The sequence below is a fragment of the Vibrio sp. 1402 genome, assembly GCF_033340275.1.
Genome location: NZ_JAWOWE010000006.1, coordinates 1 through 57069, shown reverse-complemented (window position 1 = coordinate 57069; position 57069 = coordinate 1). Strand labels below are relative to the sequence as shown.

The 57069-nt window shown below is 45.2% G+C and carries 59 protein-coding genes, 2 tRNA genes and 1 other RNA gene (1 of these 62 only partly in view); 33 read left to right on the top strand and 29 right to left on the bottom strand.

Features of this window, described 5'->3' with window-relative positions; translation table 11 throughout:
* Positions 1 to 2116: the 3' portion of a two-component sensor histidine kinase BarA gene (gene barA, locus R7044_RS13120; RefSeq protein WP_033907441.1), read on the top strand. 683 nt of this gene lie to the left of the window's left edge; the window shows 2116 of its 2799 coding nt (coding positions 684-2799); the start codon falls outside the window, past its left edge; it ends in the stop codon at positions 2114 to 2116.
* A 69-nt stretch (positions 2117 to 2185) separates the two neighbouring features.
* Here the strand turns inward: barA and acpS are convergent, their stop codons facing one another.
* From acpS to rpoE, 11 genes are all read right to left on the bottom strand, one after another.
* Positions 2186 to 2566 carry a holo-ACP synthase gene (gene acpS / locus R7044_RS13115; protein ID WP_005380927.1) on the bottom strand — a complete coding sequence of 127 codons (381 nt, stop codon included), beginning with the start codon at positions 2564 to 2566 and terminating at the stop codon, positions 2186 to 2188.
* 10 nt (positions 2567 to 2576) lie between these two features.
* Positions 2577 to 3311 (bottom strand): pyridoxine 5'-phosphate synthase, encoded by a 735-nt coding sequence (gene pdxJ, locus R7044_RS13110; RefSeq protein WP_005384579.1) that lies wholly within the window; start codon positions 3309 to 3311, stop codon positions 2577 to 2579.
* Positions 3308 to 4039: a DNA repair protein RecO gene (recO, locus tag R7044_RS13105; RefSeq protein WP_005384578.1), complete on the bottom strand. Its 732-nt coding sequence runs from the start codon at positions 4037 to 4039 to the stop codon at positions 3308 to 3310. Before recO ends, pdxJ begins: the two co-directional genes overlap by 4 nt.
* Positions 4040 to 4154: 115 nt before the next feature.
* Complete coding sequence (gene era / locus R7044_RS13100; protein ID WP_005380931.1) at positions 4155 to 5117, bottom strand: GTPase Era; 963 nt, start codon at positions 5115 to 5117, stop codon at positions 4155 to 4157.
* Positions 5110 to 5787: a ribonuclease III gene (gene rnc / locus R7044_RS13095; RefSeq protein ID WP_005380932.1), complete on the bottom strand. Its 678-nt coding sequence runs from the start codon at positions 5785 to 5787 to the stop codon at positions 5110 to 5112. The genes era and rnc overlap by 8 nt, the downstream gene beginning before the upstream one ends.
* Before the next feature lie 21 nt (positions 5788 to 5808).
* Positions 5809 to 6708 (bottom strand): signal peptidase I, encoded by a 900-nt coding sequence (gene lepB / locus R7044_RS13090; protein ID WP_005380933.1) that lies wholly within the window; start codon positions 6706 to 6708, stop codon positions 5809 to 5811.
* Positions 6709 to 6812: 104 nt separating this feature from the next.
* Positions 6813 to 8606: a translation elongation factor 4 gene (gene lepA / locus R7044_RS13085; RefSeq protein ID WP_005380934.1), complete on the bottom strand. Its 1794-nt coding sequence runs from the start codon at positions 8604 to 8606 to the stop codon at positions 6813 to 6815.
* Between the two features lie 158 nt (positions 8607 to 8764).
* Entirely contained in the window at positions 8765 to 9235 is a 471-nt protein-coding gene (locus tag R7044_RS13080; protein WP_225455623.1) for a SoxR reducing system RseC family protein, read from the bottom strand.
* A gap of 2 nt (positions 9236 to 9237) precedes the next feature.
* Entirely contained in the window at positions 9238 to 10197 is a 960-nt protein-coding gene (gene rseB, locus R7044_RS13075) for a sigma-E factor regulatory protein RseB (protein WP_005380941.1), read from the bottom strand.
* The gene (locus R7044_RS13070; protein WP_033907443.1) at positions 10194 to 10820 is read right to left on the bottom strand and encodes a sigma-E factor negative regulatory protein; all 627 of its coding nucleotides are present in this window, start codon (positions 10818 to 10820) and stop codon (positions 10194 to 10196) included. Before R7044_RS13070 ends, rseB begins: the two co-directional genes overlap by 4 nt.
* A 26-nt stretch (positions 10821 to 10846) precedes the next feature.
* The gene (rpoE, locus tag R7044_RS13065) at positions 10847 to 11425 is read right to left on the bottom strand and encodes an RNA polymerase sigma factor RpoE (protein ID WP_005380946.1); all 579 of its coding nucleotides are present in this window, start codon (positions 11423 to 11425) and stop codon (positions 10847 to 10849) included.
* Between the two features lie 554 nt (positions 11426 to 11979).
* Here rpoE and nadB point away from each other — a divergent pair.
* Positions 11980 to 13593: an L-aspartate oxidase gene (nadB, locus tag R7044_RS13060; RefSeq protein WP_005380947.1), complete on the top strand. Its 1614-nt coding sequence runs from the start codon at positions 11980 to 11982 to the stop codon at positions 13591 to 13593.
* A gap of 22 nt (positions 13594 to 13615) precedes the next feature.
* On the opposite strand, the gene R7044_RS13055 is transcribed toward nadB, so the two are convergent.
* Both R7044_RS13055 and R7044_RS13050 read right to left on the bottom strand, forming a co-directional pair.
* Positions 13616 to 14077: a protein YgfX gene (locus R7044_RS13055; RefSeq protein ID WP_225455622.1), complete on the bottom strand. Its 462-nt coding sequence runs from the start codon at positions 14075 to 14077 to the stop codon at positions 13616 to 13618.
* Complete coding sequence (locus tag R7044_RS13050) at positions 14046 to 14306, bottom strand: succinate dehydrogenase assembly factor 2 (RefSeq protein ID WP_005380951.1); 261 nt, start codon at positions 14304 to 14306, stop codon at positions 14046 to 14048. The genes R7044_RS13055 and R7044_RS13050 overlap by 32 nt, the downstream gene beginning before the upstream one ends.
* Before the next feature lie 189 nt (positions 14307 to 14495).
* Between R7044_RS13050 and ygfZ the strand changes: the two genes are divergently transcribed.
* The 3 genes from ygfZ to R7044_RS13035 all read left to right on the top strand — a co-directional run bounded on the left by ygfZ (position 14496) and on the right by R7044_RS13035 (position 16776).
* Positions 14496 to 15464 carry a tRNA-modifying protein YgfZ gene (gene ygfZ / locus R7044_RS13045; RefSeq protein WP_054579066.1) on the top strand — a complete coding sequence of 323 codons (969 nt, stop codon included), beginning with the start codon at positions 14496 to 14498 and terminating at the stop codon, positions 15462 to 15464.
* Positions 15457 to 15930: an aminoacyl-tRNA deacylase gene (locus R7044_RS13040; protein ID WP_005384562.1), complete on the top strand. Its 474-nt coding sequence runs from the start codon at positions 15457 to 15459 to the stop codon at positions 15928 to 15930. The genes ygfZ and R7044_RS13040 overlap by 8 nt, the downstream gene beginning before the upstream one ends.
* Positions 15931 to 16569: 639 nt before the next feature.
* Complete coding sequence (locus R7044_RS13035) at positions 16570 to 16776, top strand: DUF1107 domain-containing protein (protein WP_005380970.1); 207 nt, start codon at positions 16570 to 16572, stop codon at positions 16774 to 16776.
* A gap of 65 nt (positions 16777 to 16841) precedes the next feature.
* Here R7044_RS13035 and R7044_RS13030 read toward each other — a convergent pair whose 3' ends face one another.
* From R7044_RS13030 to R7044_RS13020, 3 genes are read right to left on the bottom strand one after another with little or no spacing between them, the layout of a single operon-like run.
* Positions 16842 to 18050: an FAD-dependent 2-octaprenylphenol hydroxylase gene (locus R7044_RS13030; RefSeq protein WP_033907445.1), complete on the bottom strand. Its 1209-nt coding sequence runs from the start codon at positions 18048 to 18050 to the stop codon at positions 16842 to 16844.
* A gap of 31 nt (positions 18051 to 18081) precedes the next feature.
* Positions 18082 to 19260 carry a 2-octaprenyl-6-methoxyphenyl hydroxylase gene (gene ubiH, locus R7044_RS13025; protein ID WP_005380974.1) on the bottom strand — a complete coding sequence of 393 codons (1179 nt, stop codon included), beginning with the start codon at positions 19258 to 19260 and terminating at the stop codon, positions 18082 to 18084.
* A gap of 23 nt (positions 19261 to 19283) precedes the next feature.
* A complete protein-coding gene (locus R7044_RS13020; protein WP_005380976.1) occupies positions 19284 to 19862 on the bottom strand; it encodes a YecA family protein in 579 nt (192 codons plus the stop codon).
* 249 nt (positions 19863 to 20111) lie between these two features.
* Between R7044_RS13020 and R7044_RS13015 the strand changes: the two genes are divergently transcribed.
* The 5 genes from R7044_RS13015 to serA all read left to right on the top strand — a co-directional run bounded on the left by R7044_RS13015 (position 20112) and on the right by serA (position 23435).
* Positions 20112 to 20420: a cell division protein ZapA gene (locus R7044_RS13015; protein ID WP_005384553.1), complete on the top strand. Its 309-nt coding sequence runs from the start codon at positions 20112 to 20114 to the stop codon at positions 20418 to 20420.
* Between the two features lie 8 nt (positions 20421 to 20428).
* Positions 20429 to 20613, top strand: a non-coding RNA gene (ssrS, locus tag R7044_RS13010) — 6S RNA.
* A 5-nt stretch (positions 20614 to 20618) separates the two neighbouring features.
* Positions 20619 to 21218, top strand: a complete 600-nt coding sequence (locus tag R7044_RS13005) for a 5-formyltetrahydrofolate cyclo-ligase (RefSeq protein ID WP_132936933.1) — start codon at positions 20619 to 20621, stop codon at positions 21216 to 21218.
* Positions 21219 to 21271: 53 nt separating this feature from the next.
* Positions 21272 to 21928 carry a ribose-5-phosphate isomerase RpiA gene (gene rpiA / locus R7044_RS13000; protein ID WP_132936934.1) on the top strand — a complete coding sequence of 219 codons (657 nt, stop codon included), beginning with the start codon at positions 21272 to 21274 and terminating at the stop codon, positions 21926 to 21928.
* Between the two features lie 274 nt (positions 21929 to 22202).
* On the top strand, positions 22203 to 23435 hold the full coding sequence (serA, locus tag R7044_RS12995; RefSeq protein WP_017821632.1) for a phosphoglycerate dehydrogenase: 1233 nt from the start codon (positions 22203 to 22205) through the stop codon (positions 23433 to 23435).
* 71 nt (positions 23436 to 23506) lie between these two features.
* On the opposite strand, the gene R7044_RS12990 is transcribed toward serA, so the two are convergent.
* Both R7044_RS12990 and R7044_RS12985 read right to left on the bottom strand, forming a co-directional pair.
* Positions 23507 to 24199, bottom strand: a complete 693-nt coding sequence (locus tag R7044_RS12990) for an oxidative stress defense protein (protein ID WP_005384550.1) — start codon at positions 24197 to 24199, stop codon at positions 23507 to 23509.
* Between the two features lie 207 nt (positions 24200 to 24406).
* A complete protein-coding gene (locus R7044_RS12985; protein WP_005380990.1) occupies positions 24407 to 25303 on the bottom strand; it encodes a LysR family transcriptional regulator ArgP in 897 nt (298 codons plus the stop codon).
* A 147-nt stretch (positions 25304 to 25450) separates the two neighbouring features.
* On the opposite strand from R7044_RS12985, the gene R7044_RS12980 reads away from it, so the two are divergent.
* Together R7044_RS12980 and R7044_RS12975 are read left to right on the top strand one after the other, a co-directional pair.
* A complete protein-coding gene (locus R7044_RS12980; RefSeq protein ID WP_031780897.1) occupies positions 25451 to 26080 on the top strand; it encodes a LysE/ArgO family amino acid transporter in 630 nt (209 codons plus the stop codon).
* 26 nt (positions 26081 to 26106) lie between these two features.
* Complete coding sequence (locus R7044_RS12975) at positions 26107 to 26589, top strand: YbaK/EbsC family protein (protein ID WP_042521288.1); 483 nt, start codon at positions 26107 to 26109, stop codon at positions 26587 to 26589.
* 47 nt (positions 26590 to 26636) lie between these two features.
* On the opposite strand, the gene mscS is transcribed toward R7044_RS12975, so the two are convergent.
* The 5 genes from mscS to R7044_RS12950 form a co-directional block, all read right to left on the bottom strand.
* Positions 26637 to 27503 (bottom strand): small-conductance mechanosensitive channel MscS, encoded by an 867-nt coding sequence (gene mscS, locus R7044_RS12970; RefSeq protein ID WP_005384548.1) that lies wholly within the window; start codon positions 27501 to 27503, stop codon positions 26637 to 26639.
* 426 nt (positions 27504 to 27929) lie between these two features.
* Positions 27930 to 29006, bottom strand: a complete 1077-nt coding sequence (gene fbaA, locus R7044_RS12965; protein ID WP_005380996.1) for a class II fructose-bisphosphate aldolase — start codon at positions 29004 to 29006, stop codon at positions 27930 to 27932.
* A gap of 154 nt (positions 29007 to 29160) precedes the next feature.
* On the bottom strand, positions 29161 to 30321 hold the full coding sequence (locus R7044_RS12960) for a phosphoglycerate kinase (RefSeq protein WP_005384547.1): 1161 nt from the start codon (positions 30319 to 30321) through the stop codon (positions 29161 to 29163).
* Between the two features lie 151 nt (positions 30322 to 30472).
* Positions 30473 to 31510 (bottom strand): erythrose-4-phosphate dehydrogenase, encoded by a 1038-nt coding sequence (gene epd / locus R7044_RS12955; RefSeq protein WP_005384545.1) that lies wholly within the window; start codon positions 31508 to 31510, stop codon positions 30473 to 30475.
* Positions 31511 to 31645: 135 nt separating this feature from the next.
* A complete protein-coding gene (locus tag R7044_RS12950; protein WP_065274858.1) occupies positions 31646 to 33604 on the bottom strand; it encodes a ligand-gated channel protein in 1959 nt (652 codons plus the stop codon).
* 140 nt (positions 33605 to 33744) lie between these two features.
* On the opposite strand from R7044_RS12950, the gene R7044_RS12945 reads away from it, so the two are divergent.
* Positions 33745 to 34638, top strand: a complete 894-nt coding sequence (locus R7044_RS12945; protein ID WP_085570063.1) for a LysR family transcriptional regulator — start codon at positions 33745 to 33747, stop codon at positions 34636 to 34638.
* Between the two features lie 91 nt (positions 34639 to 34729).
* Here R7044_RS12945 and tkt read toward each other — a convergent pair whose 3' ends face one another.
* On the bottom strand, positions 34730 to 36724 hold the full coding sequence (tkt, locus tag R7044_RS12940) for a transketolase (protein ID WP_225455621.1): 1995 nt from the start codon (positions 36722 to 36724) through the stop codon (positions 34730 to 34732).
* A 315-nt stretch (positions 36725 to 37039) separates the two neighbouring features.
* Between tkt and metK the strand changes: the two genes are divergently transcribed.
* From metK to ruvX, 8 genes are all read left to right on the top strand, one after another.
* The gene (gene metK, locus R7044_RS12935; protein ID WP_005381027.1) at positions 37040 to 38194 is read left to right on the top strand and encodes a methionine adenosyltransferase; all 1155 of its coding nucleotides are present in this window, start codon (positions 37040 to 37042) and stop codon (positions 38192 to 38194) included.
* A gap of 402 nt (positions 38195 to 38596) precedes the next feature.
* On the top strand, positions 38597 to 39394 hold the full coding sequence (locus tag R7044_RS12930) for a DUF2189 domain-containing protein (protein ID WP_064377333.1): 798 nt from the start codon (positions 38597 to 38599) through the stop codon (positions 39392 to 39394).
* Positions 39395 to 39462: 68 nt separating this feature from the next.
* A complete protein-coding gene (locus R7044_RS12925; RefSeq protein ID WP_064377331.1) occupies positions 39463 to 39960 on the top strand; it encodes a SprT family zinc-dependent metalloprotease in 498 nt (165 codons plus the stop codon).
* Between the two features lie 150 nt (positions 39961 to 40110).
* The gene (endA, locus tag R7044_RS12920) at positions 40111 to 40806 is read left to right on the top strand and encodes a deoxyribonuclease I (protein ID WP_025768831.1); all 696 of its coding nucleotides are present in this window, start codon (positions 40111 to 40113) and stop codon (positions 40804 to 40806) included.
* Positions 40807 to 40919: 113 nt separating this feature from the next.
* Positions 40920 to 41651, top strand: a complete 732-nt coding sequence (rsmE, locus tag R7044_RS12915) for a 16S rRNA (uracil(1498)-N(3))-methyltransferase (RefSeq protein ID WP_025768830.1) — start codon at positions 40920 to 40922, stop codon at positions 41649 to 41651.
* A gap of 13 nt (positions 41652 to 41664) precedes the next feature.
* Positions 41665 to 42615 carry a glutathione synthase gene (gene gshB / locus R7044_RS12910; protein WP_005381021.1) on the top strand — a complete coding sequence of 317 codons (951 nt, stop codon included), beginning with the start codon at positions 41665 to 41667 and terminating at the stop codon, positions 42613 to 42615.
* 127 nt (positions 42616 to 42742) lie between these two features.
* The gene (locus tag R7044_RS12905) at positions 42743 to 43306 is read left to right on the top strand and encodes a YqgE/AlgH family protein (protein ID WP_005381020.1); all 564 of its coding nucleotides are present in this window, start codon (positions 42743 to 42745) and stop codon (positions 43304 to 43306) included.
* A gap of 35 nt (positions 43307 to 43341) precedes the next feature.
* Positions 43342 to 43767, top strand: coding sequence for a Holliday junction resolvase RuvX (gene ruvX / locus R7044_RS12900; protein ID WP_005381017.1), 426 nt, complete (start codon positions 43342 to 43344; stop codon positions 43765 to 43767).
* A 61-nt stretch (positions 43768 to 43828) separates the two neighbouring features.
* Here ruvX and R7044_RS12895 read toward each other — a convergent pair whose 3' ends face one another.
* On the bottom strand, positions 43829 to 44935 hold the full coding sequence (locus R7044_RS12895) for a PilT/PilU family type 4a pilus ATPase (protein WP_005381016.1): 1107 nt from the start codon (positions 44933 to 44935) through the stop codon (positions 43829 to 43831).
* 30 nt (positions 44936 to 44965) lie between these two features.
* A complete protein-coding gene (locus R7044_RS12890) occupies positions 44966 to 46006 on the bottom strand; it encodes a type IV pilus twitching motility protein PilT (RefSeq protein WP_064377329.1) in 1041 nt (346 codons plus the stop codon).
* A gap of 28 nt (positions 46007 to 46034) precedes the next feature.
* On the opposite strand from R7044_RS12890, the gene R7044_RS12885 reads away from it, so the two are divergent.
* The 7 genes from R7044_RS12885 (at position 46035) to hemW (ending at position 51091) form a co-directional block, all read left to right on the top strand.
* Positions 46035 to 46736: a YggS family pyridoxal phosphate-dependent enzyme gene (locus R7044_RS12885; RefSeq protein ID WP_005384521.1), complete on the top strand. Its 702-nt coding sequence runs from the start codon at positions 46035 to 46037 to the stop codon at positions 46734 to 46736.
* Between the two features lie 159 nt (positions 46737 to 46895).
* Positions 46896 to 47714 (top strand): pyrroline-5-carboxylate reductase, encoded by an 819-nt coding sequence (proC, locus tag R7044_RS12880; RefSeq protein WP_005381013.1) that lies wholly within the window; start codon positions 46896 to 46898, stop codon positions 47712 to 47714.
* Between the two features lie 52 nt (positions 47715 to 47766).
* On the top strand, positions 47767 to 48324 hold the full coding sequence (locus tag R7044_RS12875; RefSeq protein WP_005381012.1) for a YggT family protein: 558 nt from the start codon (positions 47767 to 47769) through the stop codon (positions 48322 to 48324).
* Positions 48324 to 48614 (top strand): DUF167 family protein YggU, encoded by a 291-nt coding sequence (yggU, locus tag R7044_RS12870; protein ID WP_005393980.1) that lies wholly within the window; start codon positions 48324 to 48326, stop codon positions 48612 to 48614. Before R7044_RS12875 ends, yggU begins: the two co-directional genes overlap by 1 nt.
* 127 nt (positions 48615 to 48741) lie before the next feature.
* Positions 48742 to 49173: a DUF4426 domain-containing protein gene (locus R7044_RS12865; RefSeq protein ID WP_005381010.1), complete on the top strand. Its 432-nt coding sequence runs from the start codon at positions 48742 to 48744 to the stop codon at positions 49171 to 49173.
* Positions 49174 to 49291: 118 nt separating this feature from the next.
* Positions 49292 to 49894, top strand: a complete 603-nt coding sequence (locus R7044_RS12860) for an XTP/dITP diphosphatase (RefSeq protein ID WP_005381009.1) — start codon at positions 49292 to 49294, stop codon at positions 49892 to 49894.
* An 18-nt stretch (positions 49895 to 49912) separates the two neighbouring features.
* The gene (gene hemW / locus R7044_RS12855) at positions 49913 to 51091 is read left to right on the top strand and encodes a radical SAM family heme chaperone HemW (protein WP_054577161.1); all 1179 of its coding nucleotides are present in this window, start codon (positions 49913 to 49915) and stop codon (positions 51089 to 51091) included.
* A gap of 90 nt (positions 51092 to 51181) precedes the next feature.
* Here hemW and glsB read toward each other — a convergent pair whose 3' ends face one another.
* The 3 genes from glsB to trmB form a co-directional block, all read right to left on the bottom strand.
* Positions 51182 to 52102 (bottom strand): glutaminase B, encoded by a 921-nt coding sequence (gene glsB, locus R7044_RS12850; RefSeq protein ID WP_005381007.1) that lies wholly within the window; start codon positions 52100 to 52102, stop codon positions 51182 to 51184.
* Between the two features lie 98 nt (positions 52103 to 52200).
* A complete protein-coding gene (locus R7044_RS12845) occupies positions 52201 to 53229 on the bottom strand; it encodes a TRM11 family SAM-dependent methyltransferase (RefSeq protein WP_005384509.1) in 1029 nt (342 codons plus the stop codon).
* A 17-nt stretch (positions 53230 to 53246) separates the two neighbouring features.
* Positions 53247 to 53966, bottom strand: coding sequence for a tRNA (guanosine(46)-N7)-methyltransferase TrmB (gene trmB, locus R7044_RS12840; protein ID WP_005384506.1), 720 nt, complete (start codon positions 53964 to 53966; stop codon positions 53247 to 53249).
* Positions 53967 to 54169: 203 nt separating this feature from the next.
* Here trmB and mutY point away from each other — a divergent pair, with 203 nt between their 5' ends.
* The 5 genes from mutY (at position 54170) to R7044_RS12815 (ending at position 57069) form a co-directional block, all read left to right on the top strand.
* Entirely contained in the window at positions 54170 to 55246 is a 1077-nt protein-coding gene (gene mutY, locus R7044_RS12835; protein WP_017635575.1) for an A/G-specific adenine glycosylase, read from the top strand.
* Positions 55247 to 55265: 19 nt separating this feature from the next.
* Complete coding sequence (locus R7044_RS12830; RefSeq protein WP_005381002.1) at positions 55266 to 55538, top strand: oxidative damage protection protein; 273 nt, start codon at positions 55266 to 55268, stop codon at positions 55536 to 55538.
* A gap of 77 nt (positions 55539 to 55615) precedes the next feature.
* Entirely contained in the window at positions 55616 to 56755 is a 1140-nt protein-coding gene (gene mltC / locus R7044_RS12825) for a membrane-bound lytic murein transglycosylase MltC (RefSeq protein WP_005381001.1), read from the top strand.
* A 100-nt stretch (positions 56756 to 56855) separates the two neighbouring features.
* Positions 56856 to 56931 (top strand) — tRNA-Phe (locus tag R7044_RS12820).
* 66 nt (positions 56932 to 56997) lie between these two features.
* Positions 56998 to 57069 (top strand) — tRNA-Thr (locus tag R7044_RS12815).

The following is a 57069-nucleotide window of genomic DNA, read 5'->3' as shown; positions in this document are numbered from 1 at the left end:
CGGTGAGTTAGACCAGCTAAAAAATGGCATCAACGCCATGGCGGTATCGTTATCAGAATATCACGTGGAGATGCAGCACAGTATAGACCAAGCCACGTCCGACTTACGTGAAACGCTTGAGCAGCTAGAAATTCAGAACGTTGAGTTGGATATCGCGAAGAAACGCGCGCAAGAAGCGGCCAGGGTTAAGTCAGAGTTCTTGGCGAACATGTCGCACGAGCTGCGTACTCCGCTCAATGGGGTGATTGGCTTTACTCGTCAAATGCTTAAAACGCAGCTTTCTAACAGCCAAACGGATTACCTACAGACGATTGAGAAATCGGCGAACAACCTGCTGAATATCATCAATGACATTCTCGACTTCTCGAAACTTGAAGCGGGTAAGCTGGCACTCGAAAACATTCCTTTTGATTTCCGAGAAAGCTTAGAAGAGGTAATTAACCTACAAGCCACAAGTGCACATGAGAAAGGGTTAGAAATCACCCTAAAAGTGGACCCTAAAATTCCACCAGGTTTAGTTGGGGATCCACTACGTATCCAGCAAATTTTGACGAACTTAGTCGGTAACTCAATCAAGTTTACCGAGCGAGGCAACATTGATGTTAGCGTAGAAATGCGCTCTCAATCAGGAGACTCCGTCGAACTGCAATTCATGGTGCGTGATACCGGTATTGGTATCTCTGAGCGTCAGCAAGCGCAGTTGTTCCAAGCCTTTAGCCAAGCAGATGCAAGTATTTCACGTCGTTACGGCGGTACTGGTCTTGGTCTGGTTATCACTCAGAAACTGGTGAGCCAGATGGGCGGCGAAATCAGTTTAACCAGCCGTCTACACCAAGGTTCAACCTTCTGGTTTACGGTGCGCTTGCACTCAACCGAGATGCCAATGAGCGAACTGATTGAAGTGGAACTTCTGACTGGGAAGCAGTTACTGCTGATTGAACCAAACATGCAAGCCGCGTCCGTAACCCAACAGATTCTAAGTCAGGAGGGTATTTTAGTAACCTACCGCTCTTCGCTACCAAACAACGAAGAACAATATGATTATGTACTGTTGAATTTAGCGGCCAACCAGACTCACGATGCGGAAGTTATTACACCTTGGATAGAACAAGCGAAACGCATGGCTCCGAGTGTTCTCCTAGGGACACCGAGTACCGAATTGGCGCTTGCGGACCAAATAATGACAGAGCATCACGTCCAGTGCCTGACGAAACCATTGTCTCGCCGTAAGTTGCTACAAAGCCTGATTAGCGAACATGTAGAATCGCCACCGGTATTAAGCGCTCCAATTACGCCAAGCGAAGGGGACCGTTTACCTCTCACTGTACTAGCAGTGGATGACAACCCTGCAAACTTGAAGCTGATCTCTGCACTGCTCCGCGAACGAGTAGAAACCGTCACCGCCTGTAGCAATGGCCAGCAAGCGGTGAACCTGGCGACAGAGAAAAAGTACGATTTAATCTTCATGGATATTCAAATGCCACAAATGGATGGGGTGACCGCTTGTAAGCACATTAAAGAGTTGGAGCTAAATAAAGACACGCCAGTGATTGCGGTAACGGCACATGCCATGGCAGGGGAACGAGACCGCTTGCTCTCGGCAGGAATGGATGACTACTTGACCAAACCTATTGAAGAGCATGTGCTACAACAGGTTTTGGTTCACTGGAACCCAAATGCTTGTACAGAGAGCATTGGCAAAGTCGCCCCTTCATACGTTGATGAACCTGAAGGAAGCGCACCACAATCCGTTTCTTCGCCTCAGCAGGATGTGATTATTGATTGGCAAGCAGCCTTGAAACAGAGCGCGAATAAAGAGGATCTCGCTAAAGACATGCTACGCATGTTGATTGAGTTCATCCCTGAAGTAGAAGCAGTCGTTGACCAAGCTCTGGAGCAAGAAGATATCTCTCGTGATGACCTAATTCATGTCATCCATAAGCTGCACGGCAGTAGTTCATATTGTGGCGTTCCAAGGCTGAAATCACTCTGTGCGACGCTTGAGCAAGCACTGCGCTCAGGGATCAGTCTTGAGGAGGTTGAGCCTGAAATGTTCGAGCTGCAAGATGAAATGATTAAAGTAACAACAACCGCAAAGTTATACCTTGAACAGTGATCTATTGAAGAGAAACAAAAGCCAGAGCAAATGCTCTGGCTTTTTAGTATTTTGTTTAAGACTTACAAGCTAGGATTCAAAAATGACCGTCGCCACAGCGTAATGACGCTCATCGGAAATGGACAGGTGAATGTGGTTAACACCCATCGCATCCGCTATTTGCTTGGCTGTGCCCGTCAATGCGAGTACTGGTTTTCCAAGCTCATCGTTCGAGATGGAAAAGTCGTGAAACGTGACCCCTTTTGCGATCCCTGTCCCCAATGCTTTTGAGGCAGCTTCTTTAACAGCAAAGCGCTTAGCAAGATAACGACCTTGCAGCTTAAGCTGTGAGAATTTGGCCATTTCTTCTTCTGAAAGAATCCGCTGAGCAAAAGGTTCACCACTACGAGCTAACGCTTTTTCAATACGCTCAATTTCTGCAATGTCGGTCCCTAACCCTATAATCGCCATCTAGATAGCCCTATGACTGGCGAGCCTCAATCATCAATGCTTTCATGTCAGCAACCGCTTTATTTAAACCATCAAATACCGCGCGACCAATGATTGAGTGACCAATGTTGAGTTCGTAAATTTCTGGTAATGCAGCAATTGGTGCGACATTGTGATAAGTCAGGCCATGCCCGGCATTAACAATAATACCTAGATCATGTGCATAACTAGCACCAGCGGCAATCTTCTTCAGTTCAGCTTGTTGCTCGTCTTCTGTCGTCGCATCTGCATAATGGCCAGTATGTAGCTCAATAAACGGAGCGCCACACTTTTTCGCAGCTTCAATCTGTTGACGGTCAGCATCAATAAAGAGCGAAACTTTGATGCCTGCATCTGTCAGCTTTTTCGTCGCAGCTTTAATTTTTTCAAGCTGCCCTACTACATCTAAGCCACCTTCCGTCGTCAGTTCTTCACGCTTTTCAGGCACTAAACACACAAACTCTGGTTTAGTTTGCAGCGCAATCTCAACCATTTCGTCCGTCACTGCCATCTCTAGATTCATACGCGTTTGAATGGTTTCACGCAGAATACGTACATCACGATCCAAAATATGGCGACGGTCTTCACGTAAGTGGATAGTGATACCGTCCGCGCCTGCACGCTCAGCAATTTCAGCAGCGTGAACAGGATCTGGGTATTTTGTACCACGTGCATTACGTAGAGTGGCAATATGGTCGATATTGACGCCTAAATAAATTGAGCTCATTTTCCGTTACTCCGTGCTCTGGGGGTCTGAATGAAAAATTCACGACTTTTTAAAGGTTTGCCGCCAAGATACGGCTTTAAGGCTATACGTGTAAAGCGTTTTGCCGCTTTTAGCTGCTCTTTAGTGACGAACCGCCGCTCACTGATAGCAATCAGTTCATTCCCTAAAAACGTGAGGTTATCGCGCCTAACCGAAGCAATAAACCCTTTCTGTTCCCGGTAACGATAGGTCATTTCTGGGTCGACGGGCTCGCCGGTACCTGCACAATGCAAAAAATCCACGCCATACCCCATAGCAGACAGCAAGGCTAACTCAAAACGACGCAGTGCAGGCTCAGGGTTCTCGTTGTGCGCCAACTCGGTTAACGCATGCAAATAATCATGAAATAGTGCTGGCATCGGCACTTCAGCCATCAAAATACGGCCAATCAGTTCATTGACGTACATGGCTGAGTAGAGATTAATGCCCGTTAACGGCAAACCTAGACTTATCGGCTCGGCTTGACGCAAAGTTTTCATCGAGCCTTTCCCCGACCATTTAAGTAATAGCGGGGTAAAAGGTTGCAATGCGCCTTTTAAGTTCGAACGCTTACTGCGCGCGCCTTTGGCCATTAAAGTCATTCGGCCATATTCCTCACTAAATACATCAAGGATTAAGCTCGATTCACTGTAAGGGCGTCGGTGCAATACAAAACAGCGCTGTAAACCTTCGGAAGACAGATTACTCATCTAAGTCATTGTGCCTAAAAAGTGTGAAATAAAAAATAAGGAGCCGAGCGGCTCCTTATTTTAATCGATACTGATTTTTCATCGATGTTGGAGCGAAGCACCTTCGCAGCCAAGATTATAAATCGTCTATATAACCCAACGAACGCAACGCTCGTTCGTCGTCTGCCCAGCCAGATTTCACTTTTACCCAGGTTTCTAGGTAAACTTTACGACCGAACAATTCTTCCATATCCAAACGCGCTTCGCGACCAATGGTTTTAATCTTCTCGCCGCCTTTGCCAATCACCATTTTCTTCTGACCATTACGCTCAACAAGAATCAAGGCATTGATGTGGAAACCGTCGGTTTCGGGGTTGTAATCAAAACGTTCAATTTCAACCGTTACTGAGTATGGCAGCTCTTCACCAGTAAAGCGCATCAGCTTTTCACGCACAATCTCAGACGCCATAAAACGCTGAGAACGGTCAGTCACGTATTCTTCTGGGAAGTGATGCGTTGCTTTAGGTAAGTGATTACGCACGTGCTTACGCAGTACGTCAATGTTCTTACCTTGCTTGGCAGAGATTGGCACAACATCCACGAAGTCCATCTTCTTCGACATCTCCGCCATGTGTAGCATCACGTCGTTACGATCTTGTACGTTGTCGACTTTGTTTACACAAAGCACAACTGGGAAGTTCGATTTTTGAAGTTTGGTCAGCACCATCTCATCGTCTTTAGTCCAATGCGTACCATCGACTAAGAAGAACACAAGGTTTACATCACTCAATGACGAGTTAGCTGCACGGTTCATCAAACGGTTGATCGCACGCTTTTCTTCAATGTGAAGTCCAGGCGTGTCGACGTAAATCGCTTGGTAATCGCCGTCCGTATCCACACCCATAATACGGTGGCGTGTCGTTTGCGGCTTACGAGAGGTGATCGAAATCTTCTGACCCAAAATCTTGTTCAAAAGTGTCGACTTACCTACGTTTGGACGACCAACAATAGCAATAAAGCCACAGTGTTGGTTTTCTGGCGAGCTTGGCTCACCTTGTGATGCGAAAAACGCATCGATATCGAATTCGTTATCAGCCATTTGTTAATTGCTCAAGTGCTGTTTCAGCAGCCGCTTGTTCTGCCTTGCGGCGGCTGGTGCCTTTACCGATTACAGGCTTATCCACACCTGCTACTTCGCACTCAACCGTGAACTCTTGGTTGTGCGCTTCACCTTTAATATTAGTCACTGTGTAGACAGGCAGCGGTTTTCTTCTGCCTTGTAGGAACTCTTGTAGGCGAGTTTTCGGATCTTTCTGTGAAACGCCTGGTTTAATGGCTTCAAGGCGTGACTGATACCAACTCAGTACAATGCCTCGCACAACTTCAAGATCACTGTCTAGGTAAATTGCGCCAATAATGGCTTCAACCGCATCGGCTAAAATAGAGTCTCGGCGAAAACCGCCACTCTTCAATTCACCTGGACCTAATTTTAAATAATCTCCTAGATCGAATTCACGACCCAGTTCCGCCAATGTATGTCCGCGAACCAAAGTAGCACGCATGCGGCTCATGTCACCTTCGTTCACTTTTGGGAAACGATGGTACAGATCATCAGCGATGACAAAACTTAAAATTGAATCGCCCAGAAACTCAAGACGTTCATTGTGCTTACTGTTGGCGCTGCGGTGCGTCAGCGCCAAATTGATAAGCCCGGCATCTTGAAACTGGTAGCCGAGCTTTCTCTCTAGTTTATCAATTGGAGAATTCATACTCTCTCGATATTTGAATGGTTAGTGAATGCCACCGATGCGGTTAAAACGCACACCAGTTGGAATCCATGAAGGTAGAACACTATCTGCGCCACGATCAAACTCGAAGCTGATCCAGATCGCGACAGCTTTACCGACTAAGTTTGCTTCTGGAACAAAGCCCCAGTAACGGCTGTCAGCACTGTTGTCACGGTTATCACCCATCACAAAATACTGACCTTGTGGTACAACCCACTCTGTCGTGCCGCTGCGTGGGAAATATTGCTCCACGCGGTTACGCACAAGAGGGTTAACCAAAATATTGTGCTCAACGTTACCCAATTTCTCATCCAGTTGGATCATTGGAATACCGTTCGAGCTAAACTGACTTTCTTCAACATTGCTCAGTTTAACTGGCTTACATGCCGATTCGCCTTGGCTTTGCACGCAAAGCTGCTTATCACTTGAATAACGCACGATATCACCAGGTAAACCAACTACACGCTTAATGTAGTCCACACTTGGTTGTGGTGGGTATTTGAAGACCACGATATCACCACGCTCAGGCTTACCAGTTTCCACTAGCTGAGTACGCCATACTGGGTCTTTTAGACCGTACGCGTACTTCTCAACTAAAATGAAATCGCCAACCAGCAAGGTAGGCATCATTGAGCCTGATGGGATTTGAAATGGTTCGTAGATAAAAGAACGTAATACTAAAACGAACGCGATCACAGGGAAAATAGAGACGCTATTTTCAACCCACCAAGGCTGACGCTCAACTTTTTGCAAGGTCACTGCATCCAAACCATTAGACGTCTGAGCTTGAATCTCAGCCAGTTTTTCCTGACGCTTTTTCGCGAAAACCAGCTTTTCCAATAGCCAAACCACGCCAGTTACCAAAGTCGCAATAACCAACATCAGTGAGAATGTATTCGCCATTAAATTCCCTTATCTAAAAATACGAAAGTGAAAGAGCCGAAACCCTTTCACTTATTTTAATATCTAACGTCTTAAGACCGACAAGTGTGAGACAAAGTTCAACTTTAGTCTTTACCTACGTGAAGGATGGCTAGGAACGCTTCTTGAGGCAGCTCAACGTTACCGATCTGCTTCATGCGTTTCTTACCTTCTTTCTGTTTCTTCAGAAGTTTCTTCTTACGACTTACGTCACCGCCGTAACATTTCGCAATAACGTTCTTACGCAACTGTTTTACCGTTGAACGAGCGATAATGTGGTTACCAATTGCCGCTTGGATTGCGATATCAAACATTTGGCGAGGGATGAATTCTTTCATCTTCTCTACCAACTGACGACCGCGAGTCTGAGACTGATCTTTGTGTGTGATCATCGCCAATGCATCAACAGTGTCACCGTTAAGAAGAACGTCTACACGTACCATGTTCGAAGCTTCAAAACGCTGGAAGTTGTAATCCAAAGATGCGTAACCGCGTGATGTTGATTTCAGACGATCGAAGAAATCCAGTACCACTTCAGCCATTGGAATATCGTAAGTCACAGCGACTTGGTTACCGTGGTAAACCATATCAACTTGACTGCCTCGCTTTTCAACACACAGAGTGATTACGTTACCTAGGTACTCTGAAGGCACAAGGATATTACAACGTGCAATCGGTTCACGAATTTCTTCAATGTCATTGATCGCTGGTAGTTTTGCTGGGCTATCAACATACAGCAGATCGCCATCTGTCTTCTCAACTTCGTAAACTACCGTTGGTGCTGTGGTAATAAGATCCAAGTCGTATTCACGCTCTAGACGCTCTTGGATGATTTCCATGTGCAACATGCCAAGGAAACCACAACGGAAACCAAAGCCAAGTGCCGCAGAGTTTTCTGGCTCGTAGAATAGCGATGCGTCGTTAAGGCTTAGTTTGCCTAGTGCGTCACGGAAGTTTTCGTAATCGTCGGAAGATACAGGGAACAGACCTGCGTAAACCTGAGGTTTAACTTTCTTAAAGCCAGGTAGCGGTTTATCACAACCATTCTTCGCTAGAGTCAGCGTATCACCAACAGGGGCACCAAGAATGTCTTTGATACCACAAACAACCCAACCTACTTCACCAGTACGAAGGGTATCGGTATCTACTTGTTTTGGCGTAAAGATACCAAGGCGGTCTACACCCCAAACTTGGCCCGTACTCATCACTTTGATCTTATCGTTCTTCTTCAGTTCGCCGTTTTTAATACGCACTAGAGAAACAACGCCAAGGTAGTTATCAAACCATGAGTCTATGATCAGCGCTTGTAGTGGCGCATCTGGATCACCTTCCGGTGCTGGAATCGCTGACACAATGTTCTCTAGAACGTCATCAACACCAATGCCTGTCTTCGCAGAACAGCGGGTTGCTTCCATTGCATCGATACCAACGATTTCTTCAATTTCTTCCGCTACACGCTCAGGATCGGCTGCTGGTAGGTCAATCTTGTTCAAGATTGGCACAACCTCTAGATCCATTTCGATCGCGGTGTAACAGTTAGCCAGTGTTTGAGCTTCAACACCTTGACCCGCATCCACAACCAATAGCGCACCTTCACAAGCCGCTAGAGAGCGTGATACTTCATATGCAAAGTCAACGTGCCCCGGAGTATCGATGAAGTTCAGCTGATACGTCTCACCGTCTTTAGCGGTGTAGTTTAGCGTCACACTCTGAGATTTGATGGTGATGCCACGCTCACGTTCAAGATCCATAGAATCCAGAACCTGTGCGGCCATTTCACGATCGGTTAACCCGCCACAAACTTGGATTAGACGGTCTGATAGGGTCGACTTACCATGGTCGATGTGGGCGATAATCGAAAAGTTACGAATGTGCTTCATAGATTTAGGGTGACTAACTCTTTACAAATAGGGACAGTAAGAAACGCCATCTACTGACGGCATTTCAATCAAGTTGGCAGATTCTACCGAATTTCGTTAACGGGCGCACGTAATTTAAAGTACATACCCAAATAACCTTTAGTGGAGGGGGACAGCACTTACTGGATTGGCTCTCCAAGTACCCGAACGAGGGTAACTTGGCGCTTGGATTCATCTTCTAACGGACGAGAAACACATTTTGCGATCCACATTCCACCAGCGGCAAACAATACCGATGCCAATATGATGATGCCTTCCCCGCCGGCTGTCAGCGGCGCTAATAGGAAGTGACCAAACATCGCACCGATAATCAAACCAAGCAATGGCAGTAAATAAACCGCCATTGCTGATTTTATTAGGCTTGACTCAGGAAAACCAATCTCGACGACTTGACCTATTTTCACCGATTTATCCGTGCGCAGATGCCAAGATAAACTCTTGTTACCAATGGCTTTAGTAACAACGCCCGTTCCACAGCTTTTCTGTGAAGAGCAACTACTGCAACTGGTCTGCTGTTCGCAACTTAAATCAATTTCGAATTGCTTGCCGCGACGATACACGTCTGTCACGGTAGCCAACGCGGTCATCATTGTTATTTACTCTTTGTTACATTAAATGTGACAGATTGGGCGATACGCTGTGCTGTGGTCGGTGGAATGTCTCCTACGACGGAGATTTCATGTTGACCGCTCACAAAACTGTGTAGCGTTCTTCTGCCTTGGCGAACCAGCTGCCCTTTTAACGAATGCTCATCTTTGTTTGCTACGTAAACAGAGAAACTAAACAGACCATCAGAATACAGCTGACTCTCCACCATTTGGTTAGTAACGGCCATACGATAGCGGTTGAGCTCGTTCGGCTCGAAACCCTCAGGGATCCAACCAACCTGCCAATTACTGGTCCCAATATCGCCTTTTGGCATGGTGAGAACAGCAGGTAATTGAACATCTTGCAGGCCACTCATTAACTCTGCGATTTTTGGGTTTACCGTGTAAGAAATAGTGCGATATTGTTCAAGCATTTCACCATCGCGGTCCACAAGGTCGGCACGTAACGGCAATTTACTCTTTTCATCGATCCATAGTACGTATGAATAGCGCAGACCGTCTTTAGGAACAATACGCAGCACTTGTGTTGCCACACCAGCTTCACGAGCTCTACCCACTTTTACATAGTCGTAATACAAGTTTAGCTCATCGATATTGGTGTTGAGCATAGGCATAGTCGGAGCGACCATTTTACCTGACTCGATGGTGAACGGTTCTAAACCCGTTTCGATATAACTTACTTCAGTTCCGCGACGAATCACTTCACGCACTGGGCCACTTAAGTAGACAAGATGAGCATATTGATCGTCACCATGCGTGGCATGACGATACAGCAACGGCTCAATGCTGTTCTTTTTGATAAGGATATAAGAGAGTTCGTAACTTAAATTCTTACTCGCCTCGCTCATTTGATGCAATAAAGCCTCCGCTGGCTTATCACCAGCAAAGGCTTGAGAAGACATCATACTGAACAGAGCGCAAGCGCTGATCAGAAATTTTTTCATTCAATATCCGGATTCAGATTTGCATCTTGTTGAGATGCATCACTGTTAATTCGTAACTGCAATTCGTAGTCTCGCAGCATAGCATGAACACGCTTGCGCTGCTCTTGCATATTTGCCTCGCCTACAGAACGTTCTACAGACTCACGAGTCAAACTCACTGGTTCTGCGCTGCCAGCAAACGGAACCGTCTGCAATACAGGTAATTGATCTGTTTGCGGCGACATTGAATCGCTACCACCGTACTGCTGTACACCTAAAATAACAACAAGCGATACACATGCAGCAACAGCAACTTGACCAAACTGCGTCAACCAACCTGGCAAGTGACGTTTTGCTTTTTGCGGTTCTGGTTGCGACTCTTTTGGCGTATCCGCAATTGAGATAACATTTGCACTGTGCGAATCAAACGCACGGTGTGCAGGTTCATCTTCTAACGCTAACGCCACGCTTTCAGCAATATTCCACTCAGGTTTTGCTGGCGCTTCGCCTCGCATCACATCACCAATCAGGTGATAGTTCTGCCAAGCATCACGGCTCTCTTGGTCTTGCTCTAACTCTTGAATTAAAGCCTTATCGACCAATTCTCCATCCATGAGAGCTGAAAGTTTTTCTTTGTCAGCCATTATTTTCACCATAGTTATTACTTGTACTAGCGTTGCAAAAGAGGTCTGATTTTCTTTTCCACCGCCTCACGAGCACGGAAGATACGCGATCGTACCGTTCCTACCGGGCAATCCATCACTTCTGCAATTTCTTCATAACTCAAGCCGTCGAGCTCTCGTAATGTCATTGCGGTTTTTAAATCTTCAGGTAAAGCTTCGATTGCACTGAACACCACCCGTTGCAATTCTTTGGACAACGTTAAGTTCTCAGGGTTCGATATTTCTTTAAGTGCACTACCTGTTTCGTAAAATTCAGCATCTTCAGCATCGACATCTGTCGCTGGAGGTCTACGCCCTTGAGCAACAATGTGATTTTTCGCAGTATTCACTGCAATGCGATACAGCCACGTATAAAACGCACTTTCCCCACGAAAGCTAGGGATAGCTCGGTAAGCTTTAATAAACGCTTCTTGTGCTACATCTGGTACATCGCCAGGATTACTAACGTATCTGGAAATAAGATTACATACCTTATTCTGGTACTTTGTTACCAACAGGTTGAATGCTTGCTTATCGCCATTCTGAACTCGCTCAATCAATACTTGATCGGTCAGCTGCTCGTTCATTCGAGCGGATACTCCTATTTGTTATGCCCCTACTCTTCTCAGATATGGGTACTAATTATGCAAAACGTAGTATTGACACCACTGCTTACTTGAGCACTATTGTGACCCTAACGTGAATGAGAAAGTTCCATGGTTTCTCAAGTTTTTTGTCATTGTTTTTTCACAGTGTGATGTCTGTACCCAAATGACCACCGCTGCCTGACTTTAGTCTAAGTTTGACAAGCGAGCATCTTGGAGGGAAATGGGTATAATGAATGATCTCTGTCCCAGATTGTGCTGGGTCGAGCATGGAAAAGCAATGGCATTGACAAACTATTACTTTTCATTTGCATGGCTAATGGCTATCTGAATACCGCGTTACAAATTATAACTTAGGAAGCATGCTCATGCTCTGCATGAAAAAGAAGAGTGGCTCAGTCACCGCCGTAACACGGACGTCGATAGGTCTCCCAACTTAGCCCTTAGCGACAGATGTCGCGATAATGGAATGCACATGGTGTGCAAATAATACACAAGGTAACTTTGTTACCTTAGCTTGGGATTATAAAAGTTATATGAACACAAATCGTGAACATGAGTGTGATGTATTAGTGGTAGGGAGTGGCGCGGCAGGTTTGTCGTTGGCTTTGCGCGTTGCTAACCACTGTAAGGTGATGGTGCTGAGTAAAGGACCACGCAGCGAAGGGGCGACCTACTATGCTCAAGGCGGTATCGCTGCCGTATTTGATGAGTCAGACACCATTGATTCACACGTTGAAGACACGCAAATCGCCGGGGATGGTATTTGCGATGAGGAGACCGTAAGGTTCATTGCTGAGCATTCAAAAGAGTGTGTACAGTGGTTGATTGACGGTGGTGTACCATTTGATCGTGAAGAAGATGACTCTGACGATGAACCTCGCTACCACTTAACTCGTGAAGGTGGTCATAGCCGTCGTCGTATTCTTCACGCGGCAGATGCGACAGGTATGGCGATGCAAACCTCCCTGCAAGATAACGCTCATAACCATCCAAACATTCATGTTCTCGAACGTCACAATGCTCTGGACTTAATCACCGAAGACAAAATTGGCGGTGATAAAAACAAAGTTATCGGTGCTTATATTTGGAACCGCAACGAAGAGCATGTCGAAACCGTGCGAGCCAAATTTGTGGTTCTCGCTACAGGTGGTGCTTCAAAGGTTTATCAATACACCTCTAACCCAGATGTGTCGTCTGGTGATGGTATTGCGATTGCTTGGCGTGCAGGGTGTCGTGTGGCGAATATGGAATTTAACCAGTTCCACCCTACGTGTTTATATCACCCAGAAGCACGTAACTTCTTGCTGACTGAAGCGTTGCGTGGCGAAGGTGCTTACCTGCGTCGTCCAGATGGCTCTCGCTTTATGCCAGATTTCGATGAACGTAAAGAGCTTGCTCCGCGTGACGTTGTGGCTCGTGCTATCGACTTCGAAATGAAGCGTTTAGGTGCCGACTGTATGTATCTCGACATCAGCCATAAGCCTGCTGACTTTATTACGAAACACTTCCCAACCATTTATTCGCGTTTGATGGACTTGGGCATTGACATGACTAAAGAGCCAATCCCAATCGTACCTGCTGCACACTACACTTGTGGCGGTGTCATGGTGGATAGAAATGGCTGCACCGATCTGAAAAATTTGTATGCGATTGGTGAAGTTAGCTACACTGGGCTGCATGGTGCTAACCGCATGGCATCAAACTCACTTCTCGAATGCGTGGTTTATGCTTGGTCTGCGGCAAAAGATATTCTAAAACATCACACTAACGTTGAGCTACCTTCACAGGTGCCATGTTGGGATGAAAGCAAAGTAACCAATAGTGATGAAGAAGTGATCATTCAGCACAACTGGCACGAGCTTCGTCTGTTTATGTGGGACTACATGGGCATTGTGCGAACTGACAAGCGTTTAGAGCGCGCCTTACGCCGTATCCAACTGTTGCAACAAGAAACACACGAGTACTACAGCAATTTCCGAGTGTCGAACAACTTATTAGAACTGCGTAACCTTTTACAAGTAGCAGAGTTGATGGTTCGTTGTGCGATGCAGCGTAAAGAGAGTCGAGGTTTGCACTACACGCTTGATTATCCGAACCAACTGGAAAACAGCGGACCAACGATTTTGGTTCCAGCTAAACAGCTTTAACTCTACCAAGTAAACTATTACATCAGCAGGGAGCATTAGCTCCCTGTTTCATTTCCCATTGGCGTAATACCAAAGATAGTTGACGATACTGCTCATCGTCACAGCTATCACGCCAAATCGTAACACTACGGCCAGATTGCAATTGGAATGTTATCTTGAATGGTGATGCCGATGTATCGACTCGCTGTAAATGACCCTTTTCGGACTCAATATCTTCCGAGTATTCGCCATACTCAAGGGCATCAAACCTAACCGAGCCATCGCAGTGCACATACCAATGCCCATGACTTGTAGGTTGAACAAGACTTTGGTTTGAGAAAGCCTTCACAATCAGTAATAACAAATAAGTCGATAATACGAGCGGAATGCTAGAGAGGATAACAGCCCAAGTCATCAATAAGAAAAGTACAACATTGAAGACTCGGGCAGTCAGAGAGGGAGAAGCAGTAAAATTAACGAACTTTGCTGAGGTTATGGGCGACAATTTTATCAACCATTGCTGCATGACCTAAATTTTCGCTACGGCCATGCCCCATTACCCAAGTAAACAGATCAGGATCATCGCATTCAAGTAAAGAAACAAAGTCACGCTGCTCTTGTTCACTCAGAGTATCAAAGCACTCTTCAAAAAACGGCATAATTACTACGTCAAGCTCAAGCATGCCTCGACGACAAGCCCATTTAATACGCGCTTTTTCTTCCGGAGTGTACATTCACTATTCCTTCATAGATGTCTTGTTGTTAGTGCGGAGTGTAACAAGGGATGTGCTACGTCACTAGTGTGCGGGTCACAATACGATAGTGAAAGCAGACAAATGTTGATTCGTAAATCGCTCCCCTAGTATCTCAAGGTTATTTGGGTATAACATAGCGGAAAAATATCTTCAAAAGGCATTGTAATTATGGAATGGCAAACTCGTTTTTCAGCATTACCTCTCTCAACTCAAGACGCACTTCCAGAGTTATCTATCTCACTGCTGGATAACTTCGGCATGATCACCATGATCGGTGTCGATAAAAAATCATACTTACAAGGTCAGGTTACCTGCGATGTTGTTTCTTTAGAACAAGACCAATCAACACTGGGCGCACATTGTGATGCAAAAGGCAAAGTGTGGAGCGTGTTCCGCCTTTTCCATCATCATGATGGCTACGGCATGATCCAACCAAAATCGGCGATTGACGTAGAACTTAATGAAATAAAGAAATACGCCATTTTCTCTAAAGTAACGATTGAAGCTTCTGATGACGTTATCTTAGGTGTTGCTGGCGTCAAAGCCGACGAATTCATTTCAACAATGAGCAAGACAACTGGCAGCGTTCGCCCAGTTGACGGTGGCACAGCAGTGCAAGTTGCACAAGATCGCTGGTTACTGATATTAAGTGCGCCAGAAGCACAGCAAATCGTTGAAACTACCGACGCTGTCTTTACGACAAATGAGCTTTGGAATCGTTTCGATATTGAGGCAGGTCTACCATTTGTCTCTGCATCCGCGCAGAATGCTCACATTCCACAAGCACTTAACGTGCAAGCTTTAGGAGGCATAAGCTTCACAAAGGGCTGCTACACGGGACAAGAAACGGTAGCACGAGCGAAGTATCGCGGTACCAATAAACGTGCGATGTATATCGTAAAAGGTGCAACTTCTGCTCCATTCAGTGACGAACCAATTGAGCTCGAACGCAGCGTAGGTGAAAACTGGCGTTCAGTAGGTGCTTTGTTAAATCACTACCAGTTCAGTGACAATCACGCGATTGGCCTGATCGTACTGCCTAATAATCTCGATGAAGACACTCGTCTTCGTTTGGTTGCGCAACCAGAATGTGAATGGACAATCGAATCACTGCCTTACAGTCTTGATGATGAGTAATACAATCAATACTCCTTTGATGCAATTTCTCACAGACCAACACATTCCGTTTCGTCTGTTACCGCATCAAAGACCAGCAACCACCATTGAGGATGCCGCGCACCAACGCGGCATTCGCCCCTCTCAAATGGTGAAAGCAATCTTGCTACGAGACATGGGTAATCAATATGCACTCGCCTGTGCACCAGGTGATCGTAGCGTTGATCCCAAAAAAGTGCGCTCGTTACTGAAATGTCGCCGGATGACTTGTGTTGATCAAGCCGATGTTGAGTCCATCACTGGTTACAAAATTGGTACTGTCACTCCTCTGTTACTCAAACGTCATATGCCAATCGTGTTCGACCCTAGCTTACTAGAAGAACAGGAAGTCACAATCAGCAGTGGCGATCGAATGGCTGGGCTGGCACTTTCTATTCAAGATCTTATCCAATTGTGCCAGCCGACCGTGGCTGAGATCTGTCGTTAATCGTCTAAAAACAATGCAATGACACGTAGTGTTTCTATCACTGCGTGATCTCGATCATATCTACAAAAATAGATATGAGAATTTTTAATCACATATAAAACATAAATAGTCACAAAGATAAAACTCGTATATGCTGAATTTGTTGGTTAAGTTTCAAACAAGCACTTAACCGATATAAAGTGAGTCAGCTAGCTGAGTGACAGCATTCATGCAGTTAGTTATCCACTTTTGTGTAATGCATCTGTGACTATTCGCCCGCTGAAGCGGGCTTTTTTTTACGTGGAACTTTTTCTCTTTCATTTCCTCTAATCGTTAGAACGCAAAGTGTGTTGCGCGAGGCACGACCTTAATAGAAACAACTAGCAAACAACCGTTTTCGTTCTATTCTTAATTCTGTAACAAAACTATTGCTTAATGCGTCACGTAAAAAGGAGTGTATTGGCGTAAGGGTTCCTTTAGAGAGGTTATTTTTGGGGTAATCCTCACGCTATTTAAGAGATGACACTGTCAAATTGTCTAAGACAACACAATTCTCTGACGCAACACCCTACATCTGTATTTAATACTATTGCTGTCACAATAATTTTCGCGTCCAGAACGTAGAATACCTAGGCTAGGTTAGATAAAAGGAAAGTAAATATGAGACTGTTTAAGCGCTATACACCAAGTATGATTGCTAAACATATAAGTCGTCTTTTTAAAGGAAGAATTTATATTTACGGGGTCGGTAGATTCGAGTTTGATAACGGTAAGTTAATACTGCCGGAGAAAGCAGAGCAACGCCATTTCCGAGCGGTCAAAGAGATCAATCAAGAAATAATGAAACTCCGATGCGCATATGCTTAGCAAAATGTTGATAAAACAAAGGCTGGATTAACCAGCCTTTTGTGTATTTGAAGTTTGCTTTGCACTTACTGACGCGCCAGATCCGGCAAGTGTCCCTTTAAACCAAGCGCGCGCTTCATGATCTCATCTTTCGCTCCCGGCAGTTGCCCCGCTAAACTCAAGCCAATGCCACGAACAAGCTTTTTAGCAGGGTTCTCGCCAGAGAACAAATCTCGAAACCCTTGCATAGTAGCGATCATCTTTGCCGCTTCCGCTTTTCGCCAACGCTCGTAGCTTCTTAGGTTGCGTTTACTGCCGATATCTTGCCCCTGCTTCCAAAGTGCTAACACCTCTTGAGCAAGACTGGCCGCATCTAATAAACCTAAATTCACACCCTGCCCCGCTAATGGGTGAATGGTATGGGCCGCATCACCAACCAGCGCGACTCGCTCGACGACAAAATCTCGCGCATAGCGCATTTTCAAAGGAAACGCAGCACGCTCTCCCACTACTTCACATAGACCAAGTCGAGCATCAAACTCACTCGTCAACGCTTTATTGAAATCATGTTCACTCATCGCCACTAACTGCTCTGCTCGATTTGGCTCCGTGGACCAAACAATAGAGCACATATCTGGTTGCGACATTGGCAAAAATGCCAACGGTCCGTGAGGAGTAAATATCTGGCGCGCAATGCTGTTGTGTGGCATAGCAGTTTTGACATTCGCGACCAAAGCATGATGACCATAGTCCCAATGCGTTAATGGAATATCCATTTGATGGCGAAGCCACGAATTCGCCCCATCGGCTCCGACCACTAATTTAGCGGTCATGGCTTGGCCATTATCGAGCGTCAGCCAGCTTTCTTGCTCACCGACCGCGAGAGTCGCGCAACGTGCAGGCATAAACATAGTGACGTTATCGAGCTTTTGGACTTGTTCAAGCAGCGCAAGTTGAATCACACGATTCTCAACAATATGCCCTAAATCAGGTTGTGCCATACTTTGTGCATTAAATTCAATGCTGGCAAAGCTATCTTGTTCCCATACTTCCATGCCATGGTAAGGTGAAGCTCGGCGCTGTTCTATGCCCTGCCAAGCACCAAGTTTACGCAAAATCGTCTCACTAGAGCGGCTCAGCGCAGACACACGAACATCGGGTAATTCTTTCAACGAATCATCTGGCACTTTACCTTCAATAACGGCGACACGCAGATCACTGTCTTTGAACGCGGCAGCAAGTGCCAACCCAACCATCCCTCCGCCGATGATGGCGATATCTACACTTTGCATCATTGCTTTTTATTACCTAATTCAGTGCGGCCGTTCATCGTTTTACCAAGCCAAGTGTATGGCGTAGTAGCGGCTGCTTAAAAATAGAAAGGTTATCCATCGCTGCTAAGGCAGTATTTCGGCCAATTCGCATCGCGGGTAAATCATTTGAAAAAACATGCACTAAGGCACTGGTTAGCCAAATAGTTTCGCTTCGATCTGCTTCTCTACGTTGACTAAAGCGCATCAGGCCTTGATAAAGACCCACATCCTCACTTTGCTGCACAATTTCTTCTGCTAGTGAGACTACATCGCGAATACCGAGATTAAAGCCTTGTCCAGCTATCGGGTGCAGCGTTTGCGCCGCATTTCCAACAATCGCAAAGCGATGTGAAATATTTTGCTTTCGATGGCGAAGAAGCAATGGGTAACTTGCACGGCGCCCCACTTTTTTCATCGCGCCTAAACGCCAACCAAAATCGTTCTGTAAACGCTGGAGAAATGCTTGATCAGATAACTCAAGAACGGCTTGGGCTTCTTCAGGGTGCAAACACCAAACTAAGGACATTCGATTGTCACTCATTGGCAATAAAGCAACTGGGCCATTCTCAGTAAAACGTTCAAAGGCTCTACCTTGATGAGGTTCTTGAGTCACAATATTGGCAATGACAGCCACTTGTTCAAAATCTTGCTCAGAAAGTTCTAGACCAATTTTCTGACAACAGGTCGAAACAGCACCATCTGCAGCCACCAGCAGTTTTGCTTCAAGTTGCTCACCACTTTTCAACGTCACATGGGTACAGTTTTGCTCGCGCTCGATATCGGTAACGGAGTCAGGACAAAACAGCGTAATTGACTCGCTACTGTCTAATAATTCTTGATATACACGCCCAACATCGGCTAATTCTACAACATACCCTAGAGCTTCAACCCCAACCTCTTGCTTGGTAATCTCCGTCATCCCAGCATGAGAACGGTCAGAAACGTGGATATGTTCAATGGGTGTGACAAACGGTTCTACTGACGTCCAGAGCTGTAGTTGACGCAACAGATTGACAGTACCGTAAGACAATGCGATTGAGCGAGAGTCAAAACCAGGGTGCATATCTGATTGTGCTTTAAAAGGCTCAACGACGGCAATGCGGAGCTTTCCCTGAGACAAATGGTCAATCGCCAATGCTAACGTTGCACCAGCCATGGCACCACCAGCAATGACTACATCATATTGCTTCATACTAACCTCTGGACGGTCTACGATTAGTGAATAGTAGGTTTTTTGTCGCTGCTTTCAGGACGAACACCAAATTCAGCATGAATCGTTAGTACGCAAGCTTTGATGTGCTCAATCACTTGCTCTAGCAATTGCGCTTGTTCACCAAGATCGTCATCTTCATCAATGCCTAATTTGGCAATCTCTTCTAGATCAGCCAGTGCTTCTTTAGCGTCATCAGATGCTTTGTTAAGCGCAACGCCTGCTAGACCTAGCCCAGAAATAAAGTGGTTTACAAAGTCGGACACACTGTCGGCTAATGCGAATAAGCCTTCTTCGCCCGGCTCATCTGGCAATAGTAAAGACAGCTCCATTGATGTGCCAGTAAGCTCATTAACAGTAACGTTGAATATGCTCTGAGCAAAAGTGAGTGCTGTCGAGGGCCACCCCATCCCATCATTGGTGTAGTCAAAAAGAATCGGCTGCCAAGTTTGATCATTGATCGCCAATCCACCACTTAACATGCCAACAAATAAGCCATGTAACTCCGCCGGTGTCACAGCCAGGCTTGCCGATTGCAGTTCAGCAGCAATAGATTGGTATTCAGGAAGGGTGATTTCACTCATAACTTGGCTCATTCTTGCGTAATAATGTATTGGTATATCCTACCATCAAGGTTAGTGGTCTGAAACGGCTATCAAATTCAATTTTGGACAGCATTTGTTCAATTTGCCCAATTCCTGTGTGATCTCGTCATCATTTCTCTTTCTGTGATGGGAAATGCTTGAATCTTAATAGCGGTTTTCCTATAGTTTGCTCCTCGGTAGTTGTATGAAGCAACACCTTAGATAGCGCGAATATAGAGTTTATTCATCATGAGCAATCAAGCGATCGACGTTGAAATATTAGGCAAACTTACACGTGTGAATTGTCCGACAGGACAAGAAGAGTCTCTTGTTGCAGCGGCAAAAGATCTTGATCGCCGATTGAAAGAAATGAGCGAACGTACTAAGGTAACCAATGAAATCCAACTGCTGACCTTTGCTGCATTGAATATTTGCTATGAGTTGCACACCAAGTCATACGAATCCAATGGTCAACAGCAAGAAATTACTGAGCGAATGGAAAAGCTCACCGCGTCTTTAGAGAACGCACTAAGCAAAGTTACGCAAGGACAGCAGTAAATACAAAATTTACCCTGGGGTGTGCGTCAGCAGGATTTAAGTCCCTGAGCCGATAAGCAATACCTAAGGGTTAGTATTTGGTAACTATTGAGCAAGCTCGGCATGCACCGAGAAGCCTACGGTTGTCATTGCTGATCCGCCTTGAACCAGCTGGTTCAAGGGCCACAATCCTCAACGGCACCCTGGGGTATTCTCTCTATGTCAGACCTCTCTCGACAAGACTTCCGCAAACTGATTCGTGAAAAGCGCAACGCTCTGTGCAGTGATACGCAATACCAAGCGGGAATCGACCTTATTACTCAATTTTCCCAACTTCCTGAAATCGATCAGGCGCAACATATTGCCATCTACCTTTCTGCAGACGGTGAGCTTGATACTAAACCGCTCATTGAATGGTTATGGCAACAGGGAAAATCGGTTTATCTGCCCGTCATCCATCCCTTTTCTAAAGGTCAGTTACTGTTTCTTCAGTATGTAAGTGATGAACAGCTCGTCTACAACAAGTACGGCATCTTAGAGCCCAAGCTCGATATCAGACACCTCAAACCCGTTAGCCAGCTTGATTTAATCTGCACGCCTTTAGTTGGGTTCGACAGTATCGGACACCGCTTAGGCATGGGCGGAGGGTACTACGATCGTACTCTGTCACGTTGGTTTATAACTGGAGAGGGAGCTAAACCTGTTGGTATCGCTCATGACTGCCAACATGTAGAACGCTTACCAATTGAAAGCTGGGACATTCCATTACCTAAGATCGTGACCCCAAGCCAAATATGGCAATGGGAAAGTGACAAGTAAGCCGCTATAATCACGCCCGCAAACGTTAACGAACATCTATTCAGGAGATTGGCATGACTCAAGATGAAATGAAAAAAGCGGCTGGTTGGGCAGCACTAAAATATGTTGAGAAAGGCAGCATTGTCGGTGTTGGTACTGGCTCTACCGTGAATCACTTCATCGATGCACTAGGCACTATCAAAGATGATATTAAAGGTGCAGTGTCTAGCTCTGTCGCTTCAACTGAGCGCCTTAAAGAGCTTGGTATTGAAGTATACGAGTGTAACGATGTAATGAAGCTGGATGTGTATGTTGATGGCGCTGATGAGATCAACCCAGCACGTGAAATGATCAAAGGCGGCGGCGCGGCTCTGACTCGTGAGAAAATTGTCGCAGCAATCTCTGATAAGTTCGTATGTATCGTTGACGGCACTAAAGCAGTTGACGTACTTGGCCAGTTCCCATTGCCTATTGAAGTAATCCCAATGGCACGCTCTTACGTGGCTCGTGAATTGGTAAAACTAGGTGGTGATCCAGCTTACCGTGAAGGCGTTGTGACTGACAACGGCAACGTGATTCTGGATGTGCACAATATGCAAATTACCAACCCGAAAGAAATGGAAGACAAAATAAACGGCATCGCTGGTGTGGTGACTGTGGGTCTTTTCGCTCATCGTGGTGCAGACGTAGTGATCACTGGCACACCAGAAGGTGCAAAAATTGAAGAATAAATAACAGCCCAAAATGAACCTATCTGGTTCACTTTTCTGTTATTTCATTACATACGGTGCTGCAAGGCACCGTTTTTTATTCCTTTCTATAAGAAAATTATCTCTTATTCCGTAATTTTCTTACCCAAAGCAATTTTTTTTTGTTACTTTATTGAACAGAAGACGCACAGGGAAACGTTTGTCTTCCTACAAAACTGTTAATTATCCCCTTTTTAATAGTTTTGTCCAATGTGCGCCACATTAGCCCACCTTTCCATTTTAAGGACGAGAAAAAATGGCCAAAGTTTCACTGGAAAAAGAAAAGATTAAGATCCTCTTGTTAGAGGGACTCCACCCTTCTTCAGTTGAAGTTCTTCAAGCAGCTGGTTATACCAACATTGAATACCATAAAGGTTCCCTTCCGGAAGAAGAACTAATTGAAGCGGTAAAAGACGTACACTTCATTGGTATCCGCTCCCGTACGAACCTATCCGAAGAGGTAATCAATGCGGCGAACAAGCTGGTTGCAATTGGCTGTTTTTGTATTGGTACTAACCAAGTAAACCTAGACGCAGCAGCAAAACGCGGTATTCCTGTCTTTAATGCACCATTCTCTAACACTCGAAGCGTGGCAGAGCTTGTACTTGGGCAAATCCTTTTACTAGTGCGTGGTATTCCTGAAAAGAATGCACTTGCACATCGCGGTATTTGGAAGAAAAGTGCAGACAACTCTTACGAAGCTCGTGGTAAGTGCCTTGGCATTATCGGATACGGTCACATTGGTACGCAGCTTGGTATTATTGCCGAAAACTTAGGTATGCGCGTTTACTACTACGATATTGAGAACAAACTGTCCCTTGGTAATGCGACGCAAGTACATACCATGAGTGAACTATTGAACAAATGTGATGTAATTTCTTTGCACGTTCCCGAAACACCGGAAACGAAAAACATGATGGGTGAAGCTGAATTTGCTCGAATGAAACCAGGTTCCATCTTTATCAACGCGGCACGTGGCACCGTTGTGGATATTCCTGCACTTTGCCATAGCTTAGAAGCTGGTCACCTTGCTGGCGCTGCAATTGATGTATTCCCAACTGAACCAAAAACGAATGCTGACCCGTTCGAGTCTCCTTTACAAAAATTCGATAACGTCATCCTCACTCCACACGTTGGTGGTTCAACACAAGAAGCACAAGAAAATATCGGCTTAGAAGTGGCGGGTAAACTGGCTAAGTACTCTGATAACGGATCGACACTTTCAAGCGTAAACTTCCCTGAAGTGTCATTACCAGAACACAGTGGTGAGTGCTCTCGTCTGCTTCATATCCACAAGAACCGTCCTGGTATTCTAACTCAGATCAACACCATCTTTGCTGAAGAAGGCATTAACATTGCCGCGCAGTACCTACAAACAGCCGCTGAAATAGGCTACGTAGTGATCGACGTTGAAACTGAACGAGCAGAAGAAGCTCTAACAAAGCTCAAAAACATTGAAGGCACAATCCGTGCTCGTATCCTTCACTAAACAGTGAAACAGAAACGACAAAGGCAGGGGTTGTAACTCCCTGCCTTTTGCTTTTTACTGTTTGCTAAGCCTTACTTTAGCTTATAAATGACATCGACTTGATCGCGAATGATCATGGTTGAATCTTGGTAGCTATTCGCTCCTTCTTTACTATCCATCGCCATTGAACGCATTAACACAGGCTGAACGTGCATCTGTCTGTAATTGATCTGCCATACATCGCCCAACTTTTTCTCAAAACCAGTCGCTAATGACCCTGCTTTTTCTCTTGCGTCCTTAATCGCAGCCATTCGTGCCTTTTGCTGATACTCGGCTTGGTTGCTTACCTTAAGTTGAATATTATCAACCTGATTAATTCCCGCTTCTAACGCCATATCTAGGTATTGGTTAAGGTTTTTCAGATCCGTCACCGTGACATCAATACTGCGAGATGCTCGATACCCAACAAGTTCTGCTTTTCCTGATTTAGGGTAATGGTACTGAGGAGCAAGGTATAAATTCGAGCTAGTAATATTGTCTTTTGACAAGCCGGCATCCGATAAGCTTTTTAGAAACTCTTCAACGGTTTTATCCACGGACAATTTCGCTTGTTCGGCCGTCATTGTCGTATCGACTACTTTTACAGAAAACGTAGCCATATCAGGTGTGGCCGTCACTTCGCCATACCCCGTTGTCGTAACATGAGCAAACTCTGGCGTATTCGCCAAAACTGAAGCACTGGTAAGGCTGAGTGCTGAAGCCAGCAAAAATGAATACAATTTCATTCAATAAATCCATCCATACAAAATTAAGTACTTAATCTCAGATTCCAACATCACTATCATGGCTGAGAAAGCGTGTGGTTTCATAATAGAAACTTCCGCCGATTATCCAAGCACCCATAGTGACTTCTAACACAACTTTGACTATGTAACATTGGCGTAATTTTTAAACAAAACACACTAAGTTAACGATATGCAGCTCTGACAAACTTATTGAGGTAGATGCTGCTGCGCATACCCCACTATTGCGTGTGAGATTTCTTGTAATACCCCAGTTTCTAACTGCCAGTGGTGCCAATAAATCCGATGGGACATTAAAAAACCTGGAGTCACATCAACCAACACACCTCTGTCTAATTCGTCGGTAATTTGCAAGCGGGGGATCAAGCAATAAGCAACACCAGCTAACGCCACTTTTAGAAACGCTTCAGAACTACTGATGTTGTGATGAATAACGCTGTCAGGATTGACGTTAAAATGCTCGGTAAGAAATGTTTTATGTAGATCATCATATTGGTCATATGAAACGGCCGGTGCTTTTGCCAATGTCTGATTATTTACGCCTTTAGAAAAATAACGCTGATAGAACTCTGGGCTCGCGACACAAACATAATCGATGCGACCTAAATAGTCTGCTCTGCATCCGGGGATTGGCTGGGACTCCAAGCTGATCGCTCCTGTCACTTCGCCACTTTTGAGTTTTTCAATAGAGCGGTATTCACCATAGATAGTCAGTTTTAGTTCAACTTGACGCTGCTTCATAACATTTTGCAGCGCTGGCAGTAGCCATGTTGCAAGGCTATCTGCATTAGTCGCTAAAGAGAGTTGCACAGGTCGCGTACTGGTATCATTCTTTAGTTCGGGGAGAATTTCATGCTCTAGCAAGCGTACTCGCCGATAAAGACCCAACAATTTTTTACCAATTGGCGTTGGCTTAGGTGGCTGGCTTCGAATTAAAACAGGCTGCGCGAGAAACTTCTCTAACTGCTTGATACGTTGAGAAATGGCGGATTGAGAAACAAATAAATGCTCAGCAGCACGCTCAAAGCTACCCTGATAAACTATAGCGTCTAATGCCTCAATCCATTTGTAATCTAACCCTCGCATACCTTCCCTCTCACTCCAGATCAAACGCCTCCCGTTAAATTAGTCTATCTAATGTAAGATTAAAATCATTAATTACACTTATTTAGATAAACACTTTATCTTTCCCCTTTCTGTAAATGTATTTGTTATTTTGAAGTGAGGTGAAGTGTGAGCTTGTGGGTTCTATTGCAAGGTTTTGGTTTAGGAGCATCAATGATCATTCCGATCGGGGCGCAAAATGCGTATGTTTTGAATCAAGGCATAAAGCGTAACCACCACCTAACAACCGCCACTATTTGTAGCGTGCTAGATATGATTTTCATCTCTCTAGGTATCTTTGGTGGTGGTGCAATTCTGTCTCAAAATGAAATCTTACTGACGTCGGTGACACTTGGTGGTATTGCTTTCTTGAGCTTCTATGGACTGCTCTCGCTAAAAAGTGCTTTTAAGCCAGAGAGTGAATCGGAATCAAAAGGGGAGATCGTAGCTCGAGGTCGTCGAACGGTTATTCTAGGTGCGTTAGCTGTCACTGTGCTTAATCCGCACTTATATTTAGATACAGTCGTTATTCTAGGTTCGATCGGTGGACAATTTGAAGGCCATGATCGCATTGCTTTTGCACTAGGTACGATTATGGCTTCCTTTGTTTGGTTCTACACTTTATCGATAGGAGCAGCCAAACTAGGTCCAACACTCTCTCAACCAAAAGTGAAAAAAACCATCGACATTGCAATCGCAATGATGATGTTCACAATAGCGTATATCTTAGCGAGTGAGCTTATTGATAAGTATTGGTAATCACCAGGTAGTAAGGCAGCAAAGACATGGAGTCACTAAAACATATTTATAACAACAATAGAGAGCGATTCAACGCGCTCTCTATTCCTTTTCGGGAATGGCAGCACGAAGCCATCTTAGACTTTGAGACAGATATACGCATTGCGAGAGAGCTTGGTTGGACGGGTACGCATACCAAAAGCCTCTTTTTAACACTCAAAGGACAAGGTTACGCGGTTTATCTGACAGATAAGGACTCGCGCCTCGATGCCAAGCAGATTAAAGCGATTACAGGTAAACGTCCCTCTATTTGTAATGATGATGAAATGGTCGAAGTGTTAGGTTGCGTACCCGGCGCGGTTTGCCCAATAGGCTTACCGGAATACATCACTATCATTGTTGATACCAATCTCTATCAACATCAAGAGTTGCTCTATACGCCTGGCTTACCTGAGTTCACATTTGGATTTGCAGGTAAACATCTAAAACGCCTCTTACTTGCTGGTCATCACACCCTTTACGAAATATAAAAAAGCGAGGCCTATTGGCCTCGCTTTTGAATATCGACTGCTTTTGATTAAGCGTCGACTTTGTTCAGGTGAACATCCATTTGTGGGAATGGAATCTCGATACCATTTTCATCCAATGCTTCTTTAATACCTTGCATTGCATCAAAGTATACGCCCCAGTAATCTGCAGTTTTCACCCATGGACGAACCACAAAGTTAACTGAAGAGTCTGCTAACGTAAGTACACCAATTGTGATATCTGGGTCTTTCAAGATACGTGGATCTTTCTCTAGCGTCTCACGAATCACTTTCTTCGTTAGTTTAAGGTCTGCTTTGTATGAAACACCAATCACTAGGTCGACACGTCGTGTCGCATGGCGAGAGTAGTTAGTAATGGCACCGCCGATAACTGAAGAGTTAGGCACAACAACCATTTTGTTGTCTGGTGTTTTTAGAACGGTTTGGAAGATTTGAATTGCTTCAACACTACCCGCTACACCACCGATTTCTACGTAGTCGCCTGATTTGAATGGACGGAACGCAACAATAAGTACGCCTGCTGCAAAGTTTGATAGTGAACCTTGTAGTGCAAGACCAACAGCAAGACCTGCCGCACCAATCACAGCAACAACAGAAGCGGTTTGAACTCCTAATCGACCAAGAGCCGCGATTAGCACGATTACAAATAGCAAGTAACGAACAAGACCGTGAATAAATTCAACGACGGCCTTATCCATGTTTTTCTTTTCTAGTACTTTAGAAACACTACCAGCGACTGCCTTAACGATAAGATTACCGATAAACAGAATAAGCACCGCAGAGATAATGTTCACACCGTACTGAACCAGTAGATCTGAATTGTTTGTCAGCCAAGTTTCAGCCTGAGTTAGACCATCCGTTAAAGTGGTATCGATACCCACCGATTCACCTGCCATAATTCTTATCCTCAAAAATAAAGAGATATAAATCCAATTGCCGTTAATTTATGAACCTTGTTTTTTAAAGGCTCTTTTCTAAAACAACATCCCTATTGCTCCACTGAACAGTGTCAGATTTTTGGCACAATATCCCAACTCTGACTTTTTTCAAAGTCAGAGTTTCGCAAAGATATGCAAAACAAGACTTTATCAGAGCTTTCTGACACTGACTTGTTACAGGTTACGCAATGCACTCTGATTTCGCCACTCTTAAGACTGATATTCCCATGTTTTCTTTAAAAAAAACGTTAAAGGTGAGATATCTCACTAGCAAATACAACCTAACGCATAAAAATATCGGGAGAAAGCAGAGGGGAAGAAAATGATAGATATAAAAAAAACCCGCTCAAAGAGCGGGTTTTTAAGTAACTTAATCAGTAACGATTATAGTACGTCAACTGCGTTAAGGTCAGCAAATGCTTGCTCTAGACGAGTAACCATTGAAGCTTGGCCTGCACGTAGCCATACGCGTGGATCGTAGTACTTCTTGTTTGGTGCATCTTCACCAGTTGGGTTACCGATCTGACCTTGTAGGTAATCGTGGTTTTCAGCTTCGAACTTACGGATACCATCCCAAGTAGCCCACTGTGTATCAGTATCGATGTTCATTTTGATTACACCGTAGCCGATAGATTCACGGATTTCTTCTAGAGAAGAACCTGAACCACCGTGGAATACGAAGTTTAGAGAGTTCGCTGGAAGACCGAATTTCTCAGAAACGTGCGCTTGAGAATCACGTAGGATAGTTGGAGTTAGTACAACGTTACCTGGCTTGTATACGCCGTGTACGTTACCGAAAGATGCTGCGATAGTGAAACGGTGGCTGATTGCGCTTAGTTTCTCGTATGCGTATGCAACGTCTTCTGGAGAAGTGTATAGCTCAGACGCATCCATATCAGAGTTGTCAACGCCGTCTTCTTCACCACCAGTACAACCTAGTTCGATTTCTAGAGTCATGTTCATTTTAGCCATGCGCTCTAGGTACTTAGCAGAAATTTCGATGTTCTCTTCTAGAGACTCTTCAGAAAGGTCGATCATGTGAGAAGAGAATAGTGGCTTACCAGTTTGCGCGAAGTACTCTTCACCAGCGTCTAGTAGACCGTCGATCCAAGGAAGTAGTTTCTTAGCTGCGTGGTCAGTGTGTAGGATTACTGGAACACCGTAAGCTTCAGCTACAGCGTGAACGTATTTCGCACCAGCAACAGCACCTAGGATTTGAGCTTCTTGACCTTCAAGTTTTAGACCTTTACCAGCAAAGAAAGCAGCGCCACCGTTAGAGAACTGAACGATAACTGGAGCTTTAACTTTTGCAGCTGCTTCAAGTACTGCGTTTACAGAGTCAGTACCCACACAGTTTACTGCTGGAAGTGCAAAGCTGTTTTCTTTTGCAACTTCAAATACTTTCTGAACGTCATCGCCAGAGATAACACCTGGTTTTACGAAGTCGAAGATCTTAGACATGGATGTAATCCTATTTATCTGTCGTTTTTAAACAAAACTTGTTAAGTTGAAAATCTTGCAAACGTTTGCTCACAACTGAGGCTATTCTAGCAGAGTTCCTCACACGTTGCAGCAAACAAGAAAGCGGGAGAATCACTCCCCCGCTTTGCTTTAATTACTTAGCGCGTGCTTCTAGCATTTCTACTGCTGGAAGAACTTTACCTTCTACGAACTCAAGGAAAGCGCCGCCGCCAGTAGAGATGTAAGATACATCCGCTTTGATACCGAACTTGTCGATAGCCGCTAGCGTGTCACCACCGCCTGCAACAGAGAAGCCTTCAGAAGCTGCGATAGCTTCAGAGATACCTTTAGTACCTGCTTCGAAGTTCTTGAATTCGAATACGCCTACTGGACCGTTCCATAGGATAGTCTTAGCGTTTTTAAGGATTTCAGCTAGTTCAGCAGTTGAATCTGGACCAAGGTCGAAGATCATGTCGTCGTCTTGTACTTCAGAAACGTGCTTGATTTCAGCTTCTGCGTTCTCGTCAAATGCTTTCGCACATGCAACGTCAGTTGCTACTGGAATTGCACACTCGTCCATTAGCTTCTTAGCTGTTTCAACTAGGTCTGCTTCGTATAGAGACTTACCAACGTTGTGGCCAGCAGCTGCGATGAATGTGTTAGCAATACCACCACCAACAACGAGTTGGTCAGCGATTTTAGATAGAGACTCAAGAACAGTTAGCTTAGTAGAAACTTTTGAACCACCTACGATAGCAACCATTGGACGAGCTGGCTTGTCCATTGCTTTGCCTAGCGCTTCTAGTTCGTTTGCTAGTAGAGGACCAGCACATGCTACGTCTGCGTGCATGCCAACGCCGTGAGTAGATGCTTGAGCACGGTGAGCCGTACCGAATGCGTCCATTACGAATACGTCACATAGTGCTGCATATTTCTTAGATAGCTCTTCGTCGTTTTTCTTTTCGCCTTTGTTGAAGCGAACGTTTTCAAGAACAACAAGTTCACCCGCATTTAGCTCTAGGCCATCTAGGTAGTCTTTTGCTAGCTTCACTTCGCAATCTAGTGCGTCGTTTAGGTAGTTAACAACTGGTTGTAGAGAGAACTCTTCAGCGTATTCACCTTCAGTTGGGCGACCTAGGTGAGACGTAACCATTACTTTAGCGCCTGCTTCTAGGCAGTGCTTAATAGTTGGAAGAGATGCGATGATACGTGCATCCGAAGTTACTTTACCGTCTTTTACTGGCACGTTTAGGTCAGCACGGATAAATACACGTTTACCTGCAAGATCCAGGTCAGTCATCTTGATTACAGACATGATGTGTCCTCTCAAATATTTAATAATTAAAGTTTTTGAAAACTCGGCAACCCTGCCAAGCCTGTTAATTCTTCAAACTGGTTATAGATATGGAGATATTATGGATTTATTTCAAGGCTTGAAATAAAAATTCTCCATCACTTCTTCGTCATTACTGTTCCACTTGCGAAGAAGCTTGCATTGCTAAGGCAGTATCCAGCATCCGGTTAGCAAAGCCCCATTCGTTGTCGCACCAAACGAGCATTTTTACGAGTTGCCCGTTACTCACTCTAGTCTGGCTTCCATCCACAATCGCACTATGGGGGTCGTGGTTAAAGTCGATGGAAACGAGTGGCGATTCAGTATAGTCAACAATGTTACGTAATGTACACTGAGATGCGTTAACAATGGTTTGATTTACGTCATTAACTTTCACATTTGTACTAATTGTGACACTTAAATCCATTGCAGTGACGTTAACCGTTGGAACACGAACAGAAATCGCTTCGAATTTGTTGGAAAATTTCGGGAAGATTCTTTCAATCCCCTTATGCAACTTAGTGTCCACCGGAATAATAGATTGGCTTGCAGCGCGGGTACGGCGTAAGTCGTTATGATACGCATCAATTACTTGTTGATCGTTCATGGACGAATGAATTGTGGTAATGGTGCCAGACTCTATGCCGAAGGCTTCGTCTAATACTTTAATGATGGGAACGATACAGTTGGTGGTGCAAGAGCCATTGGAGACAACACGGTGCTCGTCTTTCAGAGTTTCGTGGTTCACGCCATAGATAATCGTATTATCTAGGTCGTTTGCGCCCGGGTGCGAAAACAGTACTTTCTTCGCGCCAGCTTCTATATGCGCTTGCCCATCCGCTTGCGAACCAAATACGCCAGTGCAATCCAAGACGATATCAACTTCTAAATCACGCCAAGGAAGTAATTCGATTTCGGAGAGATGGAGAATGCGAATGGAATCATATTCACCGCTGTCATGATGAACATGCAAATGTTCTTGGTCATGGGAAATTTTTTTACCAAAGCGACCATGACTGGTGTCATATTGCAGTAGGTGTGCCATCGCCTCTGGCTGTGCTAGTTCGTTAACCGCCACAACCTTGATCTGCTGGTGTTTTCCGCTTTCATACACCGCTCGCAGAACATTACGACCTATACGTCCAAATCCATTGATCGCAACCTTTAGCATTTATCCTTCGCCCTACCAAAAATTTCGTGTCACAGATACTACCTGATCAGGCTGACAAACGCACCTGTTGAATCACAGTAAAGCAGGATTAAAAAAGGTCGAGACTATGCTCGACCTTATTACAACGATAGATAATTAAAATGCGACGTCTAAACCTAACCAGTAGCGACGACCATCTTCAATATATCCATATTCTTCGTAACTGATTTCCTCGTCCAGCAAGTTATAGATAGCGCCTTTAATACGAGTATTGTCGGTTAACTGGTATGTCACACCGGCGTCCACAAAGGTATAAGCTGGTTCTACAATACTGTTTCTTGATGGGCCAGTAACCGGATCCATTTCTTTACCTCGGTACGTGACTTTCGCCCAGCTCTCTAGATCTGTTGTCGTTTGCCAAGTCACATCCACATTAAACAGATGCTTTGGTAACTGCTGCAGCGGCATGCCTTTGTATTCACCTGTTTTTTGCTCTGAGTCGGTAAATGTGTAGCTCGAGCTAAGGTAAATGGTTTCCGTTAACGGCGATGCTAAGGTCGCTTCAATACCTTGTGTGACGGCTTCATCCACGTTAATACGGTACGTTGGATCTGCGCCCCATTGGTTTGGACCATCAGTACAGATAGTGTCTGGACAAACAACACGTGTGATCTTGTCTTTGAATTCGTTATGGAACGCTGTCAAAGAGACATCTAAGCCAGAATCACCTTGATACAAGACGCTGATTTCTTTGTTTAGCGACGTTTCAGGGTCAAGATCTGGGTTACCGTAGATATTACCGCCACCACTGACTTGCGCCCAGCCAGGAGTAATTTCACGTAATTGTGGAGAACGGAAACCTGTTGCCACACCGCCTTTCACCGTCCAAGACGGATCAACTCGCCATACACCGTAAACACGCGGACTAAAATGCGCGCCATAGTTTTCGTCATGATCTAGACGGCCGCCAAGCGTAACGCTAAACGGATCAGCAATTCTCCATTCATCTTCAATGAAAACAGCCCACTGCGTATTCGATGTTTCAGTCTTCGATGACGCTTTGTTGGAGGTGAAATCCTCAAGCTCTGCATGAGTAGCGTCCACACCCGTCGTCAACGTATGGTTTCCAATACCAGTCACCAAGCTCGATTTGAACGTGGTGTTGGTGATCGTCATCTCACGAGATTTGTTCTCGCTCTCTTCTCGCTGTAAGTAAGTATCTGAAATTCCGACCGAATCCCAATCACCGTTGTGGCTTACCGTTACGTAATTACGGCGATATTCATTCAGTGAATCTTCACACCCACCACGACACCCTGTGGTCGGCACTGAAAGGCCCACATTGCCACGACGACTTTGTGCCGACGTGCCACCTTCTAATTGCACCGAATGGCGCTCATTAATCTGGTAAGTCAGTTTTGAAGAGATACTCTGCATATCTTTATCTTCATAACCGTATTCGATGTCATCTTCTTCTCTGGTTGTGTACTGACCATATACTTGGAGAGATAAATTTTCAGCCAACGGACCATTAACGAAAAAGTTCGCGCTCTGCTCTCCCCCTGAGCGGCTATTCTCTTGTAGTACCGTGCCCAGTTGAACATTACCTGTCCACTCTAGCGCATCTTTTCGTGTGATGACGTTAATCACACCACCAATCGCATCAGAACCGTAAAGCGTCGACATTGGGCCACGAATAACTTCGATTCGCTCAATCGCTTGAAGAGGAGGTAACCAACCTTGTTCGATACCAGGACCGTCACTATTTGGACGAGTTTCACGCGTGCTTTGACGTTTACCGTCGACCAGTATCAAAGTGTATTTAGAACCCATACCACGGATACTAATGTCGGTGGTATCACCACCACCTGTCACGACAACACCTGGCACACTTTTTAGTGCATCAGTCACATCGCGGTAATAACGGGAGTCCAACTCCTCACGTGAAATAACACTAATACTTGCAGGCGCGTCCGCTTGAGATTGCTCGTAGCTTGATGCAGTTACAACCACTGTTTCCATTTTAGAAACTGCATCATTGGCAAAAACATGAGGGACACTGACGAAGGCTAAAATACCAGTTGCGGTAATAACTGGCAGTCTAAGAGTAGACATCTACATCTCCATAATTGATAATGATTATTATTTTCGAAAGTGAATTATTCACAAATAGAATGAGATGCATAGTGAGAGTTATGGAACGGTTCTTTCCATTTATGGAACTCGTACATAACGCAGTAAGGAGTAAAAGAAATATGCACGACTTAGCATCAATTAGAGCCTTTGATGCGCTCAATCAGCATAAAAGTTTGACAGCCGCTGCTAAAGCCCTTAATCAGCCAAAATCAACGCTAAGTCGTCGCTTGGCACAATTAGAAGAAGACTTCGGTCAGGCTCTAACCGCCAGACAAGGTAATCGATTAGTTCTGACAAGAGCTGGAGAAATCTTTGCCCACTACAGCCGCCAGATTCTTGAGTTAAGCGAAGAGAGTTATGATGCACTGCAAGGTTTAACGAACCAAGTTTCAGGGCCACTGCATATTGTTTGTCATACTGCCTTAGTTAGAAGCTGGCTCGGCGGCGTACTCAATCGTTTTCTTGCTGATAATCCCGATGTTAGAGTTCAACTTACCAGTGACTTTTCTGAGGCGCATCATGACCCAGATTTGTTCATCTGGCTCGGTGAACGTAAAGAGCTAGACTGGCGAAAAGAAGTGCTGGGGGTATTTCGCTATACGCCTTTTGCCTCTCCAAATTATCTAAAACAACATGGGCCTATACCGCACCCCAAAGAACTTGAAGCACATCCATGGATCGATTTTGGTTCAGTGCAAGAAAATGGATTGATGCTAGCACACCCTCAACACGGTGAGTTCTTTTTAGAACCCTTTGTTAGTCGGTTATACAGCGACAACATAGCAATGCAAATAGACAGTATCGCGAATGGTCATGGTATTGGACTGCTGCCGACTTGGACAGCATTCGGCTATGAGAAACATCACCCAGGGCGAATCACACCTTGCTTAGAAGGTTGGCTTTCTGAGCCTATTTCCATTAACTGCTATACACCAGCAGGACGACCACCACTGCGCTTATCCGTACTTTTAGACTGCATTCACCAAAGCATTCCACAAGGTTGGAAAACCTGACAAAAATAAAAAGGCCATCATAATGATGGCCTTTCTAACTTTAGCGTTTAACAATCGTCGTTTACGTTCGACTGTTTAGACGGCCCTGCAATTACGCTAGCAATTCTTTTGCTGTGTTCACTACGTTTTCAGTCGTGAAGCCAAACATCTCGAATAGCTGACCAGCAGGTGCAGATTCACCGAATGTTGTCATACCGATGATGCGACCGTCGAAGCCAACGTACTTGTACCAGAAATCAGCAATGCCCGCTTCAATAGCGATACGTGCCGTTACGTCTGATGGCAGTACAGCTTCACGGTAAGCGGCGTCTTGTTTGTCGAAAGCATCTGTTGATGGCATTGAAACAACGCGTACTTTCTTGCCTTCTGAAGTTAGTTGCTCAGCGGCTTTCACTGCAAGCTCAACCTCAGAACCTGTTGCGATAAGGATTAGCTCAGGCTTACCTTCGCTATCTTTCAGGATGTAAGCACCTTTCGCGATGTCTGCGACTTGTTCAGCAGTACGCTCTTGTTGCGCTAGGTTTTGACGAGAGAAGATAAGTGCAGTTGGTGCATCTTTACGTTCAATCGCTATTTTCCATGCAACTGCAGACTCAACTTGGTCACATGGGCGCCATGTGCTCATGTTTGGAGTTACACGTAGAGACGCCATTTGCTCAACAGGTTGGTGAGTTGGGCCATCTTCGCCAAGACCGATCGAATCATGCGTGTAAACTTGGATGTTCTGAATTTTCATCAGCGCAGCCATACGCATTGCGTTACGAGCGTATTCCATGAACATTAGGAATGTTGCGCCGTAAGGAACGAAACCACCGTGCAATGCGATACCGTTGATGATAGCGGTCATACCGAATTCACGCACACCGTAGTGGATGTAGTTGCCAGAGAAGTCCTCCATTTCTAGAGACTTAGAACCAGACCACATGGTCAGGTTAGAAGGCGCTAGGTCAGCAGAACCACCCATAAACTCAGGAAGCATTTGACCAAACGCTTCTAGTGCATTTTGCGACGCTTTACGTGATGCAATGTTCGCTGGATTTGCTTGAAGATCGGCAATGATTTGGTTCGCTTTTTCTTCCCACTGTGCAGGAAGTTCGCCGTTTAGACGACGTTTAAGCTCTGCCGCTTCTGCAGGGTAAGCTGCAGCGTATGCTTCGAATTTTTCATTCCAAGCTGCTTCTTTCGCGGCGCCCGCTTCTTTTGCATCCCACTCAGCGTAAACATCTGCCGGGATCTCAAATGGGCCGTACTCCCAACCTAGGTATTCGCGAGCCGCTTGGATTTCATCGTGACCTAGTGGTGCACCGTGACAGTCGTGCGAACCAGACTTGTTAGGAGAACCGAAACCGATAATTGTTTTGGTACAGATAAGCGTAGGACGTGGGTCCGCTTTTGCTGCTTCAATTGCTGCGTTGATCGCGTCTGAGTCGTGACCATCGACTGCTGGGATTACATGCCAGCCGTACGCTTCAAAACGCTTAGGTGTATCGTCAGAGAACCAGCCTTCAACGTGACCGTCGATAGAAATGCCGTTGTCATCCCAGAACGCGATCAGTTTGCCTAGACCTAACGTCCCAGCAAGAGAGCATGCTTCATGCGAGATGCCTTCCATTAGACAGCCGTCACCCATGAACACATACGTAAAGTGGTCAACGATATCGTGACCTTCTTTGTTGAACTGTGCCGCTAGTGCTTTCTCTGCGATCGCCATACCAACAGCGTTAGTGATGCCTTGACCTAGAGGACCAGTTGTTGTCTCGATACCAGGCGCGTAGCCGTACTCTGGGTGACCTGGGGTTTTTGAGTGCAATTGACGGAAGTTTTTCAGATCGTCAATAGATAGCGCGTAACCGCTTAAGTGCAGTAGAGAGTAAATAAGCATTGACCCATGACCGTTTGACAGCACAAAGCGATCGCGGTCGGCCCACTCTGGGTTTGAAGGGTTATGGTTTAGGTGAGAGCGCCAAAGAACTTCAGCGATATCAGCCATACCCATTGGTGCGCCTGGGTGGCCTGAGTTAGCTTGTTGAACACCATCCATGCTTAGAGCACGAATTGCATTGGCAAGATGTTTACGAGACGACATGTCTGCTCCTGAGTACATTAAGCGAAACGAAAAGTAGGTCATAATTCTCTCAAAGCCCTGTTGGGTGTGCAAACGTTTTCCAGTCCAAAACCTCACAAATATTGCACCTTTCGCGCCAAATCGTTCGAAGTTCTTAAAATTATCAATAAATCAGGCAAACGTTTGGTTATAACAAAAACCAAAAAAGAGCTTGTAATTCGAGCAATCAAATTTAGAATAGACGTCTAGATGTAGATACACCTACAAAAATTAGTATTAATTTGCGCTGGAGAGTTTATCATTCCCCAGTTTTAAACCAGATATAGTGGAGCTAACATGGCTAAGCACCTGTTTACTTCTGAGTCAGTATCAGAAGGTCATCCAGATAAAATTGCAGACCAGATTTCTGATGCGGTTCTTGACGCGATTCTAGAGCAAGATCCAAAGGCTCGTGTTGCATGTGAGACTTACGTTAAAACCGGTATGGTAATGGTGGGTGGTGAAATCACGACTTCAGCATGGGTAGACATCGAAGAGTTAACTCGTGAAACCGTTCGTGAAATCGGCTACGTACATTCAGATATGGGCTTTGACGCAGATTCTTGTGCGGTACTAAACACAATCGGTAAACAGTCGCCAGATATCAACCAAGGTGTTGATAAAGCTGACCCTAAAGAACAAGGTGCAGGCGACCAAGGCATCATGTTTGGTTACGCTTGTAACGAAACTGAAGTACTAATGCCAGCGCCAATTACTTACTCTCACCGTCTTGTTCAAAAGCAAGCAGAAGTTCGTAAAAACGGCACACTACCTTGGTTGCGTCCTGATGCAAAATCTCAGGTAACATTCCAATACGATCAAGGTAACATCGTTGGTATCGACGCGGTTGTTCTTTCAACTCAACACTGTGACTCAATCTCAACTTCAGACCTGCGTGAAGCGGTAATGGAAGAGATCATTAAGCCAGTGCTACCTTCTGAGTGGATCAACAAAGAAACAAACTTCTTCATTAATCCAACCGGTCGCTTCGTAATCGGTGGTCCTATGGGTGACTGTGGTCTAACTGGTCGTAAGATCATCGTAGATACCTACGGCGGCGCAGCTCGTCACGGTGGCGGTGCGTTTTCTGGTAAAGATCCATCAAAAGTTGACCGTAGTGCAGCATACGCAGCACGCTACGTAGCGAAAAACATCGTAGCGGCAGGCATGGCTGACCGTTGTGAGATCCAACTTTCTTACGCAATCGGTGTTGCTGATCCAACGTCTATCATGGTGGAAACGTTCGGTACTGAGAAAGTATCTCACGACATCATCATTGAAGCGGTTCGTCAATTCTTCGACCTACGTCCATACGGTCTACAAGAAATGCTTAACCTTCTTCAACCTATCTACAAGAAGACAGCGGCTTACGGTCACTTCGGTCGTGAAGAATTCCCGTGGGAAGCAACAGACAAAGCTGCACTTCTACGCGATTTCGCTGGCATCAAATAATCAAGCCATGCAAGAATCAATCAAGCCCTCGCCTATGGTGGGGGCTTTTTATTTTCAGCAACTTTTATCTAGTCATTTCGACTCATACCGCCCTGCGCCACAAAGCAGTCCTGTTTCTCCCTCATTTTTATACCGAATAAATTTTAAGCAATTATTTGTAAATTATCCCATCTCCGCCAATAGTTAAAATATTGTTAATTCCAATTTAAATAGAGACGTCGGATGCTGGCGACTGTGGAAGCAACACTTAAGTAAAGACATGAGTCAGGCATCTTTATGGCCGATACCAAACTAAGCCAATGCTCAGATGTAAACTTGAAAAAGTCGCTTCAAGTTTGACTGAACAAAAACCGCTGTCAGTTGGTATAAGCGGATAATGTGGGAATAAATCAAGGAGGAGTTATGCCTCGAACTGTTAATCCATCGGACTTCCACAACAAGCGAAAGGAAGTGCCAGACAACGAATACGCCAGAACCATACCGTGCAATACGGTCAATCTTTCTGCACCTTTTCATTGGCTAGCATTAGGTCTGCATGATTTCGTGCGAATGCCACTTATTAGTGCTTTCTATGGCATCTGTTTTATGGCAGCTGCGATAGGCATTGTTTTGCTCGTACAGTGGCAAGGCACACACTTGGTCGTCATGCCCAGTTTGATTGTTTACATGTTAATCGGTCCGTTTCTCGCGCTGGGCTTGTATGATGCCAGTTGGGAGAGAGAGCGCGGACACAAAGCAAGCTTGTTCCATTCAATGAAAGCGATCGGTCGTAACTCAACATCTCAATGGGCGTTCGCCGTGTTACTCGCAGTGTGTATGATATTTTGGATGCGCATTGCCGCTCTACTTCATGCGCTCTACCCTTCTGTTCAAGGGGCACCTTTAAGTGAGTTCCTACCCTTCCTTGTCATCGGCTCTTTAGTTGGCTTTGTTTTGGCTTGTGTGGTGTTTAGCATTTCAGCCTTTTCTATTCCGCTCATGATGGAGCGTCGCGTAGACATGATGACCGCTGTATTTACCAGCTTTAATGCCGTGAAATCCAACATTCCAGCAATGATTGTTTGGGCAGCGATCATCTGTGGCGGTATTCTTATCGGCTTTGCGACCTACGGGATCGGAATGTTGTTTACCATGCCAGTTCTAGGCTACGGTACATGGCACGCTTACCATGCCACCATCAAGAAAAAACACACACCATAATTAACTGATGCTATGATCTGGCCCTCGCAAATGCGGGGGCTTTTTTATTTGATTTATCGAGGTGAATTGTGGATATAGAACTCAGCTATAAAGCCAAGCAAGTGATGGCGGACTGTATCGCGATGGCGGAACAAGCTTTCAAACGTTCTTTCCCGATTCCAACAATCACCTTCGACGTTCGTGGGAAAGCGGCAGGAAAAGCCTACCTTCAATTAAATCAAGTACGCCTAAACTCTGTTTTATTTCGCGAAAACACCCAAGCATTCTTAGATGAAGTCATTCCTCATGAAGTAGCACACCTGATTACTTATCAGGTTTACGGGCGAGTTAGGCCTCACGGCAAAGAATGGAAAGGCGTCATGGAAGCCGTATTTAACGTACCAGCCAAAACCACTCACAGCTTTGAAGTAAAATCCGTTCAAGGTAAAACCTTTGAGTATCGTTGTGGTTGTATGACCTACCCTCTATCGATTCGCCGTCATAATAAAGTGCTGCGCAAAGAGGCGACGTACTCTTGTCAAAAATGCCGCCAACCACTTAACTTCACCGGTATTCAATTATCGTAGCCCTTACCTCATAGTGTTACTTGCGTTCCCAAAATAAAGATCGATTTGATCAAAACCTTCCCTTCGCCAACTATTGTTAACTTACTCATCACTAAAGCTATTTTATGCGTGTTATCATGAATAAAGTCATACTTTATAAAGACTTTTATCATGAAATACTTATTCTCTCTGTTGCTTATCGCGCTTTCTAGCACTGCGATTGCCGCGCCACCGAGCTCATTCTCTGCAGCCAAACGTGAGGCGGTCAAAATTTATCAAGACCATCCAACAAGCTTCTACTGTGGCTGTAACATTCAATGGCAAGGCAAGAAAGGCTTACCCGATTTAGCCTCTTGCGGCTACCAAGTCCGTAAACAAGAAAAACGGGCTGCACGAATCGAATGGGAGCATGTGGTTCCTGCGTGGCAATTTGGCCACCAGCGTCAATGCTGGCAAGATGGCGGACGTAAAAACTGTAAGAAAAAAGACAAAACTTTTCGTTTGATGGAAGCAGACTTGCACAACCTAACTCCTGCTATTGGTGAAGTAAACGGTGACCGTTCGAACTACAACTTCAGCCAATGGAACGGTATGGATGGCGTGAGTTATGGTCGCTGTGAGATGCAAGTGAACTTTAAGCAGCGTAAAGTCATGCCACCAGACCGTGCGCGTGGCTCAATTGCTCGTACCTATCTATACATGAGCAAAGAGTACGGTTTCAAACTGTCGAAGCAGCAAACGCAATTAATGAGTGCTTGGAACAAAACCTATCCTGTCGATAAATGGGAATGTGAGCGTGACGAGCGCATTGCAAAAGTACAGGGCAATCACAACCCATTTGTTCAAGAAGCCTGCCGCGCACTGTAACCTCCGACCTCGAAGCGTTTCAATTACTGATATTGAAACGCTTCTTGCCCCTTGTTTTTTCGGTGCAAAGCATCCATGTTAGGGTTTAAGTTTATTCTCTTGCTGGAAATCTCATGCGTACCCCTCGAATTTATCATCCAGAAACCATTCATCAACTTGGCTCACTTGCTTTAAGTGACGACGCAGCAGGCCATATCGGTCGTGTTTTGCGCATGAAAGAAGGCCAAGACGTTCTCCTTTTTGACGGCAGTGGCGCAGAGTTCCCAGCGGTTATCAGTGAAGTCAGCAAAAAATCAGTTTTGGTTAACATCACCGAGCGCGTAGAAAACAGTATTGAATCCCCTTTAGATCTGCACCTTGGTCAAGTCATTTCACGTGGCGATAAGATGGAGTTCACCATCCAAAAGTCTGTTGAACTTGGCGTCAATACCATCACTCCTCTGATTTCTGAACGTTGTGGTGTCAAGCTTGACCAAAAGCGTTTTGAGAAAAAACTCGCGCAATGGCAGAAAATCGCCATCAGTGCCTGTGAGCAATGTGGGCGTAATGTCGTGCCCGAAATTCGTCCAATTATGAGCTTGGAAGAGTGGTGTAAAGAAGAGTACGATGGTTTAAAGCTTAACCTTCACCCTCGTGCTAAATACTCAATCAACACTTTGCCAACCCCGGTTGAAAAAGTGCGCCTACTGATCGGTCCTGAAGGCGGTTTATCGTCTGAAGAAATCGAGATGACTCGAGAATACCAATTTGAAGAAACGCTACTCGGCCCTCGCGTTCTGCGTACCGAAACAGCGGCTCTGACAGCAATTACAGCCTTACAAGTTCGTTTCGGCGATCTTGGTTAAACGGAGAAAAATAATGATCAAACTCGGTATCGTAATGGACCCAATCTCGTCCATTAACATCAAAAAAGACTCTAGCTTTGCCATGATGCTTGAAGCGCAACGACGCGGCTATGAAATCCACTACATGGAAATGAATGATCTGCATCTCGATCAAGGCGTTGCCATTGCAGATACTAAAGTGGTAGAACTAAAAGAAGATCCAAACGGTTGGTACGAGTTCAAATCAGAGCAAACTATCGAACTGTCTGAGCTAGACGCGGTGCTAATGCGTAAAGATCCTCCGTTTGATACTGAATACATCTACGCGACTTACATCCTTGAGCGTGCAGAAGAACAGGGTGCACTGATCGTTAACAAGCCTCAAAGCTTACGTGATTGTAACGAAAAGCTGTTTACAGCATGGTTCCCAGAGCTGACACCTACAACGATCGTGACGCGAAAAGCAGAAAAAATTAAAGAATTTCGTGAAAAACATGGTGATGTCATCCTGAAACCGCTTGATGGTATGGGTGGCGCGTCCATCTTCCGTGTAAAAGAAAACGATCCAAACGTCTCTGTAATCATCGAGACATTGACTAACCACGGTCAAAACTACGCAATGGCACAAACCTTCGTGCCAGACATCAGCAACGGTGACAAACGTATCCTAGTGGTAGATGGCGAACCTATGCCTTACTGTCTAGCACGCATTCCTGCTAAAGGCGAAACGCGCGGCAACCTAGCCGCTGGTGGTACTGGTGAAGCTCGTCCGCTAAGCGAAACCGACCTCAAAATTGCGCAAACCGTTGCTCCGACACTGAAAGAAAAAGGCCTTATCTTTGTTGGCCTTGACGTAATTGGCGACAAGCTAACAGAAATCAACGTCACCAGCCCAACCTGTATTCGCGAAATTGAAGCAGCTTTTGATATCTCAATCACAGGCAAGCTGATGGATGCGATTGAGCGTCGAGTAAAAGGCGAATAACTCAAACTGTATTACAGTTAATAGAGAGCGTAGTACATTAACTTAAGCAAACTCATGCACATACCTAGATGTAAATTGTATGATGTTTGCTTAAGGGCATTTACGAGAGTTAAGGGTCAGTATGAGTATGAATCTCACAAATCACTTTTTGGTTGCCATGCCTGGGATGAAAGATCCGTACTTTCAAAACAGCGTGATCTACGTTTGTGAGCACAACGAAGACGGCGCTATGGGGCTGATGATCAATGCTCCTGTTGATATCACCGTCGGCAACATGCTCAAGCAGGTGGAAGTTCAGCCAGTACACCCGCGCCTATTTGAAGCCAGTCTAGATAGACCAGTTTATAATGGCGGCCCAATCTCGGAAGATCGTGGCTTTATTTTGCATAAACCCAAAGATTACTACGAGTCCAGCGTCCAAATGACCGATGACCTCGCGGTAACCACTTCGCGTGATATTCTGTCGGTGTTAGGAACAGAAGCAGAACCAAGTGATTACTTAGTGGCACTTGGCTACTCCGGTTGGAGTGCAGGCCAATTAGAAAGTGAGCTGGTCGAAAACTCTTGGCTCACCATTGAAGCGACGCCTGAAATTATCTTTAATACACCAATCAACGAGCGTTGGAAGAAAGCGGTCGAAAAGCTGGGTATCGACCCAAGTCACCTTTCAGCAGACTCTGGACATGCTTAGTCCAAATATACAGTTACATTAGATAGAGACACCTTATGTCACGCACAATTATGGCTTTTGACTTTGGAACCAAAAGCATTGGTAGCGCTATTGGCCAAGAAATTACTGGTACAGCTTCCCCATTAAAAGCCTTTAAAGCCAATGACGGTATTCCAAACTGGGACGATATCGAAAAGCAAATCAAAGAGTGGCAACCAGATTTGCTAGTGGTCGGTTTACCGACCGATCTGCATGGTAAAGACCTTGAGACCATAACCCCTCGTGCACGAAAATTTGCTAAGCGTCTGCAAGGCCGATACGGATTGCCTGTTGAGCTGCATGATGAGCGTTTATCTACTGCAGAAGCTCGTGCGGAGTTGTTCAGCATGGGCGGCTACAAAGCCCTATCGAAAGGTAATGTTGACTGCCAGTCAGCGGTGGTGATTCTAGAAAGCTGGTTTGAAGCCCTTTGGGGTGAGTAAACACTTCAAGCACAATGAAAAAAGGTTGGCTTCTGCCAACCTTTTTTGTTTCTGGATTGGATTAATCCATATCGATCTTAACGTTTGCCAAACTGCCCGTAGAGAATGCTTCACCACGCTGCGTTTTCAACATCAGGCGCAGATCATTCGCTGAGTCGGCACTATGTAGTGCATCCTCTTCGCTGATCTTACCTTGCATCACTAACTTATAAAGAGATTGATCGAACGTCAGCATACCAAACTCATTTGAGCGAGCCATGGTTGACTTCAACTCATGTAAATCTCCGCGACGAATCAAATCCGACACACGTGGGCTATTTAGCAAGATCTCAAATACACCATGACGTCCCTGCCCATTTTTATCTCGGATCAGCTGCTGACCAACCACGCCTTTTAGGTTCATCGACAAATCGAACAAGAATTGTTCTTTTTGATCTTTCGGTACCAAGTGAAGAATGCGCTCTAAAGCTTGGTTTGCATTGTTGGCGTGCAACGTTGCCATACACAGGTGACCCGTTTCGGCGAAGGTCATCGCGTATTCCATTGTTTCACGGCTACGGATCTCACCAATCAAAATCATATCTGGTGCTTGGCGCAGCGAGTTTTTAAGCGCAACTTCATAGCTTTCCGTATCTAACCCAACTTCACGTTGAGTCACGATACAGCGCTTGTGTTCATGCACGAACTCGATCGGATCTTCGACCGTCAAAATGTGCCCGGTTTTATTGCTGTTTCGATAGCCTGTCATCGCCGCCATGGTGGTCGATTTACCCGATCCAGTAGCACCGACCACCAGCACCAAACCACGCTTAGCTATCGCCAAATCTTGCAACACTAACGGTAACTTTAACTGCTCAAAAGTAGGAATATTAGTTTCAATACGACGAATCACTGCGCCTGGTAACTCGCGTTGAAAAAAGGCACTCACACGGAAGCGGCCACAATCTCTCACAATGGCAAAATTCGACTCGCGACTTTTACGAAATTCCTGACGCCGATCTGGTTCCATAGCGCTGTCGAGTAATGCAGCCACATCACTCTCGGTGAGTTTTTCCCCTTGCGGACGCAATTCGCCATCCACACGAAATAGAATTGGCGCTCCAACCGTGATGTAAAGATCCGACGCTTTCAGCGCCAACATGCCTTCGAGAAATTTATCTAGATCCATCTTCCGTATTCACCATTATCTGTATGAACGTTACGAGAATTGCTGCACTTCTAATCCGATCTTACTATCGACCTCTTCACGAGCAACCATGCCTTGCGCCATTAACTGACGAGCATTTTGCTCCATGGTTTGCATGCCGTGAGCCGCACCTGTTTGAATGACCGAATACATCTGCGCGACTTTGTCTTCGCGGATCAAGTTGCGAATCGCAGGCGTTGCCATCATAATTTCATGGCATGCAATACGGCCACCACCATTACGCTTCAGAAGCTTTTGCGCGATAACCGAACGAAGGGACTCAGATAGCATCGAGCGAACCATATCTTTATCACTACCAGGAAACACATCGATAATACGGTCAATGGTTTTTGCCGCCGAGCTGGTATGTAACGTGCCGAACACTAAGTGCCCCGTTTCCGCCGCCGTTAACGCAAGGCTGATGGTTTCTTTGTCACGCATCTCACCAACCAGAATGACATCCGGGTCTTCACGCAATGCGCTGCGCAGTGCGTTTTGGAAACTATGGGTGTCACGGTGAACTTCACGCTGGTTGATCAAACATTTATTGTTGTTGTGAACAAATTCAATCGGATCTTCAATTGTGAGTACGTGCTTGTTGTGATTACGGTTAATGTAGTCAACAATGGCTGCTAAGGTCGTCGATTTACCTGAACCTGTTGGGCCAGTGACCAGAACTAAGCCTTTTTCAGCGTTCGCAATTTTTTTGAAGATCTCTGGCGCTTCTAGCTCTTCCAGAGTTGGAATGCTACTTGGAATGGTACGGAATACTGCCGCACAACCGCGAGATTGGTTGAAAGCGTTGACACGGAAACGGCCAACGTTATGCAACTCAAAAGAGAAATCGACTTCGAGTTTTTCTTCGAACTCACTGCGTTGGGCATCGTTCATGATTTCGAAAACCAAACGATGCACTTCTTGGTGTGTAAACGCTGGAATGCCTAGTTTTCTCACATCCCCATCAATACGAACCATTGGTGGGACACCTGCAGAAAGATGTAGATCCGAGGCATTATGTTTTACACTAAAATCCAGTAACTCAGTGATATCCATTTAAAATCCTTAAGTCTAAAGTACAGCTATGAGTAGTATTCAACAAAATATTGAACATATCACCTCTCAAATTCGATATGACGAGCAAAAATGTGGTCGAACTCCAGAGTCAGTGCAACTTCTAGCGGTAAGCAAAACTAAACCTGTCGAGGCAATTCTCGAAGCCTACCAAGCGGGACAAACCGCCTTTGGTGAAAACTACGTCCAAGAGGGCGTCAGTAAAGTTCAGCACTTTGCCGAGCATTATCCAGATAATCGAATCGAATGGCACTTCATTGGCCCGATTCAGTCGAATAAATCGCGACTTGTTGCCGAACATTTCGATTGGGTTCACACCATCGATCGAACCAAGATTGCTCAACGCCTGAATGATCAGCGTCCAAGCGAACTTAAACCGCTACAAGTTCTGATTCAGGTTAACACCAGTGGTGAGGCATCTAAGTCTGGTGTCACTGAAGCGGAAGTATTCGAGCTGGCGGAGTTGATTTCTCGCCTACCTAACCTCACTTTAAGAGGGTTGATGTCGATTCCTGCCAACGTGTCTGACTACGAATCACAACTCCGTGAATTTCAGAAGTTGGCTACGTTGAAGCAAACACTCGAAGCACAGTTCCCGGAAATCGATACATTATCAATGGGAATGAGTGGTGATATGACCGCTGCAATCGAAGCTGGTAGTACAATGGTTCGTATTGGAACCGCTATTTTCGGCGCACGAGACTACAGCTAAATCAACAAAACGCTCACTCGCGACATAAGTTATGTCGCCAATCGTTAGAGCGTAAATGCGCAATCATCTTACTCGCCAATAGGAGCAGTAAGTAACAGCGGCGCCATTATACACCTGAGCGCACAACAAATTCTAAATATCATGATGGAAATCAGACAAATGGAACATAAAAAAATCGCCTTCATTGGTGCTGGCAACATGGTGAGAGCCATTGTTTCCGGCTTGGTTGCTAACGGATACCCAGCGCAAAACATTACCGCGACGGCTCCTTCAGAGGCTCGCCGCCTTCTGCTAGAACAAGATTTTGGCATCCGTACCACCAGCGATAACATCCAAGCTGCGACCGAGGCGGATGTGGTGGTATTGTCTGTAAAACCGCAAATGATGGCGGATGTCTGTAAACCACTGCAATCGATCGATTTCACTAATAAACTGGTGATTTCTATTGCCGCAGGCATCAACTGTTCACGATTGGATGATATGCTAGCCACCAAATTGAACTTGGTTCGTGTTATGCCAAATACGCCATCACAACTTGGATTGGGTATGAGTGGGTTGTTCGCACCAACTCATGTAACCGAGCACGACAAAGCTTTTGCCGCAGAGTTAATGGAAGCGGTCGGTAAAGTATGTTGGGTTGAGCAAGAGTCTGGCATCAATAATGTGATTGCCGCAGCGGGCAGTGCTCCAGCATACTTCTTCCTGTTTATGGAAGCGATGCAAGCAGAAGCGATTGCGCAAGGCTTTGATAAAGAGACCGCTCGACTATTGGTTCAGCAAGCTGCACTGGGCGCGGCCAGTATGGTGGTTAGCAACCCAGAAACTGAGCTATCGACCCTGCGTGAGAACGTAACTTCGAAAGGTGGGACAACGGCAGAAGCACTGCGTACATTCAACGAACATCAACTTTCAGATATTGTCGCTAAAGCCATGCAAGCTGCTGTGGCTCGCGCGGAAGAAATGGAAAAACTGTTTTAATTATTTGGATGAACTCCGTTTAGTATCATCCATCACTTGTTAAGGGTACCTTATGAATTCAATGAGTTTTCTCATCTCAACCCTATTTGACCTGTACATCATGGTCGTAATTTTGCGAATTTGGTTGCAAGCTGCGCGCGCAGACTTCTACAACCCATTCTCGCAATTTATAGTAAAAGCGACTCAGCCGGTCATTGGTCCATTGCGCCGCGTTATCCCTTCCGTGGGGAATATTGACCTAGCAACCGTGTTGTTTGCCTACGTGTTGTGTGTGCTTAAATTTGTCGTGCTTATCCTAATAGCTTCGAACGGTTCCGTCTCTTTCAGTGCTGACTTCTTATTCTTGGGCTTATTATCATTAATCAAAGCCGCAGGTGGCCTATTGTTCTGGGTACTATTGATCCGTGCAATTTTGAGCTGGGTAAGCCAAGGCCGCAGCCCTATCGAGTACGTATTCCATCAACTGACCGAGCCAATGTGCGCTCCAATCCGTCGTATTCTTCCGGCTATTGGTGGTCTTGATTTAAGCGTACTGGTGTTATTTATCGGCTTGCAGTTCGCGAACTTCTTAATGGGCGATATCATTGGTCCAATTTGGTTCCAGCTATAATGTCAGCTGCAGTTTGGCAAGATGGTGAGGACATCATCCTGAAGCTCTATATTCAACCTAAAGCTAGCCGCGATAAAATCGTTGGCTTGCATGGTGAAGAGCTAAAAATCGCCATTACTGCTCCACCTGTCGATGGCAAAGCTAATGCACACCTAACTAAGTTCTTAGCCAAGCAGTTTAAAATCGCTAAGGGCTTGGTTCACATAGAAAAAGGTGAATTAGGACGGCACAAACAAATTCGGATAGAATCGCCTACCCAGATACCGACAGAAATTAAAGCCATCTTATGATGGCTTTTTATTTACGATTTTGTACCACACTTACTAATACCAACGACTGAGTACGCATTTTTTACCCCTGACCAAGGTAAAATTGCAGCTATGGTTGTTTTATAACAAGTGCTTTGAGGAAGTAACAATGAGCAAATGGATTACCGCATTACTGATTAGCCTGTTGTCGTTACCAAGCTTCGCCGATCAGTTTAAAAATATGAAAGATATCGAAGTACACTATGTCGCGTTTAACTCAACATTCCTAACACCCAAAGTCGCACGTAGCTACGATATCAAACGTAATGGATACCTCGCTGTGGTTAATATTAGCGTGTTAGATAGAGCTTCATTGGGTAAGCCAGCATTAGAAGCAAAAATTGCTGGACGCGCGAAGAACCTTATCGGCCAAACTCAGACCTTGACCTTTCGTGAAGTCAAAGAAGGCAATGCGATATACTATTTAGCCGAACTGCCAATTACCCACGAAGAAACTTTTACTTTCGATATTGACGTAAAAGCTGGAAACAAAGGCTCAGGTAAGCTTAAATTCACCCAGAAGTTTTATGTTGAAGAGTAATTGGGTTGTGATGTTCCAAAAGCTTTTGGATCTAAGCAGGCTAAAAACCACTTATTAGTTAAAGAATATCTAGAGGAGAACGATTTGTTCTCCTCTATCACTATTAAAAGAGATTCCCATGAAAAAAATTGTGCTAGCAACTGGTAACCAAGGCAAAGTTCGTGAAATGGCAGATTTGTTGTCTGACTTCGGCTTTGAAGTATTAGCGCAAAGTGAATTCAATGTATCGGAAGTAGCTGAAACGGGTACAACTTTCATTGAAAACGCAATCATTAAAGCTCGCCATGCCGCACAAGAAACAGGGCTTCCTGCGATTGCAGATGACTCTGGCTTAGAAGTCGATTTCTTAAAAGGCGCTCCGGGCATTTACTCTGCACGTTACGCAGGCGAGAGCGCATCTGATCAAGAGAATCTAGAAAAATTGCTAGCGGCAATGGAAGGCGTACCAGAAGCAGAGCGTACAGCACGTTTCCACTGTGTATTAGTCCTCATGCGTCACGAGAACGACCCAACGCCTATCGTCTGTCACGGTAAATGGGAAGGCCGAATTCTAACTGAAGCACACGGTGAAAATGGCTTTGGCTACGACCCAATCTTCTTTGTTCCTGAAGACAACTGTGCGTCAGCCGAACTTGAACCTGCACGTAAGAAACAACTGTCTCACCGCGGTAAAGCGCTCAAGTCGTTGTTTGCTCAACTGTCTGAGCAAGTGTCTCAGTAATCACGAGCGAATTAGACCATGTTAACGCCCCCAGCACTCAGCTTGTATGTACACATCCCGTGGTGTGTGCAAAAGTGCCCGTATTGCGACTTTAACTCTCACGCGCTCAAAACCGAGATTCCAGAAGAAGAGTACATCAGTGCCCTTTTAGAAGATTTGGATACCGACATTGAGAAATACCGACTTAACGAAGCGCCACGTCCACTGCATTCAATCTTCATTGGTGGTGGTACGCCGAGTTTGATTTCGGCAGAAGGTATCGAGCGTCTACTTAAGGGCATTGAAGCGCGTATTCCGTTCAAGCCTGAAATCGAAATTACCATGGAAGCGAACCCAGGCACCATCGAAGCAGAGCGTTTTGTTGGCTACCGTAAAGCCGGGGTAACGCGTATCTCTATCGGCGTGCAAAGCTTTGAGCAGCAGAAGCTTGAGCGTTTGGGGCGCATTCACGGCCAAGACGAAGCCGTCAATGCTGCTAAGCTGGCGCACCAAATCGGTTTGAACAGCTTTAACCTCGATCTCATGCACGGCTTACCTGATCAAAGCATCGAACAAGCCTTGGCAGATTTGGACAAAGCGATTGAGTTGGCACCGCCGCACTTGTCTTGGTATCAGCTGACCATCGAACCAAACACCATGTTTTACTACAAGCCACCAACGCTACCTGACGATGATGACTTGTGGGATATTTTCGAGCTCGGACACCAAAAACTTGCAGCTGCGGGTTATGTGCAGTATGAAATCTCCGGTTACAGTAAGCCGGGCTATCAGTGTCAGCACAACCTCAACTACTGGCGCTTTGGTGATTACCTTGGTATCGGTTGTGGCTCTCATGGCAAACTCAGTTTTACCGACGGACGTATTATTCGAACGACAAAGGTAAAACACCCGCGAGGCTATTTAGCGGCTTATCAAAATATGGTCAAACCTTATCTGCATACAGAACATGTCGTCCTGGATGAAGATCGTCCATTCGAGTTCTTTATGAACCGATTCCGCTTAATCGAAGCCTGTCCGAAGCAAGATTATGTAGACACTACGGGCTTACCGCTCAGTACGATTCAAGAAACCATCAACTGGGCGATAGAAATGGGCTACCTGAGTGAAACGCCTACCCACTGGCAAATTACTGAAAAAGGGAAGCTCTTCCTTAATGATTTGCTCGAAGCCTTTATGGCCGAAGAAAGCGAAGAGTAACGCAACCCCAAAACAAAAAAAGCCTCTCAATTGAGAGGCTTTTTATTTAGAAACTGTGCCGTCCTAAATAAGGTTGACACATTTCCAACATTAGAAAATTGAACGGCCAATTCGCTCTGAGAGCAGCTCAAGCGCCTTAGTACCCGCAAGCGAGTTACCTGAAGGATCAAGCTCTGGAGACCATACTGAAATGGTCATTTCACCAGGTACTACCGCGATAATGCCACCACCAACACCAGACTTACCAGGCATTCCAACGCGATAAGCAAACTCGCCCGCGCCATCATACAAGCCACACGTTGCTAACAGTGCATTAAGTTGTTTGGTTTGCACAGGAGAAACTACAGGCTTACCCGTTTGTACCGATGTGCCCTTGTTTGCTAAATAGCTAAACGTTTTAGCCAAATCGACGCAACTCATCTTCAGCGCACAAGCGTGGAAGTAGTTTTGTAGTACTGGAATCACTTCATTTTCGAAGTTGCCAAACGAACGCATGAGATATGCAATCGCCGCATTACGATCACCATGCATCATTTCGGATGCCGCAACGACTTTGTCATACACAATATGGGTATCACCAGAAAGCTGACGCACAAATTCCAACAGGCGCTGACGAGGTGCAGATAAGCGAGTTTGTAACAAATCTGCCACTACTATCGCTCCAGCATTTATAAATGGATTACGAGGAATACCTTGCTCCATTTCTAGCTGGATTAGCGAATTAAATGCCTGCCCCGAAGGCTCTTTTCCCACTCGAGACCAAATTTCTTCTTGCTTGTACAAGCACATCGCTAACGTCAAGCTCAATGCTTTTGAAATAGATTGGATAGAGAAAGGTTCATCGGCATCACCCGCCTTAATAACCTCACCTTCGTTGGTGTATACCGCAATACCTAACTTGTTGCTGGGTACTTTTGCCAGAGCAGGAATATAATCAGCCACTTTACCTTGGCCGATTAAAGGGCGTACTTCCGCCAAAATATCTGTCAAAATTTCCACTGTCGGTTTCATTCTCTACCTTCTATTTACAAGAGAACTCGTTGAGCTCAGAGGTAAAAAAAGCCAACGTGTCGTTGGCTTTTCCATAGGGTTCGTTCGACTCAAGTCGATTATGGTTTTACTGCCACAATAATATTGCGGTTGATAGATTGATCAACACGGTGAAGATAACCGATGTAAGGCTCTTCTGAAAGTACCTTCCAACCTTGCTCTTCAAATAATGCCGCGACATCTTTCCATTTCAATGTGAATTCATTGAAAGACAACACCACTGAACCTTGCTTTTTCAATACCACTTTCCATGCAGGCAGAGCCTCTTTTAAAAGCTCTAGTGGACTACGGTTCAGTTTGCTGTCCTTGGCATTTTTGCTGCCGTGCTGCACGCCATAAGGCAGATCAGACACCATCACATCAACTGAGTTCTTTTTCACGACTTGATCAGCGATACGAGTATCAGCCGAATACAGCTTCATAAACTGAAGATTGCCTTGGTTGTAATCTTCTTTATTTGCTGCAGCTTCAACCACGAAACCATCCGCCACTTTCTTGCCACCCGCAGTGCGCTTTTCTTTGCTCACTTTGTGCTTAAAGCGGCCATTCTTCATGAACTTAACAATAAAGGTCTGGATCTCTTGCACCCACTTGGCGTTGATCTCAACCCCTACCACGTTCAAACCGTGGATCAAGCCTTCAAATAAGGTTGTACCTTTACCACACATTGGATCCATTAAGGTCAGTTGTTCACTTCCCGTATTGGACGCACTAATGCCGATATTCACCATCAAACGGGTAAACTGCTCGTTTGTTTTCCCGGTGTAGCGCAAAATCTGGCTCATACTTTCCGGGAAAGTGTTAAATACGGGCGCTTGAACTGGTCGAAGTAAACCATCTTCGCGCACTTCAAATAGCGCATAGTAAATCGAAGAGGCTGCGATTCTTCGCGCCTGCTCATCGGTTAGCGCTTCCTGACAAGAAAACACCAACGCAGCAGGTAAGCCAACGTCTTTACTACCAATTTCTGTCACATCCACGCCTTGTGAAGCTAAAATTGCTTTTAGCTCAGAACAGGCAATGGTCATTGCGCTATCAAAGTAAATTCGGTTATGACCCGGATTCGCTAATATCGCGTAATGGTACATCCCATGAACTCCTCTGGTTACGCAATACGCTTATATTTGATATCCCAAACACCGTGACCAAGACGGTGACCACGAGCTTCAAACTTCGTTAGCGGGCGATCGTCTGGACGAGGAACGAAATCACCATCTTTAGCAATGTTTTCGAAACCAGGCGCTTGGTTCATCACTTCAATCATGTGCTCTGCGTAGTTTTCCCAGTCGGTCGCCATGTGGAAAATACCTTCATTAGGGATAAGCTTCTCACGCACCATTTCCGCAAAACCTAATTGAACAATACGACGCTTGTGGTGACGCTTCTTATGCCAAGGGTCTGGGAAGAACAATTGCAGTGTCGATAAGCTGCCATTTGGGATCATGTGTTCGAATACTTCTACCGCATCGTGACACATTACACGCAGGTTAGTAATTCCCGCTTCGCGAGCATCGGCAAGACAAGCACCCACGCCTGGGCTATGAACTTCGATACCGATGAAGTTTTTCTCTGGCGCGTTCTTTGCCATTTCAACCAATGAAGCACCCATACCAAAACCGATCTCAAGCACTACTGGGTTATCGTTGCCAAACACCTCTTTCCAATCGAGAAGTTCAGCTTTGAAGTCAATACCCATCGTAGGCCAGCATTCATTCATCGCGCTCTCTTGACCTTTAGTCAAACGCCCTTCACGGCGTACAAAGCTGCGGATTTTGCGGATCAGCTTTCCGTCTTCGTTGTATTCGTTAGTGGTTACTTCACTCATTGATTTTGCCTGCACATTGATTAATCAAAGCGGGGATTATCCAAAGAATTTACTTAGGTGCAAGTATTTGTTGAGCTCTTGGTCTATGGCAATCCAAAAGCAACGAAACACCTCTTTATATCCCTACTGTTTATCCGTTGTACTTCTTGCCCATTATGTGGTGCAATTTTGCACCTAACCAATAATAGAATACAGAGCAAGTCGTGACACCTTTCGCCAGTGCCATCCTAGAATGGTATGACGCATATGGAAGAAAAGATCTTCCGTGGCAACAAAATAAGACCGCATACAGTGTCTGGTTGTCTGAAATTATGCTTCAGCAAACTCAGGTCACTACGGTTATTCCGTATTACCAACGTTTCTTGGAGCGCTTTCCAACCGTAATCGATCTTGCCAATGCTGAGCAAGATGAAGTCCTACACCTTTGGACTGGCTTAGGGTATTACGCCCGAGCCCGTAACCTTCACAAAGCAGCACAAGAGGTCGCCTCTACATACAATGGTGAGTTTCCTCTTGATATAGAGAAAATGAACGCCCTACCGGGGATTGGTCGCTCTACTGCTGCCGCCATTTTATCGTCTGTGTATAAACAACCACACGCGATTCTTGATGGTAACGTGAAGCGCACCCTATCCCGCTGTTTCGCAGTTGCAGGATGGCCAGGACAAAAAAAGGTTGAAAACCAGCTGTGGGAAATTGCCGAAACGCATACCCCACAAACGGATGTAGATAAGTATAACCAGGCAATGATGGACATGGGCGCAATGGTCTGCACTCGCAGCAAACCCAAATGTAGCCTCTGCCCTGTTGCTGACCTGTGTGTGGCAAAACAACAAGGTAATGTGCTCGACTACCCGGGCAAAAAACCGAAGAAAGATAAACCAATCAAGCAAACTCGTTTCGTGATGCTTCACCACAACACCGAAAATGGTCATGAGGTGTGGTTGGAGCAAAGACCACAAACAGGCATTTGGGGTGGCTTATTCTGCTTCCCACAAACCGAACATGTGGATGCAGAAAGCGACATTGAATTGCTACTGGATCAACGCGGCATTCAAGCCAGCAATATCAAACAGAAGCAAACACTGATTACCTTTCGTCATACATTCAGCCATTACCACCTAGATATCACGCCAATTTTGATTGATTTATCAAAGCAACCGGACGTGATAATGGAAGGCAACAAAGGTCTTTGGTATAACTTATCTAAACCTGAAGAAGTCGGTTTAGCCGCGCCAGTAAAACTATTGCTGGAAACGCTACCCCACGAACTTCGTTAATTGAATACAAGGAGTCATTATGAGCCGCACTGTATTTTGTGCTCGACTAAAGAAAGAAGGCGAAGGTCTAGACTTTCAACTTTACCCTGGTGAACTAGGTAAACGCATTTTCGACAACATCTCGAAAGAAGCGTGGGCTCAGTGGCAACACAAACAAACCATGTTGATCAACGAGAAGAAACTCAACATGATGGATCCAGAACACCGCAAACTGATCGAAACAGAAATGGTAAATTTCCTCTTTGAAGGAAAAGACGTTCATATCGAAGGTTACACACCGCCGAGCGAATAAAGTCGCTTGAGTTAAACAATGACATCACAACCATTTGTGGTGTCATTTTTCTATTACCTTCAATAACTCTGATACTTATGAAAAAAATTGTCTTTATTGCTGCCGCACTTTTAATGGCAGGCTGTAGCCGTGAATTCGTCGAAAAGATTTATGACGTCAACTACGAGCCAACAAACCGTTTTGCCAATAACTTAGCTGAGCTACCAGGACAATTTGAAAAAGATACTGCGGCGCTAGATGCCTTAATCAATAGCTTTTCAGGCAATATTCAAAAGCGCTGGGGTAAAAAAGAAATCAAGTACGCAGGCAAGAGTAATTACGTTAAGTACATCGATAACTACCTTAGCCGCGCCGAGGTCGACTTTCGCAAAGGCGTGATCACGATAGAGACCGTATCACCGACCGAGCCCCAAAAACACCTAAAAGACGCGATTGTCACCACCTTATTAACACCAGACGATCCCGCTCACGTCGACTTATTCTCCTCTAAAGGTATCACGTTAGAGGGGCAACCATTCCTGTATAAACAAGTTGTCGACCAAGACAATAAGCCAATTCAATGGTCTTGGCGGGCAAACCGATTTGCGGAATACCTCATCGCAAATAAAATAAAAACCAAAAATGTAGATTTCAAGAAAGCGTATTACGTCGAAATTCCCATGGTTGAAGACCACTTTTCAACTCGCAGCTACCAATACGCCGATATCGTGCGTCGAGCTTCCAAGAAATACGACATTCCAGAAGACTTGATATACGCCATTATTAAAACCGAGAGCAGTTTCAACCCATACGCGGTAAGTTGGGCAAATGCATATGGCCTAATGCAAGTTGTACCTAAAACAGCGGGACGAGATGTGTTCAAACTCGTGAAAAAGCGCTCGGGCCAACCAAGCCCTGAATATTTGTTTAATCCAGAAAACAACATAGATACTGGTACTGCGTATTTCTATATCTTAAAAAATCGTTATTTAAGAGAAGTCCGCCACCCTACCTCTCTCGAGTACAGCATGATTTCAGCTTACAATGGCGGTACTGGAGGAGTTTTAAACACATTTCATCGCAGTGATCGCAAACGCGCAATGCAAGATCTTAATTCATTGCAACCCAACCAAGTTTATTGGGCGTTAACCAAGAAACACCCGAACGCAGAAGCGCGTCGCTACCTAGAAAAAGTTACAAATTTCAAAAAGGAATTTAACTCGAAGCAAACTTTGTAGTGACAGTTGAATAAAAAGCGTTCGAACAACCACTTTTTTGAAATTATTTAAAAAAAGTGGTTGACGCAACGCGGGAAAATCCGTTTAATAGCGCTCCGTTGCCCGGATAGCTCAGTCGGTAGAGCAGAGGATTGAAAATCCTCGTGTCGGTGGTTCGATTCCGCCTCCGGGCACCACAATTTGATTTGTTGGTGTCTTAACGAAATGTTATAACACGGACAAAAGCACAAAGAATAAAGTGTGCCGACTTAGCTCAGTAGGTAGAGCAACTGACTTGTAATCAGTAGGTCACCAGTTCGATTCCGGTAGTCGGC

What these genes read in the sequence shown, in the direction of transcription:
- acpS (WP_005380927.1), bottom strand. Translation starts at nt 2,566, where the DNA reads ATGGCGATTATAGGGTTAGGGACCGACATTGCAGAAATTGAGCGTATT.
- pdxJ (WP_005384579.1), bottom strand. Translation starts at nt 3,311, where the DNA reads ATGAGCTCAATTTATTTAGGCGTCAATATCGACCATATTGCCACTCTA.
- recO (WP_005384578.1), bottom strand. Translation starts at nt 4,039, where the DNA reads ATGAGTAATCTGTCTTCCGAAGGTTTACAGCGCTGTTTTGTATTGCAC.
- era (WP_005380931.1), bottom strand. Translation starts at nt 5,117, where the DNA reads ATGGCTGATAACGAATTCGATATCGATGCGTTTTTCGCATCACAAGGT.
- rnc (WP_005380932.1), bottom strand. Translation starts at nt 5,787, where the DNA reads ATGAATTCTCCAATTGATAAACTAGAGAGAAAGCTCGGCTACCAGTTT.
- lepB (WP_005380933.1), bottom strand. Translation starts at nt 6,708, where the DNA reads ATGGCGAATACATTCTCACTGATGTTGGTTATTGCGACTTTGGTAACT.
- lepA (WP_005380934.1), bottom strand. Translation starts at nt 8,606, where the DNA reads ATGAAGCACATTCGTAACTTTTCGATTATCGCCCACATCGACCATGGT.
- R7044_RS13080 (WP_225455623.1), bottom strand. Translation starts at nt 9,235, where the DNA reads ATGATGACCGCGTTGGCTACCGTGACAGACGTGTATCGTCGCGGCAAG.
- rseB (WP_005380941.1), bottom strand. Translation starts at nt 10,197, where the DNA reads ATGAAAAAATTTCTGATCAGCGCTTGCGCTCTGTTCAGTATGATGTCT.
- R7044_RS13070 (WP_033907443.1), bottom strand. Translation starts at nt 10,820, where the DNA reads ATGGCTGACAAAGAAAAACTTTCAGCTCTCATGGATGGAGAATTGGTC.
- rpoE (WP_005380946.1), bottom strand. Translation starts at nt 11,425, where the DNA reads ATGAACGAGCAGCTGACCGATCAAGTATTGATTGAGCGAGTTCAGAAT.
- nadB (WP_005380947.1), top strand. Translation starts at nt 11,980, where the DNA reads ATGAACACAAATCGTGAACATGAGTGTGATGTATTAGTGGTAGGGAGT.
- R7044_RS13050 (WP_005380951.1), bottom strand. Translation starts at nt 14,306, where the DNA reads ATGTACACTCCGGAAGAAAAAGCGCGTATTAAATGGGCTTGTCGTCGA.
- ygfZ (WP_054579066.1), top strand. Translation starts at nt 14,496, where the DNA reads ATGGAATGGCAAACTCGTTTTTCAGCATTACCTCTCTCAACTCAAGAC.
- R7044_RS13040 (WP_005384562.1), top strand. Translation starts at nt 15,457, where the DNA reads ATGAGTAATACAATCAATACTCCTTTGATGCAATTTCTCACAGACCAA.
- R7044_RS13035 (WP_005380970.1), top strand. Translation starts at nt 16,570, where the DNA reads ATGAGACTGTTTAAGCGCTATACACCAAGTATGATTGCTAAACATATA.
- R7044_RS13030 (WP_033907445.1), bottom strand. Translation starts at nt 18,050, where the DNA reads ATGATGCAAAGTGTAGATATCGCCATCATCGGCGGAGGGATGGTTGGG.
- ubiH (WP_005380974.1), bottom strand. Translation starts at nt 19,260, where the DNA reads ATGAAGCAATATGATGTAGTCATTGCTGGTGGTGCCATGGCTGGTGCA.
- R7044_RS13020 (WP_005380976.1), bottom strand. Translation starts at nt 19,862, where the DNA reads ATGAGTGAAATCACCCTTCCTGAATACCAATCTATTGCTGCTGAACTG.
- R7044_RS13015 (WP_005384553.1), top strand. Translation starts at nt 20,112, where the DNA reads ATGAGCAATCAAGCGATCGACGTTGAAATATTAGGCAAACTTACACGT.
- R7044_RS13005 (WP_132936933.1), top strand. Translation starts at nt 20,619, where the DNA reads ATGTCAGACCTCTCTCGACAAGACTTCCGCAAACTGATTCGTGAAAAG.
- rpiA (WP_132936934.1), top strand. Translation starts at nt 21,272, where the DNA reads ATGACTCAAGATGAAATGAAAAAAGCGGCTGGTTGGGCAGCACTAAAA.
- serA (WP_017821632.1), top strand. Translation starts at nt 22,203, where the DNA reads ATGGCCAAAGTTTCACTGGAAAAAGAAAAGATTAAGATCCTCTTGTTA.
- R7044_RS12990 (WP_005384550.1), bottom strand. Translation starts at nt 24,199, where the DNA reads ATGAAATTGTATTCATTTTTGCTGGCTTCAGCACTCAGCCTTACCAGT.
- R7044_RS12985 (WP_005380990.1), bottom strand. Translation starts at nt 25,303, where the DNA reads ATGCGAGGGTTAGATTACAAATGGATTGAGGCATTAGACGCTATAGTT.
- R7044_RS12975 (WP_042521288.1), top strand. Translation starts at nt 26,107, where the DNA reads ATGGAGTCACTAAAACATATTTATAACAACAATAGAGAGCGATTCAAC.
- mscS (WP_005384548.1), bottom strand. Translation starts at nt 27,503, where the DNA reads ATGGCAGGTGAATCGGTGGGTATCGATACCACTTTAACGGATGGTCTA.
- fbaA (WP_005380996.1), bottom strand. Translation starts at nt 29,006, where the DNA reads ATGTCTAAGATCTTCGACTTCGTAAAACCAGGTGTTATCTCTGGCGAT.
- R7044_RS12960 (WP_005384547.1), bottom strand. Translation starts at nt 30,321, where the DNA reads ATGTCTGTAATCAAGATGACTGACCTGGATCTTGCAGGTAAACGTGTA.
- epd (WP_005384545.1), bottom strand. Translation starts at nt 31,510, where the DNA reads ATGCTAAAGGTTGCGATCAATGGATTTGGACGTATAGGTCGTAATGTT.
- R7044_RS12950 (WP_065274858.1), bottom strand. Translation starts at nt 33,604, where the DNA reads ATGTCTACTCTTAGACTGCCAGTTATTACCGCAACTGGTATTTTAGCC.
- R7044_RS12945 (WP_085570063.1), top strand. Translation starts at nt 33,745, where the DNA reads ATGCACGACTTAGCATCAATTAGAGCCTTTGATGCGCTCAATCAGCAT.
- tkt (WP_225455621.1), bottom strand. Translation starts at nt 36,724, where the DNA reads ATGTCGTCTCGTAAACATCTTGCCAATGCAATTCGTGCTCTAAGCATG.
- metK (WP_005381027.1), top strand. Translation starts at nt 37,040, where the DNA reads ATGGCTAAGCACCTGTTTACTTCTGAGTCAGTATCAGAAGGTCATCCA.
- R7044_RS12930 (WP_064377333.1), top strand. Translation starts at nt 38,597, where the DNA reads ATGCCTCGAACTGTTAATCCATCGGACTTCCACAACAAGCGAAAGGAA.
- endA (WP_025768831.1), top strand. Translation starts at nt 40,111, where the DNA reads ATGAAATACTTATTCTCTCTGTTGCTTATCGCGCTTTCTAGCACTGCG.
- rsmE (WP_025768830.1), top strand. Translation starts at nt 40,920, where the DNA reads ATGCGTACCCCTCGAATTTATCATCCAGAAACCATTCATCAACTTGGC.
- gshB (WP_005381021.1), top strand. Translation starts at nt 41,665, where the DNA reads ATGATCAAACTCGGTATCGTAATGGACCCAATCTCGTCCATTAACATC.
- R7044_RS12905 (WP_005381020.1), top strand. Translation starts at nt 42,743, where the DNA reads ATGAATCTCACAAATCACTTTTTGGTTGCCATGCCTGGGATGAAAGAT.
- ruvX (WP_005381017.1), top strand. Translation starts at nt 43,342, where the DNA reads ATGTCACGCACAATTATGGCTTTTGACTTTGGAACCAAAAGCATTGGT.
- R7044_RS12895 (WP_005381016.1), bottom strand. Translation starts at nt 44,935, where the DNA reads ATGGATCTAGATAAATTTCTCGAAGGCATGTTGGCGCTGAAAGCGTCG.
- R7044_RS12890 (WP_064377329.1), bottom strand. Translation starts at nt 46,006, where the DNA reads ATGGATATCACTGAGTTACTGGATTTTAGTGTAAAACATAATGCCTCG.
- R7044_RS12885 (WP_005384521.1), top strand. Translation starts at nt 46,035, where the DNA reads ATGAGTAGTATTCAACAAAATATTGAACATATCACCTCTCAAATTCGA.
- proC (WP_005381013.1), top strand. Translation starts at nt 46,896, where the DNA reads ATGGAACATAAAAAAATCGCCTTCATTGGTGCTGGCAACATGGTGAGA.
- R7044_RS12875 (WP_005381012.1), top strand. Translation starts at nt 47,767, where the DNA reads ATGAATTCAATGAGTTTTCTCATCTCAACCCTATTTGACCTGTACATC.
- yggU (WP_005393980.1), top strand. Translation starts at nt 48,324, where the DNA reads ATGTCAGCTGCAGTTTGGCAAGATGGTGAGGACATCATCCTGAAGCTC.
- R7044_RS12865 (WP_005381010.1), top strand. Translation starts at nt 48,742, where the DNA reads ATGAGCAAATGGATTACCGCATTACTGATTAGCCTGTTGTCGTTACCA.
- R7044_RS12860 (WP_005381009.1), top strand. Translation starts at nt 49,292, where the DNA reads ATGAAAAAAATTGTGCTAGCAACTGGTAACCAAGGCAAAGTTCGTGAA.
- hemW (WP_054577161.1), top strand. Translation starts at nt 49,913, where the DNA reads ATGTTAACGCCCCCAGCACTCAGCTTGTATGTACACATCCCGTGGTGT.
- glsB (WP_005381007.1), bottom strand. Translation starts at nt 52,102, where the DNA reads ATGAAACCGACAGTGGAAATTTTGACAGATATTTTGGCGGAAGTACGC.
- R7044_RS12845 (WP_005384509.1), bottom strand. Translation starts at nt 53,229, where the DNA reads ATGTACCATTACGCGATATTAGCGAATCCGGGTCATAACCGAATTTAC.
- trmB (WP_005384506.1), bottom strand. Translation starts at nt 53,966, where the DNA reads ATGAGTGAAGTAACCACTAACGAATACAACGAAGACGGAAAGCTGATC.
- R7044_RS12830 (WP_005381002.1), top strand. Translation starts at nt 55,266, where the DNA reads ATGAGCCGCACTGTATTTTGTGCTCGACTAAAGAAAGAAGGCGAAGGT.
- mltC (WP_005381001.1), top strand. Translation starts at nt 55,616, where the DNA reads ATGAAAAAAATTGTCTTTATTGCTGCCGCACTTTTAATGGCAGGCTGT.